This window comes from Microcoleus sp. POL10_C6, from assembly GCF_036701585.1.
GTDB lineage: Bacteria > Cyanobacteriota > Cyanobacteriia > Cyanobacteriales > Microcoleaceae > Microcoleus.
Genome location: NZ_JAUBRB010000020.1, coordinates 1 through 54,506, shown reverse-complemented (window position 1 = coordinate 54,506; position 54,506 = coordinate 1). Strand labels below are relative to the sequence as shown.

Sequence of the window (54,506 nt, the reverse complement as noted above, 5' to 3'; positions counted from 1 at the left end):
ATCTTCTAAAAGAAGAAAATAACGAAGAAATCTCTAATGCTAAAGTAACGGCTCAAATTCAGCTACCTGATGGTAGTCAAAAGACACTTCCCATGACCTATGGAGGTCAAGAAAAAAGCTACACGGCTTTGCTTCCTGGAAAGGCAGCGGGTCAGTATCAGGTGAAAATTACGTCGGATATTGGCGGGAAAAAAGTAGACGGTCGCTTTAGTTTTAAGCAGTAAATTTTCCCTGTTGGGTAGGGCAAGAGAAACAAGCTTCAAGGGTAGCGATCGTGTCTCACAATCACAGTCACGTTTGACACGGATACGACCACGGTGGTAATTACAACCGTGCCTTTGCCATCAGCATCGCACTCAACACGCGGTTTGTCATCATTGAGCCAGTTTATGGAATTCTTGCCAATTCCCTTGCCCTACTTGCCGATGCAGGTCACAATTTGAGTGATGTTTTAGGTCTGCTACTGGCTGGGGAACAACCATCCTGACCCGTCGGCGACCGACAGCCCGCCACACCTATGGGCTGCGTCGTTCTTCCATTTTGGCGGCTCTGTTGAACGCTATTCTTCTGCTGGTAGCTTCAGGGGCGATCGCTCCTGAAGCTATTCAACGTTTTTCAGAACCCAGCTCAGTATCAGGCGGTAGAATTATTGGCATTGCAGCCGTAGGTATCGCTATTACTACGGGAAGTGCCTTAATGTTTATGGCCGATCGTCATAATGACTTGAACATCAGAGGCGCGTTCCTCCACCTGATTGCTGATGCAGCAGTATCTTTGGGTATTGAACACACTACGTTCCAAGTAGAAACTGGCGATCGGAGTTCTCCGTGCCCTCTTGGTCAAGAAAATCTTGTGTTGTGAGTATAAAAAATATCTTGATACCCACTATTCTCGATACTATCCCATCGCACCCTCGGCAGTAGCAACTTACCACAACAGGAATGAATAGTTTCTTTTAAAAATCTGATTTCTGGATAAATGGGCTTGAAAGGTCAAAAATTTCATCCTGATTTCATCTCAATATGTCAATTTAGATAATAACAGAGTCGTTTACTAAGGATTCTGAGGCTTGATTAACGAGATCGGTTGTCATACAGGGGTAAAATAATGAAAAGGCTAATCTGTTCGGCTGTAGCTTTAGCTCTCACAGTTCCGATTGCTGCTGACTATGCGGATGCCCGCATAGGATCTACTCCTCATATCGATGGAGCTGTACAATTTCCTCAAACTCGGGCAAAGATTGTTCGGCATACGATTAGGTTGCACATTCCTCAAGGCCGTAGCCCTCTTTCTCATCTGATTATTGATGTTCCACAGGGGTTAATAGTCAGCAACAATATCACTTTAACAGACGATGTGAAGGGAAAAATTAATGCTGAGTTTTCTATGGGAGACAACCAAATTATAGTAAAAATCTCTCAACCACTTGCGTCAGAATCAAAGCTTAAACTTGTTTTGAACGATGTAACAATAAAAGGTGTTTCTAACGCTTGGCTATACCGAATTTCTGCTAAATCTGTTGGGGTTAATGGAGAGATACCAATGGGTTTTGCTCAAATTCATGTCTATTGATAGGAAGATTTTTGTTGCAGACACACTATCATACTGTCATTGATTATGAAAGTTCTGCTAGTTGAAAATGAGCTAGTTTTAGGTGGGTCATTAAGCGAACATTGAACCAGGAAAATATACTGTTGATTGGGTTTTAGATGGCACCCAGGTTTGGAATTATCTAGAGAACAACAAAAAAACATATACACGGGCAATCTTCGACTGGTTACTGCCTGGAATATCGGGTTTAGAACTGCTGCGTAAATTGCGGACTTGCAATAGTAATTTGCCTGTGTTGATGCTAACGGCAAAAGACCTCCGGGAAAACAAAGTAGCTGGACTGGATGCGGGAGCCGATAATTACTTAGTGAAGCCGTTCGGAATGGCAGAACTGTTAGCAAAATTTGGGGATTTGCAAAGGCGATCGCCCCAAATTCAACTGCAACAGCTACAGGTAGAAAATCTGGTTGTGAGCTGCGGAAGTCGAACTGGCTGCCATTTCGCTATAAGTAACAAAAGCCAGATAATTGCTCTAATAAAAAAAGAGCTTCAACACCAAATTGTCAACACTGATTAAATTTGGAATCAGCTATGGGAGGTTAGTGTAGATACTTTTAGCAATGTCGTAGCAGCTCAAGTGCACTTGCTGACGCGCAAACTTAAGTCCGTTGGCGGCGCGAATTTAATTGAAACTGTACAGGGTGTAGGATACCGGATGAGAAATTAAAGTAGGCTGGGTATTTTTCAGAGCTCCGGTTATTTACCAATAGTCCTAGAGGGAGCTATTGTGTCTGTCATGAGTCAAAGGCAACGCAGGGTAGTGAAGAATTTGTGAGATTCTTCGCTACACTTCAAATGACACAATTACGTTGAAAAATCTAAGGTCTGACCAACCTCTTATTAAGTTATGAAAAATGAATCAAAATAAACTATTTAACCGGACTCGCTGGAAATTAGCCCTTTCCTATGCAGCAGTAATGGGTTTGATTTTAAGCGTGTTGGGATTTGGCGTATATAGGGTGATCGCCCACGCTCACTGGGTAGCACTAGACCGCGAATTAGAATCCGTAGCGGGAACGCTACACGACAGCCTAGACCTCGAATTGCAAGAGCCCGGACGCTTGGAGCCAATAGTAAACGAACTTTTACCCAACCTCCGCCTAATTGGAGTTAACAGCATTAAAAAACAGTTGCCGCACCACCATATTTTTAGCAGTATCAACCCAAGCTATTATTATATCCGTTTATTTGACTATTCCGGGAAATTGATTGCTATAGCAGGTGCTTATCCAGCAGACTTACCCCAAGTGTTTAACTCCACACCCTGTCAAACAATAACTGATACTAAAGGCAACGTTTATCACCAAATTTCTGTAGAACTGCACACTAAAAACCAGCAAGATTGGGGATATTTTCAAGTAGGGCGGAGTCTACAAGACTTTAATGATTATCTCAGTACAGTGAAATGGGTTTTGAAACTAGGATTGCCTACAGCATTGATTTTAGTTGGCTTTTCTAGTTGGTTATTGGCAGGATTGGCAATGAAACCGATTTATGCTTCCTACCAACGAATTCAACAGTTTACAGCGGATGCTGCTCACGAATTACGAACGCCTTTAGCTGCTTCGCAGGCGACAGTAGAATCAGCGCTGTTGACGCCTCAACTGGATGAAAAAGATGCGCGGGAAACTTTGCGGACGATCGATCGCCAAAATCGACGGCTGACTCAGTTAGTTGCTGATTTGCTGTTGCTGGCTCGCATAGATAATCAACCAATAGCCTATCACCCTCAATTCTGTTGTTTGAATGACCTGGTTAGCGATTTACTCGAAGAATTGGCAGCAATGGCGATCGCAAAAGAGGTAGCGCTAACATCGGAGTTGCGGGTGCATCAGCCACTGAGTGTTATTGGTGATTCTAACCAGCTTTATCGCTTAGTTTCTAATTTAATTGTCAATGCGATTCAATACACTTCACCTGGTGGCAAAGTAAATGTTATTTTAGAGAAAAGTGACCATTTAGTTCTGATTCATGTTCAAGATACAGGGTGTGGGATTGCAGCAGAAGATCAAAGGCAAATTTTTGACCGTTTCTATCGAGTTAACAGTTCACGCGATCGCGTTACTGGCGGCTCGGGATTGGGATTGGCGATAGCGCAAGCTATAGCCTTAGCACATGGCGGTAGCCTGACTGTGCAAAGTAAATTGGGTACGGGTAGCATTTTCACACTGCGATTTCGAGAAAGAAATGTGCCGTTGGTGAATGATGCCATAAAAATTTGCTAACGGCAGCTTCCCCTTATAATAATCGCTTCCAGGTCAAGGAGAGCTTTCACTCTCCTTCAACTTCCATCTCTAACTGATACACCCGCAAACTCGGATGTTCGCCAATCAGTCGCCAACAATATCCCTCAACCGTTGGTGAAGCTCGCCCTCCTTGGCGGTACAGAAAGATTGGTTCGTTTCTCATTAATGCGGTAAAAATCTCCCGCTCTCTATCCTGGCCGTCATCCCAAATCAGGTGAGCTTTACCGAAGTACCCCGCACCCATCAAACTGGCGAACAGCCATTCCATGAGAGCTTGCTGCTGTTCCTGGGTTAGCGGGGATTCCCCGTAGCTATCGATTATGGGAAGCTCGGATTTGGGTTTGAGCGAGGCGAGGAGGGCGGTGACGAGGTTGAGGTACTTTTTCATCCGTAGTAGAGAGGCGTAGACCAAATATTATGCACTGGCGCAACAAATTGGAAAAAGTCTCGCACCAACTCAATACCTAGTCACAATTATATCAAAAGGATAACAGTGGTTGTTGGTAAGCGTTCAGGGGGTGCAAATAAGACGAAACACGCCCCCCAAAATAAAGTAATAAAATTAAGCAGCCTTCAACAACTCAGAATCATCAGAACAAGTAGTAACTTCTGGAAGCAAAGAAGGCGCGGTTGTACCACCACGAGCAGCAATAACAGCCTGAGTCATAAATTCCAAAACATTACGCTTTTGGGACTTGAGGGTTGTAACCACAGTTAGCATTCGAGCCACAAAATGACTACCAGCTTCAGTTTGAGAACCAAAGCTAGTACGTCGCCATATTACGGCAGGACGAATAGCCCTTTCTGCCGCATTGTTGGTCGGTTCAACACTCTCACTGGTCACGAACAACCACATCGCCGACTCCACTTTGAGCAATTGACGACAGGTACGAACCGTTTTTGCCAGAGGTGTTTTTTCCCTTGTACCGATGGCATAGTGATCTGCTTCAAGTAAAGTTGCTTTCATGGATGAGCGAATCTCTGGAACCAACTCACCAAAATCATCACGAGATAAAGTGCCATCTCTGACTCGATGCCAAAGTTCAAACAACTTCTCCTGTTGTTTTACCAGTGCAGTTCCCAATTGTGCCGAGATTCCAGGACGTTCCGAAATTTTGATAAATTCCCGTCGTAGATGCGCCCAACATAATTGCCGACGTTCTAAGTCTACCCAGTTGTACGCACCATGACGGTCAGAGTTTAAAATCCCGTCAAAGTTTTCACCCAATAAATTCCTCGCGGCTTCTGTACAACGAGTTAGGGCAATTTCAAAAAATGTTACTAGGGGTGTAACTGCAACCCAGAGCCAAGCTTTTCTCTGTAGAGGATTACCACCGTCAATATTTCCTTGATTAAAGCTGGTTTCATCTGCTCCCACTCGGGGTGAGCGTTGGATATAAAGTTTTGCTTCATCCACACAGCCGGAAACTGCATCGCTCGCTTCGAGCCGAAGTCTGTTGATAGTTCCCAATGATATTGAAATCCCAAATATTTCTTGCATGGCACTTTGTACCATTCTGTGACTATTGCGGTACACTCCACTCAGCAATGCCACTAGCGCCACTACTCTGACCCCGTAACCACTTGGGTTCACCTCGTCTGGTAATGTTGCACGAGTCGTGGCACCGCATCCTGTGCAAGTTAATTGATGTAATCGATGCTCGATGACGATGGGGCTCATTGGTGGAATTTCTACTATCTGATGGCGATAGGGGTTTGTATCTGACCCACTCAGGGGCTCTCTACAACTAGCGCATTCTTCTGGATGATGGTCTATAACTTCGCTACATTCTTCTATTGGGTATAAATCCCGGCTATGTCCTTTATGACCTGGTTGACCCCCTCGTTTTTTACTGCTTTTTGTCTTTGGTGGCTTTTTTTCGCCTCCTGGTGGGTCACTCGACGGTGGTGATGACGAGTTTTTTGATGTCCGATTGATTTTTTTGGTGGAGCTGTTGAGTCACTGTCAGGACTTCTGCTAGTTTCTTTTCCTGTTGTTCTATTTGCTGCGCCATCTCTTCCACCAGTTTCTTGACACTGGTGGGAGTTTTTCCCCAATCTTCAGGGGGTATCTGCTCTAAATGATTGACGCGCTTCTGTTCCATGTCATTTAATTTACCAAATTTTGAACCCCATTTTTTGCGTTCACTCTCCTACCCCCCCTGAACGGTTACGGTTGTTGAGAAATTCAGGTAATCTTGGAATTAGATGAGCAAAATCTGGAAATTGTTCGCCACAGATTTTCTTAGTAATTCGATGCTGATGAGGGTTGATTTCGCTAAATTTCGGAAAACCTCGGATTCACCTTGCCCATCTATTCGATCGATTCTTAGCTATTCACATTACATATCGAGCCGTATCCTCACGAAATCACGGCAGTTTATCAAGAAATGCTACCACGTCAATTTTTGCGCTTCTTACGGACAGGCAATCCAGGGACAAGGAAAATCATGATGACCAGATTGTCAATTTGTAGCTTTGTCTAATTGTTCTTAGTGGTCGCTTAGGAATCACTGGCAATGACAGTTTTATTGAATATAAAATGCTTTTCGTTGGTTGTAAGTATGAAATACAATTAATTGACTAAAAGCTACTTAAATACTATTAACGTAGTCCTTCGCTTTTGGACGATGATGTTTTTTCTCCATAACTATGACTATCTCTCATCAATCACATCTAAATCTAATGAGCAAAATGAGCAAAATAGTCAAAATAACTAAAAATCACATCGAATGGTTTAAGGAACCGAAGGACTGCTTTTTCTACTACGGCAGAAACTGGTGTCCGGGTTGGGCGATGGCGCTACGCGCCCTGCAAGCTACGGTAAAATTGAACTTCCGTTGGCGCAGCCCTCGCAGAGGATCGTTCCTCAATGTATCTGGTAAGAAATGCTTCCGGTGACTGTCATTGGCTTCCTGCTAACAAAGCTTCTTGTCGTGGGGAAGGTCAAAGTCATCTGTTTGACAGAGTTATATAGTCAATTCCTTTGATTGGCTTAAAATCAAGAAATTCAAGCCTATATCCTGAAATTTTATGCACTTTCTCGCCACTAATAGCGTTGAACCAGTTCGCTACTGGTTTTTCTTATCCTCAAGTTTGTTGTGTGTTTAGCTTACCCCATCTGTTGACCCGCTACAGAAAATGGTCAAATTGTTTTCTTAGGTGACAAAGAAAGTGATGAATGGGTAAGCAATTTTGAAAAAGCTTAGTTTTTTGATACTCAAAAGAGTGCAAATACTAAAGCAACAGTTTTAAATAGTAATTCTGTAGCTTGCGGGTTTTTCGCTAATTATCTTTCTGTTATTGCCGTTTCCTGGTCAAAGCCCCCTTAGTCAAATTTAATTTTTGTTTCTATCTTGTTTGTAAACAAAAGTCAACTTTTTGCTGTCAAAAAGAGAAATAAAATTAAGATGATATACTAAAAAAATAATTTATCACTCGATACCAAGCTCGATTACCACCATGACAATAACAGCAGGATTCGCAACAAAAATGCTGCGAGCAACACTCGCTGACTACAACTTCTGGCCCCAATCTGAAAGCGATTCACCGCTTTCGATTAAAAGAGCTAAACTGCCATTGGATGAAGCAGCAATTCTTAGCAGAGATGCTTCAATGCGGAGAGCTGCAATTAAGGCGATGAATCCCCTCGCTCCTAGTTACAAAGCTCCGGCGACACGACGCATTGAATACAAAACTTTAGATGAGCTGTTTCAACCTTTGATCAGAAACTCTTTGACAGAGTTAGTAGGGATGGCAACCCAAAGTTTGGCGATGGAAGAGCCTGTTTTACCAGAGACAGTATTTAGCATTTTGATGCCGATCGAACAGGTTGAATATCTAACTGAGCTTTACCAAACATTCAGTCAGTTGCAAAATACTAAAGTCATCATGGTTCACGACGATGACGGTGACAACACAAGCCCTGACGCTTACACCACTCTGATGATTGCTGGAGAATCAGTGGAATCAGAAGTTATCCTGGCTCAGGCTCTGCTGATTCAAACCTGATAAGCGCCAAAGTTCTTTCTCTCTCTTGTTTTTAATCTCTTCTCTGGTATTGACTACAGAGAAGAGATTAAATCTCGTGTATTCACAAATTAAATAAATAATCATGGCTATTAGAATCACCGCCCCAAGTCAGCCAAGTATTCAAGTAAACTCTTTGCCTTATTCTCTAGCAGTAACAGCGATCGCAGAAAGTAACACAAACACTGACGTTCGATTTAAACTCAACGGCACAGTGGTTGGGACAGATACATCCGCAACTAATGTCGGCACGACGGCAGCACCTCAATATCAATTTGGGCTAGTTATTCCTATTAATAGTGCTGGCGTTCACCTCATTGAAGTCGAAGATATCACCGGCACAACGCCTCCGGTAGTTCGATCGACAGCTCAAGTCACTTTTGAAGTCAAGGTCAACTCACCAACAATTGCGCTACGAAATCCTATTCTTTATTCAGGGCAAACTGTAGTAGTTGCTGATGTAGAATATCCGCCAACCAACTCTTTTGTCCGCTTCACTCTCAACGGCTCAATTATTAAAGAAAGTCCGTGGATTCCTTATGAAACAGCCATCACCCAAAATGGAACTCTACGCGCTGATTTGATGGTTGGCACGAGTGTTGTTGCTACCGCTTCTCGGGATGTTACTCTTATTCCTCCAGAGCCGGCAATCGTTGGGCCACAAGGTCCAGTCGGGCCAGCAGGGCCTCAAGGTCCGCTCGGGCCTCAAGGCATTCCCGGTGAAAAAGGCGATCGCGGTGATGTTGGTCAGCCTGGAACGCCCGGAGCAACTGGTGCAACAGGCGCAACAGGTGCAACTGGTAATCCTGGCGCTCAAGGGATTCAGGGAATTCAGGGAAATCCCGGCGCGACTGGTGCGGATGGTATGCCCGGTGCAGCAGGTACACCCGGTGCTACCGGCCCGCAGGGTATTAAAGGTGATCCAGGAAATCCCGGCACTCCCGGTGAACCCGGTACAGCAGGTGCGATCGGGCCTGCTGGTGAAACAGGAGCACCAGGTCCCAAAGGCGATCAAGGAATTGCCGGCACTGCTGGCGCGACTGGTGCGATCGGTCCGATCGGCCCGAAAGGTGATCAAGGAAATCCCGGTGTTGATGGCTCCGCAGGTTCTCCCGGTGTAGCCGGTGAAAAAGGCGAACCAGGCAGTCAAGGAATTCAAGGCATTCAAGGTTTGACGGGCCCGGCTGGCAATCCTGGCCCTCAAGGAAATCAAGGCATTCAAGGTGAACCGGGCGAACGTGGTTTACCAGGAACTCCAGGTGCAACTGGTGCTGAAGGTTTACAGGGTCAGCCTGGAATTGCCGGCCCGCAAGGTGAAAAAGGCGAGATTGGTAATCCAGGGATGCAAGGCCCGATCGGTGAAAAAGGCGATCGAGGCGATCAAGGTCTAGTTGGCGCTACTGGCTCTCAAGGAAATCCAGGCTTAACCGGCCCACAAGGCAGTCCCGGAATAAAAGGCGATCGTGGCGACCAAGGCATTCCAGGCGAAATTGGCGCAACGGGCCCGGCAGGCTTAACCGGCCCGCAAGGCGCTCCCGGCATAAAAGGTGATCGTGGTGATCAAGGCATTCCCGGCACGGTCGGCGCGACTGGTGATCAAGGTTTAACCGGCCCGCAGGGTTCCAAAGGCGATCGAGGTGATCAAGGAATTCCCGGCGATATCGGCCCTGTTGGTCCGATCGGTTTAACCGGCCCACAGGGTTCTAAAGGTGATCGCGGTGATCAAGGCATTCCCGGTGACATCGGTGCAACTGGTTCGATCGGTTTAACCGGCCCGCAAGGTTCTAAAGGCGATCGTGGCGATCAAGGAATTCCCGGCGACATGGGCGCGACGGGTCCGATCGGTTTGACCGGCCCGCAAGGTCAAAAAGGCGATCGAGGTGATCAAGGAATTGCTGGCGATATGGGCGCTACTGGCGCTACAGGTTCGATCGGCTTAACCGGCCCCGCAGGTCAAAAAGGCGATCGCGGTGATCAAGGAATTCCAGGCGAAATGGGTTCGCAAGGTTTGCAAGGTAATCCCGGCACTCCCGGCGAACGTGGAGAGCAAGGAATTCAAGGTACACCGGGTGATATCGGCCCGACTGGTCAAATGGGGCCGGCTGGTGCAACTGGGCCACAAGGTGGAACAGGGCCACAAGGTCCTCAAGGGCGACCCGGCTTGATTTGGCGCGGAAACTGGAGCCCAACATTCCAATACGCCATGTTTGATGCTGTTGCTCATAACGGAAGCAGTTACATTGCCACCGGGCCGAGCATCAATAATCCACCGCCGTCGATCGCCTGGACTTTGGGAGCTAAACAAGGCGACCAAGGTTTGCAAGGACTTCCGGGAGCTAAAGGTGACACAGGAGCGATCGGTTCAACTGGTTCAACTGGCGCTGCCGGAATTCAAGGTGCAACTGGTCCCGCTGGAGCACAAGGGCCGACTGGACTCAAAGGTGATACTGGTTCAGCAGGTGCAACCGGAGCCACTGGCGCGACTGGTGCGACTGGTGCAACTGGAGCGCAAGGAAATCCAGGTGTCGCTGGTGCAACTGGTGCGATCGGTCCTAAAGGTGATATTGGCGCAACTGGTGCGACTGGTGCTCAGGGAATCAAAGGTGATACTGGCGCTCAAGGAATTCCCGGCGCTGCGGGTGCAACTGGCGCTAAAGGTGAGGCCGGAGCTACTGGTGCAACTGGCGCTGCGGGAGCCACTGGTGCTCAGGGTGTTGCGGGATCGAAAGGTGATACTGGTGCAGCGGGCGCTCAAGGAATTCAAGGTGTTGCCGGCGCTGTTGGTGCAACTGGTGCAACTGGCGCGATCGGACCGAAAGGAGATACTGGTGCTATTGGTCCAGCCGGGCCAGCCGGAATTGTTTGGTCAGCGCCAATTTCGTTGCCTTTATCGTGGAACGTTTCAGGTAGCGTAACTTATCAAACCTGTGGCAAATTGGTTCGACTTAACGTAGATGTGCTTATCCAATACGCCAACATTTCCGGCATGATTATCTGTGGAAATATGCCAGCTACTGTCTTTAACACCTGGTTCCATTCCACAGCACTGATTTTCAAGCCTGACTTAACAATTGCTGCTACTGGTCAATGGGGATTGATGAGATTCCAACCAAATAACCGAGAGATTGCTCTTATGTTTGACAAAATCGTGAACGAACAAATCCGATGCGTCAGCAATTTCATCATGGCGGTTAACTAATTTCTGAGTTCTGTAGTTTCATAGCTCTGTTTTCTGATAAAGCAGGGCTGTGAAGCTAAGACTATTCAATTCCCACAATAATTAAAATGCTTCCACAATTACCAAATACTTACAGTCCAGCAAAGGAATATCCTACAGGTTTCTGGTTTAGCAGTCCTAAGCTCAACGGAATTAGGTGTGTTTATCACAGATTTGGTGCAATAAAGGGATTAAGAAGCCAGACTTTGACTACGCGATTCGTTGGTATCGATCGGCTTGAGTTAGCTTGTCAAGGTATCTGTGATGCTAACAATCTCTCCTTTATGGATGGTGAGTTATTTATTCCCGGCAAAACACTGGATGAACTTACGGTATTGGTACGCGATCGAACCAACTATGACCTTGCTGATAAGTTTGGTATCGAGTTTAGAGTTTCTGCTGTTGTTGAAACAACAAATCCTAATCTGACAGGGCATCAAATGATTACTTTGATGCGACAAAACATCCCATCAATGGGAAGGGTGAGTTTTATACCTCAAGAATTGATTCGCAGTACACCGCTCGGCGTTCTTGACGAATATACGAAGATAGTGAATTCTGGTGTTTCTGATGAAATATTTCTCAGAAATCCTGATTCAGTTTATTCAGAAGTGCGATCGGACAACTATTTGAAAGTGAAGGCTATAACAAGCGGAATCTTTACTGTTGTTGGATTTACTCAAAATCCTGTAGTAAATTTCGTAAGTTATATGTCAGTTGAAGGCATGGTGAATGGAGTTAATAAAATTACTCGTGTTTACGGCTTAAACGATGAAGAGGAACAGGATCTCTGGATGAATAGAGATTCCTATATGGGTAAACAAGTCCAAATCGTTTATATGGGGCTAAGTGCTACAGGGAATTTACGAACCCCTGCTTTGGGTCGATTCGTTTAAGGAGAAAGTTTGAATGATGTTGCCACAATTAGCCAATACTTACAGCCCAACAAAAAACTATGGCGTAACAGAATGGTTTAGCAGCCCTAAACTCGATGGAGTCCGCTGCTTATATGAAAATATGACCAGTGGATTGAGAAGCCGCTCGGGATTGACTCGATATTCAGGACTGACTGAGATTGAGGAAATGTGTGAGAGTATCCGATCGACTAATAATCTGTCTTTTATAGAGGGTGAGTTATATATCCCTGAAACTCCTTTTGATGTTATCTCAGGAATTGTCCGCAGCAGAAAAACTGTAGAAGCTGTAGTAGCAAATAAACAGAGAGTTCAGTTTCGGATATTTGCGATCGGGTTCAATCAATTCCCAACGATGCAGACAGTTCATGAAGTAGATCAACTCAAGCAAATCTTCCCGGCAATGGGAAAAATTAGCTACGTCCCTCAAAAACTGATTCAAAATAATGCTTTGGTAATCCAAGCTGAAGCTGAGTTGATAAAAAGCTCTGGACTCTCAGACGAAGGGATAATGCTGCGGAATCCGAACTCTGTCTACGCCGGGGTTCGATCGAACAATCTCCTAAAAGTCAAAAACTTTGTAAAGAACAATTTTACGGTGATTGGCTTTACCAAAGGTAGTGGCAAATATCTAAAGTCTCTGGGTAACGTACTGATTCGGGGAATGATTGACGGTCGAACCATCAATAGTAAAGTGGGAACAGGATTTACTGACTTGGAGCGATCGACAATCTGGGCTAACCAAGCTGATTATTTAGGCAGAACAGTTGAAGTCGTTTATCTCGGCGTTACTGCTACAGGTTCTTTACGGCATCCAATATTTTCGGCATTTGTCTGAGCCAAAATAGAGCCACAAAAAAGCTTGAGTAGTGTACATCTACTCAAGCTTTTTTGTGTCTGACTCAAAACTATTTGACGACTCCAACCAGCTCTGGAGCTTTCCCCGCTAATATCCAGCCAGTAGTTGGCGAGTAAACCGGGGTGTTAGCGGTAACTCCCCAGCCTAGTAACTCATTTGTTGGTACTTCAACGAACGAGCCATCAGGGGCTTTGATTTGCCAGATTTGCTGAGAAAAACTTTGGGTCTTTTGCTCTAGCAGTTCGGCAGGAATAGGAGGAGGTTGAATTGTTCCAGCTTGAGCAACAGGAGCAACAGCAGCGACAGATTGAGCAGTAGATTCAGCAGCAGCGGAGGGCTGTGGTTGGCTTGGATCTGGCTGAACTAAAGTCAAAAAGGATTTGCTGAAAGTGAGCTTAGGTCTGCGAGAAGCCTTAAAAGTAGTAGGTTCTCCAGTTCGTGGGTTGCGCCCTTCACGTGCAGCTCGATCGGTAGCTTTTAAAATCCCTAAGCCCTCCAATGGTACTTTTTCTCCATTGCGGAGATTGAGCGACATGAAGGCGACTGCGGATTCCCATACTGCACTAACGGTGCTTTCAGCAAATCCAGTTGAAGTTTTTACGTGGTCGATTAAAGCAGACATGACTAATGCTAACTAATGAATATTTTAATTATGCACTATCAAATGATTAATTTGGTGGTAGACCAAAATCTTCAGGGGTATAAAGTCCTGCTGGGAACTTGCCTTCTAAGTAATCGATCTGTTCTTGACTCAGCGTTCGATTATAGAGCCGAACTGTTTTCGTGATTATCTGTCCACTTTCCTCCATATATTTGCCGTTGGTGTAACAGCGCATCTCGCGAGTTTCGCCGATCGCAACTTTACTTTGGTACTCTTTCGGTATCCATCCAAGCGGAAAGTACCCGACATTTCTGGTACTTTCAGGGAAGCTCATATCAACGCCAAGTTCCATCCGTGCTGCCACTTCTCCCGCAGCAGGCTTCATTCGCTGAACAATCCGAATCAGAACATTTTGCCCTTTCCATTCACCTTTACTCCACACATTGGGTTCTTGCTTGTGAACGTTGTAGGCATTGAAATAAGGTAAGGTGTCGGGATTATCTTGCAAATCTGTCACGATTTCGTCCCTGAATAAGTTGAAGACTAATGACCCGGTACTTAAATCAGTAGCATGGGTATGAACTGCTCTCCAGTAAGCAGCAGCCCAAGTTTTTGCGCTGAAAGCCTCGCCGTTGGGATCGGCTAATTGTTCAAGAGCAGAGTTTTTGAGAGCTTGATATTTTGCCGATACCTCACGGATTTTGGTAGTGTCACCATCGTTTTGCTTTTTCCATTCGATCGCAACCTTCATCTCGTCCGCGTATCCTTTGCGTTGCTCAAAAGCAAAATCTAACTGCTTTTGATCGACTACAACACCCACAAAGAGTGCATTTTCAAAGGAGTTGATGTTGATGTTGGTTTCCAGTTGAGCTGGTCGCCAGTAGCTGTTAACGACTCTGACCAGGCGGGAGATGGTATCGATCGCACCATCAGCAACAGAACAGTCTCGGGTTAGATAAACCGCATCATCTTTGAAATCTTTGAGCCAAGGGATTTTAGCCGTGTCTCCGAGAGTATTGAGATAATCGGTAACAGCCTGCAAACCCTTATCATTATTGGGATATGCAGATTTTAATGAGTCAACCGCGATTTGCAATTCCTGGCTGAGGAAGTCGATAATTGTCATTTCTTTGGGAGCGGTCTGCATCCCACCGGGAGGAATCATCAGCACTATTCCTTCTGCTCCCGCACCTCTGGCGCGACCGAGAAGTGAAGCCACAATCCCGGTGCTGTCATTCATCGAATTAACCGCAACTTCTTGGAGAGTTCCGGTCAGCGCCATTTTAGGAAGCTTGTCAACGGATGGAGGTGTGTCAAAGTTGGCGATCGCATCTCTCAGAGCTGGATACTCGGTAGATAAGATGAGTTGAACAAAGTCGCCGTCAAAGTCTCTGCCCAGAGCCAACATTAGTTTTGTCGAGGCTGCCATCAATCCATGTCCTTTGGCATAAGTGCCTTCATGACGGTTGATCCAAAGCTGGCAGTCTCCCCAATGTCTCATCGGGTTACAGAAAACGATATATTCACCGATCGGCATCCCCGGTGCACAGAAAACTTTTTCGCTAAAAGTGGTTACGTTGTTCTCGTCCGTAGTTTCGTACTTTTTGAAATACTCATCTGGTTGGGACATGAGTGACCAGAAACGAACTCCGGCTGCTTTGGCTAAGTTGAGCCAAACTGCGCGAAGTCTTTCTGCTACCTTGCCTGTGATGTAGGGATGCAGTAACAGTCTGCCTTTTATGTCATATTTGATAATCTCCATTGCGGTGTTGACATATTCAGCTTCTGACTGGATACTATCGCCTTGTTCTTGCTCTAGCTCTGCTTCATATTGATGGATTCTCAACTGTGTCGCCAAAGCTTGAATCGAGTTCGTAGCACCTGCCAACTTTTCACATTTTTCTCGAAGTCGGGTAATAATCCTATCTTCTTCTAGGGTTTCAAATTTAAACCATTGAAATAGCATCCAGCCAGCTTTTGCTGTACGTTGTTCTGCTTCAAATACCAACCCGCAGAGCAATTTACCGCTGTAATTTCCTAGTGCTGGTTTTTTCCCTTTCAGCGAACTCCAGGGAATCACCAAATCATAGCCTGAATTATCTAACAGAGGATTATAGGCGATCGTCCCTTTTGCTACCCATTGTTTAAATGAGGCTATGCGAAATTGAATAGGAATATCAGCATCAATTTCATTAGGGTCAAACTCTACTGTTCCTGCACCAAGAATCTCCATAAATTCTCTGGAAGCTTTGGCGTGACTGTCTCCACTGTTCCAGTGCCTACCATTTGTTGGATCATCTTGGGGATTGCCGTTATCATCTTTTGCTGTATCGTCAACAATCACATAATTGAAGTCGCGTCCAATTAAGTGTTTGCATCCGGTGTGAAGAATACTGCCATAAATAATTCGTTTCCATTGTTCCGTTGTTGCATCTCCATAGTAATCTTTGCCGATCGGAGCCAGATTGAATGTAAACCTACCATGATTCCGAGAGTTGCTTGCTAAATCTAGTTGATATCGATCGGTTTTATCAACTACAAATGGATTCAGCAATGCAGCATTTTTTGTATTCTCTGGGATTTCACCAATACAAAATCTGTCTTTCCCAACATCTTTGTGTAACCCTGAAAGCAGGGTATTTCGCAAAGTAACTTTGGGAGCATTTGACCAGTTTTTCGCTACGCAATCCCACACTGACCAAACAGCAGTTGTTGCTACTTTAGCCAGTGTTTCATCTGCGCCGTACCAGTCATAAGTCAATTCATAGATGGTTGCCATTTGATTAAATGAAGTCCATAAAGTTGAGTCTACCTGTTGCTATTCTAGCAACTTTATCAGATCCTAATAATGCCAGGATTGCTTCTTGTCCAGTAACTTGAATGGGATTATCAGGATTGGTTAGATTATAACAAATAGCAAATTCGTTTTTTGGATCTACCCCGAGTCCTATAATTTGGCTCATAGCAAGTTTGGCATTGTTTCGCATATCTCTAGCTGAGGCTTTGAATTGTTCCAATATCTCGATCGCATTAGTATCGTACATGGAAGCAACTCTGAGATTAAATCGGTTGGGATTATCGACTAAATCTCCAAAAACGTAGAGAGTTTTCGCTAAGGCAGTCTTGTTTCGCATGGCTAAAATGATGATGATTGAGACAATTAAAATCGGGCCCGCCATCGCCAGCAAAAACATCCAGGCAGTAACATTCATATTCGTTGTACCAAAAACCGTCATCAACAAAGCTTCGTTAGCTTTCAAGGCAGAAGCAGCAAAGAATCTTAGTGCTTGAGCTCCAGCGCTGCCCGAAACTTTGAGTACGATCGAAGTTACGCAATGAGTAAGCGCTGAAATTAAACTGGCTGGCATTCCAATCAGATTCATACAATTGGTCAAAAACCAGCTTGCTATGCTGGAAATTATGCCTGCGGTAATCCCTACAGTCGCCAAAGCACCGCTAACAGCAACGATCGGCGCTACGACCGGGACAATAATCAAAGCGCTGGCATTTACTTTGATACTTCGGATTGATAAGATTCGATTGTTATAAATTGAGTTGATCTCATAATTGCTATGAGCTGTTACTGTTCCACCTCCAGTTCCTGTATCTGTGATTGTTCCTGTGGTAGGAACTCTTACAATTCTAGGAGAAGGAATAGGTGCGTCACCCATAGCAACCAAACTTCTAGCCACATTGTTGTATTTAGCTCTGGTTCTTCTTCTTTCATCCAGTTTTAAACGCTCATCTTGCAATTCCCGGAAATATTGATCTCTTAATTTTCTGGCTTCTTCCTGCATTTGAAGCTTTTTAGTATTGATTGATGTCCAAGCTTCACCCATCGCGTAATCAATTTTTATCCCGGTCTTTGCCAATTCTGGGATATTTAAGCTGCTGTTGAAAGCATTTATGACATCGCCATAGATACCTTTCTCTGTACTGGTAGAAGTTATTGAAGCTAAAGCTCTTTCACCAGCGCCTGCCAGATTGTCATAAAGTTTGCTGTTGTAAGCTCTGTTGATGCCGTGGGATGTTTCCAAGAATGCGGTTCCGCATTGACCTATCAACATAGGAAATGCCAAGACATTTTGTGACGACTGAAGCCAACTCAGAATAGCTTTCCCTACTGGATGAGCTAATAATCCTTGAGTTAGTGGTTGTTGCAGTACCCATTCCTGGGGAGCATCCATTATCTTTTTGACTTCACTTACGCCTGTTAACGATTGAAAATTTGCCCAGACATCGGTTATTGCATCAGTAGTAGGCATAATCAGAATTGTGATTTGAACGATAACCAATATTGTAGTTCAAATCATACTATTACTGCCTACTACTGCCCTTATATCTGCTTAGGATTACTTGGTACTTTCCTGTTTCGATATTCGATCGCACTCAGCCAATTCAGGAGTAGAGTTTCGAGCTAGCCAGATCCATGTTACTTCATGAACTTTTGCTAACTTATCAAGTTCTTCCCACAAATCTTGATTGGCGTTGCGCTTCCACTTTTTGGTCATAGTATAGATGACGTAAGTGGAATCCGAGAACAGGGTTACTTTGCAGGGCTTTTTGAGCGCTTTCAATCCTTCGATCGCTGCTGTCAGCTCCATGCGATTGTTAGTAGTGGTTGTCTCAGCTTTACCACTAATCATTCTCTCTTTCTTTGTACCTGGAATCGTGAGTAATGCAGCCCAACCACCCGGTCCCGGATTTCCTGAACAAGCACCATCACAATGAATATTCACTACAGGTTTTGTTTCTGTTTCTGTTACTATCATTAACTTAAAAAAAAGAACATCAAAACCTAAAAGCGAAGCTACCTGAAACCTTAATTTTTGCTATAATATAACAAATAATTGAGAGTTTTTATGTCAGATAACAGTGATTTATCCAAGGAAAATGAGCGTTTGTTGGCAGAGAATACGGAATTGTTGATCGAGAATACGGAATTAACAAAGTACAACACGGATCTGATAATAGAAACGTTGAGAATCCAAGCAGAAAATCTGAGACTAAATAACCGCTTGGTGGAGATGAACGAGTTAGGAAAATCAATGTATAGGGAGTTTAAGCTCGATCGACCGAATGGAAGTTTGACTGAGAATAATAGAGAATTCATAGAGCTGAAAAGTGGCGGAATCCTCTATTTTGTTCAGTATGTGGATGAAAATGAGAAATCGTACATATCAACAGAAGGTTTAACAGCAGAGGGTGATATAGCTCCTAAGCTTTATTATTTCGGCTACGCTGTGTTTTTCATGGTAGAAGAACTGGTAGGGCAAGGGTTTCGTAGTATGCCTGAGAGATTTTCCAAGTTGTTCGATCGAAACCCAAAGTTTATGAACTATGTCGTCAAAGAGTTTGAGCGAGTAATGGCAATGGATTATTTATAAGCCCATTTAAGAAGTTCAGCAGGGGTGAAAGAACAAACAATGTGATGTTTGGTTGAAGAAAAAGCTCTCTGGGCTTCACGGATTAAGCGATTGATATCCGCCATAAGTAGAGAATCAAGATGGTGCTGGTTCATAAAATCAGCAATATAAGCACACATCATGTAGGTATTAGACAAGATTAACTTTTTGGGTTGATCTTCCAGCATTAGAATTTCGGTTGGTGATGTGCCGATGACAAAAACTCCCTTCGGAAAGTGAGGATGTTTGGATTTAGTGCTGAAAATCTTCCACTTTCTCGGACTGTCAATCTCAATTTCTTCAGGATCTTGTACAGGATATGAAGAAGAATCAGCAAGCAGCGCAGTAAGGAAAGTCTTAAGAATAAGTTCGTTGCTGTGCTGGTAGCTGTAACTGCTGCTTTCTAAGATTCTTCTAGCTCCTACGACGACACTCCAAGCTTTTATTGCTGTAGAATGAATAGAAATTACTGTTAGTTCCACTTCTCCCATTCGTTCGATCGCTAAATACACAGCATGACCCTCAACACCTTCAAACTGGGCAATAAAACACTTTACCCTTACTTTTTCTTCCTTGTTCATATCTAGAAACAATCTTCGTGTGTTTCTGTTTCTGTTTCCGTTTCTCGTTTTGATTCTTGTTTTCATGGATTTCTGACGTTGAATTGTTGAAGTGTAGGATGAATTATGGACAATTACGCTCGTATCAAAAAACAGTTTGAAAAGCACATTATCAGCAAAGAGGATTGCTGGATAACAGATTTGTACCGTAATCATCAAGGTTATGGTCAATTCAATATAAAAGTTAAACTACAGAGAAGTAGGATGAATGCTTCTCGTGTAAGTTTTATGATATACAAGGGCGAAATACCTGAAGGTATGTTTGTTTGTCATAAATGTGATAATCCGCCTTGTGTAAATCCTGAGCACTTATTCCTTGGCACTCATCAAGAAAATATGAGAGACATGGTGGCAAAAGGACGCTCGAATAAAGGCTCTAAAAACCCTCAGTCTAAGCTAACCGAAAAAGAAGTCTTTCAAATCAAAGTTTTGCTACTTGAGACGAATTTAACGACTGAAAGACTCAGTATATTGTTTGATGTGTCTCCACGGACGATCGCATACATCAAAAAGAATCATATGTGGAAACACGTTAGTTCTGTTGTTAATCCTAAAACAGTTGACAGAAATATCGATCGAAAGAAGAACGATGAGGAATGGCAACAATTAAATTTGTTGGACTTATTAGCTAACTAATTGGTTAACTAATTGATTAAAGCAATCCGAGAATTTGAAGATGTCGATAAACGAGAATTTCTTCAATGCCGACTTGCCGACCGATCGCCTTCATTGATAGACCCTCGGCTCTGAGCGATCGAATACGTTCTCTCAGAGCTTGAATTTCTTCAACGGATTGAGTAACTGGTTCTACTTGCTTAGGATGTAAATTCCAGGCTCTGATGCTGCGCTGTACCTTTGCTGCTGTCGTGTTAGTATGTTTGGCTATCTGGGAATAAGACAGCCCTTGACGGTACAAACGGATTTGTTCTTCTACATTGCTCATCTCTTTGCAACAATTACTAATGTTGAGGAAGTAAAGAAGCTAGAAACTGGAGACGCATTAAGGGAACAGTGGCTTGGGGAACGCAGATCGACAGACCTGCTAAGTTGATTGCTTCTGCCCTGCCGGGAGTTCTGCGTTCTACTCCGGGGTTAGCTGGCGGGGGATTGAATCGCCACCAGTGGTCATAATGCAATCCAGCCAGGTAGTTGGGATTGCCATCATCCAAAGACACAGCTCTGGGTTTAGTTTCTGGGTAGCGGGTAAACGATTTTGCAATTTCAATTTGAGTTCCAATGTGTTTTGACCAGCCCTCCCACCCTTGCCGTTGCTCAATGCCAAGGTTGTTGGTGTGGGCAATGACAAACACCCTTTGTCTCTCGTGTGGCGCACCGCACTCCGACGCGCTGATAACTTCAACTTCTGTTTGATAATGAGCCATTCTGAATCCGGCAAGGATTGTTCGTAGCCCTCGATCGATGAGTCCTGCTGGATTTTCCACCAGTACAAAACTTGGTCTACCGAGTATGATGCAGCGGAGTGCTTGGAACCATAAACTTGATTCAACATGAACGAGTCCGGTTTTGGTTCCGGCTCTTGATGTGCCTCGGCAAGGGAAACTACAGAAGAAGACATCGGCTTTATTTTTGGTTGGTAGGTAGTCACAGATATCGGAATGAATTGGAATTCCTGGGAAGTGCGTTCTTAGAACTTGTTGGGAGTAAGGATTGTTTTCTACGAATTCGATCGTCTCTAATCTAATCTGAGAGTTCTTGTTAACTAAACTACTTGCTAGTTCCCAAGCTCCTATTCCCGCAAATAAATCAAGGCATTTTAGTTTCATGTTAGTGACTTTATTTTAATTCTATCACTTGCACTTCGTGTTTGGGAAGCAGTTATTAACCAACAACTATGACTAATCAGACTAAAATTGTAATGATTTCTGGCAGTCGTTCTATCAAAGATATCAGTGCTGGATTACCATCAATCGATCGAATAATGCAGCTAAACTTTTCGATAATTGTTGGTGATGCGGGAGGCGTAGACAAGCTAGTCCAAGAATATCTACGTCGATCGAATTACCTCAATGTTAAAGTTTACTTTGCTTTGTGGGACGGTAACGCAAAACCGAGAAACACGACAGGATATGAAACGGTGGGAGTTGCAGGAAGCTATGTCAATCGAGATATAGCAATGTGCTCAATTTGCGATTACGGTTTGGCTCTCTGGGATGGCAATAGTCGGGGAACTAAAGAGAATATCGATCGAACTGGAAAGAAAACTAAAATAATCAGGATTGAAGGTAGTTGAAGTCTGTGGGTAAGGTCGCTTTGCGATAAGAAAGTGACCTAAAGTGACCTATACGCAGTTTATTAAGCAGAATTATGTCAGAAATTCATATCAATCCCATCAGCCTTTTTCCCTACGATGTCAACAGACGCGAGAAAACCTATTTCGATCGCAACGGCAAACCTGTTGACAAAGACCTTCTCAAAGGTCATTACTGTGTTGGTTATGAAGGCAAAAACGTTGCATTATTCACTTGGTCAAGAAAACAGAGCAAAGAATTAACTAACTTAGCAAGATTCTTTGAAGGTACAACAGCCGAAGAAAAACGCCAGATTCTGTGGAATAAGATTGAAACCCGGTCAGTTAATCGACACATTATCCGCTTCTGTGAAAACACTAGAGATGAACCTCTATTTCTTTGGTATATCAGCCATTACGACTTGCCTAATGCTCAGTTCATTAAGCGTTTTCTGGAGTGGTATTGGTCAGCTTATCCAGTCATATAAGAGTGATAGAAGAGTGATAGAAATGAGTGTTATACTCTAGCTATTTAGTTAGAGTATAACGCTAATGTTAGACACAGAATCTCCCGATAAATCAGCAATCCAACTAACAGACATAGCACCGAAGTATGGAGAGAACTATAAAACTGGGTACATAGGATTTCTCAACAAAGGAGCGGACGTAACATCGATCGGCATCGCTTATTTTACGGGCTGGGATATGATAAGCGATATCCATGTAACTCATACCTTGATTGTCGCTGGCGAAGATCAATGTATCGAAGCAGATATGGCAAATAACACAGTCAAAGTTTGCACATTAAGCAAATACTTCAATGACCCTAACTGTCAAATCTTCTTCCGCAAACCCATATTTTTCAATGATGCGGTAGGTTATGCGATCGCACATAAAGCCAGTCTCGAAATCGGGAAAGAATACGATTTCGGCGCAATCTTGACCCAAGGACTCTCAGGAACTTTCCCTGGACGGATGCTCGATCGACTGCTGACCGGGAAGTTGGAGGAACTGTTAGGCAATCTGCTTAATCATCCTGAGAAATGGATTTGCAGCGAACTTGTTGCCTACGCCTTGGATGAGCAGTTATTCTACCGAGATAAAGGCATCCTGAAGCGTCCTAACTCTACCATCAGTCCTCAAGAGCTTTTTGAGGATACTGAAATCTTTACTCCCTGGAAACCTTCTCCACCTTCTACAACAGTTACAGAAACAGTTATAGAAACTGTTACCGTAACAAAAACAGAAACAGAAACAGATTCAGGAACAGACTTAATCTGTAAGTAAAAATAGCTGAGGCTGAGATTAACAGTTAAAACGCTTTGCGGTAAGGACGTGAGTTTTGCCCACGTTTTACCCGTGAAGGAGTTTTGACATGAGTTTAGTTACAGTTACAGCAACAGGAAAGAAGGTAGTTGCACCGATTACCACCCCAGATCAGTTTGATTTGCCAGCTACGCAGAATTTGGTTTGGCGAGGCGGTGTCTATGTTTGCGTAGATGGTAGGAAGGAATATTCTTTCTCGTGCCAGCTCCCGTTATGTCAGAACGGCGATCGCATCCAGGTAGGTAGCGTTTATTGGACCGTCTGCGGGATAGTTACAGTTAAGTCGATCGTCCCTTCAGTTACCGTTGCTCAATATTTTGATTATCTTGTTGAAACTGAACAGGCAACTGACGAAAAACTTTTATCCTGGGAATTCGATCGGGCAGTCTAACTTTTGACTCATTCTCATGTGACGGTCATGCTCATGTGACCGTCATGTCCGCTACAGGTACAGGTGAGAAGTGAAGTGAAGAAAGAGAAAGAGAAATAAAAATACTTCGTTTTGGGGAGATGATGTTACTCCCAAAGCGAAGTATGGAAAACCCATCATTATTCACCTGGATTGTAAAAACTAACTTTGCCGATGCCGATTTCTGGCTGATAAATAAAGGTAGCAAAGAGAAGTTAGGTTTACCAGTCAAAGAATTTCAACCCTACCTCACAGGCATCAAATGTCCCGCCTTAATTCTTCCAGCTTACGGTTTCTATATGTGTATGTATCTGCATCAGAAAGGAACCTGGGCAGCGCATTCGCAAGGTGCAATCAATCTTCAACATCTACGCATCAAGTATATCAAACAGGTTTTCCAAGGAATTGCTAGCGACCACAGACTGCAACATGAAGCCCGTTATAAATCCTTTGTTCCATATCCCATTAGAACAGAAATAGACACAGACACAGAAACCGAACTAGAAGAACTAGAGCTAGAAGAACTAGAGCTAGAAGAATTAGAACTAGAAAGGGAAGAGTTGTATGCTGTGATGTAAAAGTCTACATTCAAGATAAGTAGGAATTATTTATCTTGAATGTAGTGATGATTTGCCTTTAAACACTCAGAAGCTTTTTGGAGTTCGATCGACAGATAGGCAATATGTAACGGCAGTATAGCCGGAGAAGCATTACAAATCTGGGTAGCTAACTGAAGCGGATTTGAGCCAGAGTATCTGAAAACTGTTTCACCGATCGGACTCTGTTGCAGAACTTCTATTTGACCATTGACAAGTTCAATCAAGAAAGTCCCGGCTGGGTCAGAATAATCCTTGTTACGGCAAATCTGAGGGTATTGTTCAGCAATCAGTTGATCGACCGTTTCCCAAGTATTATCGTACAAATGGGCTGATTGACTAATTGTGGTTAACGCGCCCATTTTCAAATCATACTTCGATCGTCGAGCTAATTGATCCCGAATATGTTGCTGTAGCACGCGCAATCCCATCGCATTTGCCGGCCATGCACCAAATATATCGTTACTGCGGAATGTACCAGTCAGCAATATTTCTTCATCCACCACGCGAACCCAGATATGATTCAAGCAGGGACTGCCCTCATGCTCATGGTCAGAAGATCCATCGGGTCGAGAGAATAAATTGCCACAGCCAGAATCCCAAAGGTTCATGACGGCGCTGGCAGCGTCGATTTCTTTGATTAGTTTTTCGATGACTTGTTCGATTTGGTCACGTCCGAACCACGATCGCAGTCTTTGCCCGTAGGTGTACTTGATGCCTTCGCGGTAGTAGGGTACATCGTCCAGTATGTAAGGTTTGTATTGTTCCAGATATTGTCTATCCATCGGCAGATAGTTAGGCTGTGGAAAGTAGAAATCAGCAGGTTCATTGGTGACTACTGCCATGACATTTATCAATTCTTGCCATTGACCGTCATAACCTGTTGGTCGCAACACACCTGTGGTTTTGATACGGTGAACTATTTTTACCCAGGTTTCTGCAATCGTCTTTCCTTCTATGCGGTGTCCGTACCGCTGCCCAGGGAAAATCGTTGGGACGGTTTCTATCAAGGGGAATGTTATCGGCGTTGCCCATTCCGGCTCGGGTGTTTTCTCTACCTTTTTAGCTAACTGTTTTATTAGGATTACAGCTTCTGTGATGCTTATTTTTTCATGGCATTCGATCGATTCTCGCAGCCGTTGCAGATTCTCAAATGGTATTTCTTTGTCTATGTATCCCACTGTTTTTGAAATGATTTTCCAACAGTCTGAATCGGGATCATTATTCCTTTTATGCGGTTCAAACCCGTGTCGGAAGAAATGCAACAGACATTTTGCTGCACCAGACTTATTATCTTCCTCTGTCGCATTTACAATCACCAGATACCTAACGTGAGGGTTGTACAGTAGATTTCTGATTATGTAATTGATTCCACTAATTGCTGAGTACAGTTGCCCTATCACTGCAAATTCTTCTGGTTCCAGCTTCTTTGCGATCGCACCTTTGTCTATCCATCCGCTGACTACTGCGATTTGTCCAGTTCCTAAGATTAGTTGATTTGGTTTGTACAGCGGTACATATTTTTTCTGCATTGATTTCCCCCCGGCTGCATTGATATTGTTGATTATAGAATAACGTAATTTGGTAACTTTTGCAAATACAAAAAGTTCAGCAATTACGTTTTGCTTCGCTGTAAAGTATTGATTATCTGTAATCATTACTGAAATGCAAAAACTAAACTTTGGTGGGATTCAAGGCACAGTCTTAGCGTTATCTCCACATAATAGCTACTTCCTTGTCAAACTTTCAGAACGTGCTGTTATCCGAGGCATTTATACTAAAGATTTTGTTTGGGATGAAACTACTGATAATGTTAAAGGCTTTCACCCCAATCTGTTTACTCTGTACCTCGGAGTTCGATCGACTATTGAGGCAAAATTTCTCAAAAATACTATCATCCTTGCTGGCGGGAAACCTGATGAAGATCTTCGTCAACCCAGATACCTGAAGGATTCACCGTATGAAATGCGGATAATCGGACTTTCTGCTGAATCGATCGTACAAATTGTTTCTGATAAATTTACTCCACAACAACAACAGCAACAGCAACAGGATTAGTTACAGAAACAATCTCAGAAACAAGCCTTAGAAACAAATCAAGAAATAGTTTCTAAGGTTTGTTAGTGTTTTGCTTCGCTATGAAGTGTTGAGTTAGTTAGTAAGGAATCTTAGTCATGAAAAAAGTGAATTTTGCAGGTGTTGAAGGTGAAGTTATCGAAACATCACCGCACGGTAGTTACGTCGTAGTGAAACTCAGCGATCGAATCACGATTGTCGGCACAACCAATAATCAATTCAATTGGGAAGAAATGCCGGATGCTGCTTCAGGATTTGAATCTTTCATAACTTACATAGGTGTAAAATCGACAACTGAGGCTACTAAATATCTAGCTGTTGTAGCTAAAGTTGGCGGTTACACAATCAAGAAAGAAGGAGAAGCCAGAAAATCCAAGCGCGTTAAAGATTTCGCGTTTGAAATTAAAGTACGTGGCTTAACTCCTGAGTTTGTTGCTGAAGTAATTCGTTGTAAGCAAAAGTAGCCAACTGTTTAGTTTCTCCTCACTGAATTACTGAGGAGAAACTAACATAAACCTAATCCAATTCATGAGCAAATCAAATGACTGACACAACTGACAAAATAGTTTACGACTTGATTCAAAGATTTGAAGTTGTTGACGGTGTACCTAAATTGATATCTACCCAAATCCACAGGATCGAAGGCGGAACAAATTTGTTTTCGATCGCAGAGTCTTGGATGGCGAAGCATACCAAATTAGAGCGATTCAACAAACAGCAATACGTTGCTTACAAAAAGAAAGGCGAGAAAAGATATCAACTGGTGCTAGCTCCTAGAACGAGTTTTCTTCAGGTATCGTTTGCACCTTCTAGTCTTAGTGGCAAAATTCAGTTTCAAACTGAAGCTGATTTGCTCTTTCCTTACGCACTCAGGGTAGCGATCGATAACAAAGATACTCTCATCCAGCTTCTCAATGACCTTTTCTATACCAGTAACAAGAGGACAGAAACATGATGCAAATAGATACACAAACTGAAACTGATCAGGAAACTCTACGCCTGCGTGATGCGTTCCGGGTGCTCGCATGGGAGGTTTTTGAAACAAATCCTCGGTTTCGTGAAGATTTAAACCAGCGTTACACCAGATTCTACAGTCGCTGGAGACAGAGCAAGATTCGATCGATGGATTTGACTCAACTCACAGAGCTAGCAGCAGAAAGAGATTTCTCGATCGAACAACTGTTAACTATCAGAGAATGCTACTACTCCATTGCACAACCTTATCCTGATACTTTTGCTGATGATTAACCGTTAACCGTTGATTTAAAGAGTGATTGATGATGGTTAGTTTATCTTTCCATCATCGTAGGCGTAAGCCGGGGCGTAGCCATCGAAAGAAAGAAGAAAGAACCCCAGTAGTTTTTCTGTTAGGGTCGCTTCGCGATGGGGAGATGAGAGAGGTTTTCTGCCTGTTTCTAGATTTACTGTAGTTTACACCAAAGGATTCCATCATGGCTATTGTTTTCATGTCCAAGACTGCCAAAAAGCGTAGTTTGTTACTTGATGCACTTCGCATTCTTGCTTGGGAAGAGTACAAATCCACCAACAAAGAAGCACTCAAGAATCTGGAATATGGCGGTTATTCTGTGTTTGAGGCAGAGTGGAAAGAAGAAAAACTTCATAACAATACTTATGAAGAACTTCTCGCTTTCGCCAAAAGTTTAGAGTTTACCGAGGTAGAATTGTTGAGCATTCGATCGACCTATTATTCCAAGAAATCGGGGTCGGCTGCTACTTATAGTCCTAGTTCTACTTCTACGGCTACAGCTACGGCTAGTCCTAGTCCTACTCGGAAAGTCAACGATTCATCTGTTCCGGTTTCTGCTCCTGTTCCTGAAGAAGAATTTGATATTGGTGATTTGTTTTAGCGTGAGTTAATTCATCAGCCAATGGTAAGATTAAGTTAAATATTTTGGGTTCGTTTCGATCGAAAGTATTTAACTTAATCAATCGGTCAATGAAGAAACAATGGTAAGGTTAAGCGTTTTGTAGGGCTTCGCCTTGAGGGATTGAGTTAGATTTTCTGTACTTTACTTAGAGGTTTATCATGGCTATCAATATCTTGACCAAATCAGAAAAAGAAGCATCCAATTTGAGAGATGCAATTCGTATCCTGGCTTGGTCACAGTTCAAAACTGAAAATGATACCGATCTCAAAGGCTTAGATTTGTATGAAATTTTCAAAAAGGATTGGGAAAGCTACAAAATCCATTCAATGGCTCTGCCCGAAATCCATAAGTTCGTTAGTGACCTTGGATATACGACAGAAGAATTAATGCAGATTCGTAGTGAATATTATGCCAACAAGAAAGAGTACAACAACAGCAATAGAACTGATGAGTTCTAATCCAGTAAGTTAGTACCGATCGATACCAAAGAAAAGCCTCAATATCCGTCATGGATGTTGGGGCTTTCAAATTAAGAGAAAGAGAAAGAGAAAGAGCGAGGTGAATTTTTTTAGTGAGGGCGCTTCGCGATGAGGGAGTGAGCTGTAGTTATTGCAGCTCACTGTCGTTATTTAGGTATTTCTCATGGCAACTTTAACTGAAACTTTGGTATCTATCGCTATTGCTGGTGAATTGGCAGTTCTCGGCTTGTTAGGCGGTACTGGTTTGATTGGTTATGCAAAAGTTACAGCAGCTCATGTCCAGTTAATTCAGACAGCGAAGCAAAGCAGATATGACGCAATTATCAATTATGGTCAAGTAAGAAGCGTTGCAGTTTTCACAGGCGAGAAAGCAGAAATTTCAGAGTGTTTGGGTGGAGTTTGTGGAGCTAAAATCCCCTTGCCCAGCGGAGTCAACATCAAGTCAACTTTTAGAGGCATTGATGCGAAAGTTGCAGGCAAAGCAGGCAGCAATGTAGCAACCTTGATTAGTTGGAGTAGCGAAACCAACAGCGGAATTGGTGGCAGTTTTGGTCAGCATGGAACAATCACATTCAGCCATCCCTGGACGAAAAAGCGGTTTTGTTTGGTTAGAGGCGGAGCTTTGGGCAATCAAGGCGAAGTCGTCATCAAGCAGGATAAAGAATGCAAATTGTAGTTGAAAATCTCTAGCACAAGCTAGAGATTTTTTTTTAGACCAACGTAAATATTACTCATCAACCCAAAATCATGAACAAGAAAATCGTCGCTTTAGCAGTTTTAATTGTCGCTGGTTTCGTTTCCTGTAATCAATTCATGAAACCAAAACCCACAGAAGAAATTCCAGCAGCTCCAGTAGTCACAGCATTGCCTCAAGATCCATCACTTCAGGTTTATTTCAATCAATCTCAGACTTCTAGCTACACAGAGCCATATCGTCAGGTTACTCGTCCAGGTCATGATTTGGAACAGCTCATGGTCTATTCCATCAACAGTGCTCGCGAGAGTGTCGATGTCGCAGTTCAGGAACTTCGCTTGCCTCGGATAGCGCAAGCTCTAGCGCATCGCCATCGCTCAGGTATCAAAGTTCGGTTGATTATCGAAAATCTCTACAATCGTCCCGTCGCTCTTTCTCCCTCACAGGTGAAAGCGTTACCCAAGCGAGAGCGCGATCGCTATGCAGAACTCGTTCACCTGGCAGATACCGATAAAGACGGTTCACTCTCCGATGCCGAAATCTCCAGCGGTGATGCTCTGGCGATCGTTCGTGAAGCAGGAATCCCGATGATTGACGATACGGCTGACGGCAGCAAAGGCAGCGGATTGATGCACCACAAGTTCATTGTCATTGATGGCAAAACTCTCATCGTCACTTCAGCGAATTTCACGACCAGCGATATTCACGGCGATTTCAAGAGTGCCGAAAGTCGGGGCAATCCCAACAATCTGCTGAAAATGCAAAGCCCGGAGCTGGCAAAAGTTTTCAGTGAAGAGTTCAGTCAGATGTGGGGAGACGGCCCTGGCGGAAAGCCAGACAGTAAGTTTGGTGTCAAGAAGCCAAGCCGTGCGATCGCCAGAGTTTCTGTTGGCGGTGCAACAGTCTCCGTTCAGTTCTCGCCGGCGACAAGCAAAACTCCCTGGCAGCAGACACCGAACGGATTAATCGATCGGACTTTAGCCAGTTCATCCAAATCTGTCAATCTGGCGCTGTTCGTCTTTTCTGCCCAGCAGTTGGCAGACACACTGGGTAGAAAATCCCAGACTGGAGTTAGTATCAGAGCTTTGGTTGATTCGAGTTTCGTTTATCGTCCCTACAGCGAAGCGATGGACATGATGGGCGCTAGCCTACTCGAAGGTTGCAAATTGGAAGTCGAAAACCGTCCCTGGAGTCAGCCACTGGCGACAGTTGGGATGCCGAAACTTCCTCTAGGCGATCGACTGCACCACAAGTTCGGTGTTGTTGATGGAACCAAAGTCATCACCGGTTCTCACAACTGGAGTGAAGCCGCCAACCGAGCGAATGATGAAACTTTGTTGGTGATTGAAAGTGCCACGGTCGGCGCTCACTTCGAGCAAGAGTTCGTAGCTTGCGGGGCGCGTAGCGCCATCGAGTCTATCAAGGCGCAATTCTGGGTCTGCCCCAGCGCATCAAGCAGAAAATGGATTCGCGCAAATCTGAATGCAAATAGAAGAGTCTCCAGCCCTCGCTGGAGATTTTTTTTAAAGCGATCGAAGATAACCAACAGCGCTTCGCGTTAAGGATTTGATTTGTCCTATCTGGAATCAACCATGCTGCACCTCAAAAAGTATTTCTCTGTTCAGGAACAACACAATCTCGTTGACATGACCCGAAATATAGCCAAAGTTAATGGCGGGATGACAATTCCCGTGATGCCTACGGGTCAAAAGTTTAACTGTAGCCAAACCAGTTGCGGGAAAGTTGGCTGGCTATCCGATCGCAAAGGTTATCGTTATTCACCCATCAATCCAGTAACTAACCAGCCCTTCGCAGCAATGCCGACAGAGTTGATTGAGATTGCTCAAAGTTTAGCCAAATTAGTTGGTGAGTTTCATTATGAGCCCGAAACTTGTCTAATTAACTTTTATCCAGCTAATGGCAAAAGTAAGTTAGGTTTGCATCAAGATAATACTGAGCAGAATCTCAAACCCTGCATCATTTCAATATCTCTCGGTGACGATTGCAGTTTTGTTGTCGGCAGCAACCGCAGTCGGAAAGATCCACTCGACGGCATTCTATTACGATCGGGCGATGTCCTTATCCTCCACGGTGACAGCCGTTTAGCCTATCACGGAGTCCAAAGAATTCTCCCCAAAACTTCCAAGTTACTGAAGAATAACGGCAGATTAAACTTGACAATTCGACAAGTTTATTAGCCAATAGCCAAAGTCAAGAAAATTAGTAATGCTTCGCCATGAGTTGTTGATTCTTTTTCAGGTCAACAACTCATGCCAGCAAGCAATATTCCAGCGTTACTTCAGCGTGTCGATCGAAAACTTACTCGCGATACTGAGTATGATTTTTCGCAATCTTTTGAGCCACAACAATACAACACAGCGATGATTACCGGGCATCGCTACATCACAGACAGTTACAGGGTCGAAGTTGACAAACTGATCATGATGGCAGTTGAGCAAGGTGTCAAAAAGTTTTTTACGGGCATGGCACTTGGCGCGGATCAAGTAGCTGCTGAAATCTTCATTTACCATAAGCTGAAATGGACAGCCGTAATTCCTTGCGCTGACCAACATCTTCTGTGGAAACCTCGTCAGCAAAGTCATTACAAGAAGTTGCTGGCACAAGCAACAGAGCAAGTTTGCCTTTATCAGAATTACAGTCCCGGTGTCATGCAGGCTCGGAATGCTTGGATGGTCAAGCGATCGGATCTCTGTTTAGCTGTTTTCAGTGGCGATCCTCATAATCGGGGCGGAGGAACTGCTACTACTTTCAAGATGGCTAGAGATAAGAATTTGCTCATTTATCAGTACGTTCCCGCCGAACGTAAGTATCTCATCATTCAACCTACTCATCAACAGTTAATGCTGTTCTAGCTGTCTTTCATCCCGTCTCCCCCTTCTCAAGGGGGACATCTTACCAACATCTAACCATAAACTTTACCGGAAACTGAACATGACCAAGAAAGCAACGAATAAAGTAAAAGTAGTAATGGCTCATCTCCACTCTCGGATCGCCAGACTTGCCAAGGGTGCGATCGAACGTGGAGACATTACCAGTTGCGATCGCATCTCCGACAGCTCCTATTTGATTAAGCGCATTGACAAAACCGAGCGACCACAGACTACTAAATACACTACTGTCGCTGCTGCTAGTCTCCTTCATCTCCTCAATTCCTACGCTAAAGCCAATCCACCTTCAGAAACAATAGCAGAAACAGAAACAGTTTAGAAACACTTGAGAAACAGAAACAGAAACAAATATTGCTTCGCTGTAAGGGAGTGATATTCCGTTTCTGTTCCTCAATGCAACAACAAACTTGGTCAGAAGAAGATTTCGATTATCTTTCAAAAGTGGAAAAGATATTCGATGTTGATGCGATCGTACAAACGCTTAAATATCGCTGCATCTGTGACTGTCAGATGTACGACGATTCGGATGTCAAATTAGCCTTTGTACGTTGGTTTCAAGCCAAAATCGAACACATGAGCAACGATATTTACAATGTCGTTGAAGCTGATGATAAGGTTTTTCAGCTTAATTTGACTTCACAACCTTGAAAGATAAAGCCACAAAAAAGTACCTCATGTATGGCTTCGCCTAGAGGTACTGATTCCTATTTACTCTGTCGCGAATACTAGCAATGAAAGGTAACAACAATATGTCCATCACATCTCCGACTACTCTAACACAAATTGTCTCAGAAATTCAATCAAAACAACCTGACAAATCCAATCTGTTTGGCAAAGCATCAGATCAGATTCTTCTAGAAGCGATCGGCAAACTTATCAATCTGGATGAAATTGTTGAACGGCTTCAGGCAATAAATCATCAGCAGTCCAGTTTGTTCACGGCTGACCAAGTTAAGTTTGCTTTCCTCAAATGGATTGAGAATCATCTTGAGTCGATCGAACTCCAACCTGAATGGTATCTGAGCAAAGATTTCAAGCATTTCGATCGACATCTACCATTTGATGAGTTACAAGATGCCGTCGAACGAGAGTTTGATGTTGAAGCTGTTTATGAAGAAATCGGCGCTGCTCATGAAGCTGGATTATTCGATAACTCTAGTCTTGAAGATGAGTTTACTGGTACTGCACAACAAGCAGCAGCAGATGCTTTAACTTGGTAGCCAAAGTATAGTCACAGAAAAAGCGGTTAGCGTAGGACTAGCCGCTTTTGATTCAGTTTCAGGTATTTCGACACAACAATTGTATCATGGAACATCTCAAAAGACTTGCCGAAATTCGCAATCAAATTGAAAGATTAAAAGTTGAAGCTGAAGCGATCGAACCTGATGCTATTCTTGAAGCTTTCGAGATTATTGAGTCTAAGAAAGCTCGCAAAAACGTAGTCTTTAACGATGATAATGCCAAAATCGTTATTCAACTTCGCACTCGCTACGATAACGAGAATCTTAGTGTCGTTCGGATTGATGAGGATATCAGCCGTGAATACGATAACTTATGTCGATCGAATGCAATCTCTATCGAAAACAGTCAAGCTTACATTAATGATTTGAAAGAAATGCTTGCTGAAGCAGAAACAAAACATGAAGCGCTTCTCAGTTCTCCGTACTTAGAAATGTTAGAGAAACAGCGGGCGATCGCACTCAATAAAACTGAACATAAAGTCCCAGGATTAGCCGTTTATGTTCATTGCCTAAAGAGTTAAAATAAACCTAAAACCAAGGTAGTGCTTCGCTTTGAGATATTGAGTTTCTTTTGCTTTTTAGTGAAAGAAACTCAACAGAAACAGAAACAGAAACAGAACAGAAACAAACTACAAACTTAACCAGAAACAAAATCATGCAAAACCCAATTGTGATCGACGGATTCGCTTTTCGTATTCCCACAATCCCCAGCCGTTACAGAGCGAACTGCTCCAAGGAATTCGGGATGTTTGTTACTGGCGAAACTAAAGGAATGAACAGCAGTAAAGCTGAAAAAGCTGGCTTGACCCGTGGTGAATTTGTTGAGATGGCAATTTGCGCGATCGCACAGAAAACGCTAAGTTTCAAACCTCACTATGAAAATGAACAGTTTACCGAAGTTTGGGGAATCCCAGTCGCCGGAGGAATGAAGACTCATTTTCATGAAAAATGCTCTGAGTTAAGCACCTTTCTCATCCATCGTCAATCTCAGGACAAGATGAAAGGCTTAGTCGAAACTTTTGGACGTGAAGCATTCAATTCTTGGGTTCAAGAAGGTATGGAAGGCGATCCCAACGAATATGCACTCCGAAAAGCATCAGAAGCTTATTTCTCGAACATTTTCCGTTTCGAGATGGTGCAAAGTGAAGGCAATTATGGCCCTTACTTCTACTTAGCCGTCACGACTCGTCCGATCTCAAATCCATTTGAAGAAGCTGCCGTAAAAGCTGCTCGAATGATTTTTGATGATGAAAAGAACGGTATCCTTCATTGTGCCGATCCTCGACTCATTGAGAATCAGGCAATGTGCTTAGGTTCTGCTGCTCCTTCTCATTTAGCCATTGCACCGGGTAATGCCACTGCTGAAGTCATTGAAGCTCAACAGCCTGTCAAGCAACAGCAACTTAAAGGTAAATAATCTGTGTTGAGCTGGGAGTAATCCTGGCTCAATCAGCTTCTTGGTTCACTTTAGTTCACCTTAGTTCACCTTAGTTCAGTTCGATCGTCATCAATCCGGCGATGCGCTTCGCGCCCGCAAGCTACGAACTGAAACTACTCAATCTTCTGTGAAAACTTCGATGCGCTTCACACCCGCCAGCTACGAACAGAGATGGAGCCGATCGACATTCCCCCTATCTCAAATCCAATCAGCCAATCCGAAGCTTCTCCTATATACACATACGCGCATTAATTAACGCAAGCGATAACCCTCAACAACCTGAAAAACATGAGCAATATTCAATGGACGGGCATCACGGCTAATCCAATCCACTTAGTCAAAGCCGATGGCAAACACGGTGGACACTGGTGCGAGAAAATAAGCCCAGGCTGTGCGAACTGTTACGCCGAGGCAATGAACCTCAGCAACTATTTCATCTTTGCCAGTGGGTTGCCGTACACCGGGACAGTCCCAGTCAACATGATTTTCTCCTCGATCGTCATGGAAAAGTTGGTGAAAATGAAAAAAGGCGAAAAAGTTTTCATGTTTTCCATGACTGACTGTTTCGGGCATTGGGTCAAAAATGAATGGCTCGATTTAGCTTTTGCTTATATGGTGGTAGCTCCTCAGCATACCTTCCAGGTGCTCACAAAACGCCCAGAGCGGATGCCAGAATATTTCCGATCGGCTAAAGAACGAATCAGAAAAATTGTTGAAGAATTGAGACGGAAGCTGAAGTTACCCCAGGCAGAATTTGTCTGGCCGATTCCGAATCTCTGGCTCGGCACTACGATCGAAAATCAGAAAACTGCTAATGAGCGAATCCCTTATCTGCTACAAACCCCAGCAGTAGTTTGGTTTTTGAGTGCTGAGCCATTACTGGAATTCGTGAAACTTAAGAAGGAATGGCTAGATTTGATCCACCAGGTAATTATCGGCGGTGAATCTGGACATGATGTACGTGCTTGTCAACTCGAATGGATTCGATTCATGGTTAAGCAATGTCAAAACGCTGAAGACGTGGCGATATTTGTCAAACAACTTGGCTCAAATCCTGTTCTCGGTTCTACCTATATCGAAGGAGTAGCGACTACTTACGAAGAACTGAAGCTCAAAGATAAAAAAGGCGGGAATATCGAAGAATTTCCCGAAGATGTCAGATTTCGTCAGTTTCCTGTCCCGCAACTCAAAATGTTGCCGTCTTTTCTCTCTGTCTAATCCTGCCTGAGAAAAACCTCTGACCTGCGCCGATCGTTTGTCAGAGGTTTTTCTTTTCTACTGCCTAGAATCTTTCAATAAATATGGCACTCAATAAAGTCGGCGGACAAAAAATCGCTGCTGCCAAGATTGGAATTTCTGTTGAAGAATATCAGCAAAATCTTAAGTCTGGTCTGAAATGGTGTTTCTCTTGCAAATCCTGGCTAAAGCTGAACTTGTTTAATGAAAGCAAAAATGCGCGGGACGGCAAAGACAACCGTTGCAGAAGCTGTCGCAGAGCCTTCGATGCGCTACGCGCCCGCAAGCTACGAAAAAGGTATCAGCCTATTCCGATCGAGATACGCAAATCCCGAGGCTTTTCCCAGGTTCCGGGTAGAGATGGCGACAAAACCCAAGCCCGTAACCGGGTAAATTACGCAGTCAGATGCGACAGATTGCCCCATGCCCGTAATATCCCGTGCGTGGATTGTGGTCATTTAGGGCCCGATGGCGTACCGCCCCGCAAGCTACGACTCCATGAATATGACCACTATAAGGGCTACGATGCCGTCAACCATTTAGAAGTTGAATGCGTTTGCGTTCCTTGCCATGTCGATCGGGAACGCCAACGGAAACAGGAACGGCAATATCATAATCACCCCCGCCGTTCTAATAGCTTTTAACACTTACCACTCTGTCTCTGTCCTCTTATAGGGCAGAGAGACAGAGTTGTGCTTCGCTGTAAAGCTGTAAAGTTGTAAGTTTTGGAGAGTTAATATGCCAATTCACATTCCTAAGAAAAAGCAATTCCCTGACCCTGAGCCTGAGCCTAATACATCAGAATCCAAACCAAAGGAGTCAATGTTCGCGAAATATACAGCAAAACTAGCCTGGGAAATAGAAAATATTGAGCCAGAGTTAGAGGAACTTTATCCCTATTACAAAGATTACTGCTATATCTTTCTCACTCCTCACTGTGACGAAAAATATGTGGGGCCCGGTTATGGCAATTATCGGGATTGCTTAGAAAAATATGATGAAATTGGTCGGCGGTTGGCACAAATGTGGCCGATCGACCAAGTAACCGAAACAAGGAAAATCAATCACTACAGTCGTGGTAAATAGTGCTTTGCTGTAAAGCTGTAAGTTATGGAGACTTAAAATGGCGATTCATATTCCCAAGAAAAATCAAAACTTTCCTGAGCCTGAGCCTGAATCTACTCCTAGATTTGATGCAGACTTAGTATTTCAGGAATTAACAGCTAAACTTCGCTGGGAAAAGGAACATATTAAACCCGTATTGGGTGAACTGTTCCCTTCCTATGACGATCGATGTTTTATCTTTCTAACATTTGGATGTGATGAAGGATATGTAGGACAAGGTTATGGTTTTTACCACTCTCGCATAGAAGAATATGATGAGATTGGTCGGCGTTTGGCTAAGCTGTGGTCGATCGAACAAGAAACAGAAGAAAGGAAAGTAAATCACTACAGTCGTGGTGCCAGGTAGCGTCAATAGTGCTTCGCTGTAGGGTAGTGAACGTTTGGAACAATAATATGTCACTGCCCTATCTCACCAAAATTGACAATTCCGACTTAGAAGCTGCCTTTTATGGGTTAATCCATCCTTTAGATATTCCAGACGATCGACCAGCTCTGAGATTAGCTAACCGACTACGCTGGGACAGACTCACTATCGAACCAGAGTTACAAGCATTATTTCGCTATTACCGCAATACTTGTTCGATCGTCAATAAAACTCAGGGCTTTGATGCTGCTAAATCTCACGAAACTTACGATGAAATCGGTCAATTGTTAGCCAATATGTGGTCGATCGAGCAACTTACAGCACTCCAAAAACTTAATTATTATCGTCGTGGAGCTTCGCTGTAGAGTAGCAGTCTTTTAGTTAACCCTTGCTCAATGAACACTCAAACCTTAGAACTTTTAGGGCAAAACACCCAACAACAGTATGAAAAACTAACCGCCAGAGCTTTGTATGAAATGGAATATATGGAGCCATATTTAGGTTCAATATTATTCCCTTATTACAGTCACTACTGCATTATCTCGGTACTCGGTATCAACTATTCTCAAAAGAACTTTGGCATTTTTGATAACGGTTGCCATGCTGATCGGTACGATCGAATTGCCATGCTTCTCAAAAGAATTTAGCAAAGTTGTCAGAAAAAGTGACTGTTACATCGCGCTTGTAACAGTCAATTAGATCAGTAAAAACCAAATCAATTATACCCTAAGTCAATGCAAGTATTTCTCACGGGAACCGAAAGACTTGAGAAAATGAACGCGGAAATGTGGACGCGAATTCATAATATCACAAAGCTAAAGGCTACCATCTTAATCGGGAACTATCGGGGTTTCGATCAACTAGCTTTAGCATTCCTAAATGTTCTGGAATATCGCAACGTTAAAGTTTATGAAACAGGAAGCGGTCTAAGTTTCGGTCATCAAATCATTGATGTAGGTCGATATCCACGTCAAGATATTGAAATGAGTCGATCGGCAGATTATATGTTGGCAGTTTATGACGGTCTAAGTTATGGAGTTAAAGCCAACTTGAGACGGATGCCAGCGGAGAGAACTCGAATCATTTACGTTAACATTTGAAGCCAAATCATGAAAGTAAAATCAATCATCTTTGACGAAAACAATCCTAATCGCGATCGCAGCCTGAAAATGTTTGAGAATATCTACAAAGGTTTACTCAAAGAAATTAGGGGCGATCGGGCTTACAAAATGCCTCCGAAGTACATCAATTGGCAGACTTTAAGCGGAATTATTTCAGTAGCTTTGTCAAGTTGCACAGTTGAATATCTCAGAGTTGATTTATCTGCATTCATCCATAGCTACCGAACAGCTCTCTGGTTTATCAAAGATGCTCCTATTTATTGCTTGACCCAGCAGCTAATTACAGCATTCGATCAGACAAATGCACTTGCTAAACCTGGTATCCTGAGAGGTTGGCAACCATCCTTACCTAGTTTCCTGCTAGCCATACCCAAAGGCTTAATTCACACGCCTGATGGTACTGAAGTGGATTATCTGACGGTTTCGTGTAGTGATTGTGATTATCCAAGCTGGAATTATGGCAAGTGGAGTAACATCGAAATTAAACAATTTGCCTTGAAACACGGTCGATATTTTCAGATTTGCACAGTTGATTCTTATGAAACTGTGTGGCCTTCAGGAACTGGTGTTAAAAGTGATGGTACTTTGATTTAGGATGAAAACGCAAACTTCGGTAAACCTACTCTTTCGATCGATGATAAAGTTTTTCTTCAACCCATTCGCAATTTGGTAATTAATATACTCTTGATTTGGGGATTGACACCAGCGTTATTAATGCCTGTAACTGACTCCACAATCAAAATTAAAAGTAAGAAATTATGCCGAGGGATCGGAGTTTTTTTAATGTCATATATCCCCGATGGCTGGGTAAAAACTATCAAAATTTCTCGGTATTATCCGCAGAAAAAGGAACTCATTTCTCTCCGTGTAGCCACTGGAGACAAGGGCATTAGAGGGTGTTAGAATCAGGTCATGGTAAGCGCTGGAGAGATAGTAAACGGCTTTGGATTCAACCTATTTGGGTTCAATTCTAATACCAGTTCCTCAGCCTAAAAAGTAAATTACAATAAATAAAATACTTCTGAGGCTGAGCCCATGATTACTCCAGGAACTGCATATAACTGTTTTTCAAAATTTATATTTGATGGTGATACTTTAACCCTAGACTTTCGAGGTGCTGATTTACGAGTAAGACTACGATGGATAGATACTCCTGAAGCTCAAAGGTCAGGAATAAATAGCACAGACCCCAGAATACTTAAACACTGGGAATGGGCGCAAAAAGCAAAAACTGCCTTGATGGAGTTGGTCGCAGGCAAACCAATAATTTCAATTCCGATCGAAAAAGACCAATACGATCGCTGGGTATGTGATTGTTACCTTGAGAAAATTTCGGTGGCAACCAACATTCAAATCCTGCAATGCAAAAGTGGAATGGGAGTAAGTTTTGTCCCATTTAATCGTTTCGCCTACAACATTCGAGAGTTGGCTGTACTCAAAGGGATTATCACCGAAACTGCTAGCGCTAATCGTAAGAAATTAGGTCTTTGGTCAGACCCTGACCTAATTCTTCCTAACGAGTTCAAAAAAATAAGCTTATCTTGAAAAACAATGAAATTAGCTGAAAGAATTGTCAGATATATGGAAGCCAAGAATTATAGCTTGGCTCGGAAAGTGGCAGAAAAAAACATAATTTATGTGGAAGGGATGGACCCGGACGGAACTCTTAACGCTGATACTCCCAACCATTTCAACGATGCGCGACTGCTTTTAGTCTTTCGTGATGGACTGCCGACGATCGAAGCTGCTTGGGAAGCGACAACCGAACCAGGCTACTACTACACTGACAACCCCATGAACCCTAATGGAGCCGCCAGAATTGCCTTTGGGCAGTATTGGGCATGGCAAGTCGGAATTCATGGCTACTCTAACCCCCACGAAGCTCTTATCCAGGTCGGACTTGTCAAAGTGCACCGGGATTGGAATCGAGACATGATGAGAACCGGTGATGCGATCCATGAGGGTTACTTCGGCATCAATCAACATCATGGTTGGGATCATCCAGTCGATGATATTCATACTGCCGGGGCTGGGTGTTTCGTCGGTCGCGATTCTACTGAACACTTTGACTTCATGGATCGGGTCAAGTCTGACCCAAGATACAGACATGACCCCGAGTTTATCTATCCGACAACTATTATTCCGGGTGATAAATTGTTTGCTCCTCGCTAACAGTAATTTATGCACAAATGAAACAAGAAACTCTTGACTATATTGCTGCTTCGATCGGTGTTATCACGATTGCTTCAACCTATATTTTCTGGTTAGCTTCTAGACAAATTAAGGATAGTTTAACTCATAAAATTGAAAGATTTGCTTATGATTTAATGAAGAAACAAGAAACCGATACTCTTAATGTCGGGTACAAAATGCGACGATGGCAAGATGTAAATAAACTTCGAGCGATTACGGTAGATTGTAGACTTGAAGCTATTGAAAGACAGTTACAGATGCCTACTTGCAATGTTATTCAGACGATCGAACAACAATTTGAAGATACAGACTCAACTATCTAACTCAATCAATTACTAATTATGAAATTAAGATATAGAAAACTAACTGTTGAGCAGTTAGATCTTATCTCCAGTCTTTTAGGAGCTGTTGCAGGCATTGCCGAATTACTTGTAGCTTGTAAATACCTTGATAACGAAAAAGGTCAGCTTATCGCTGGAATAGCGTTAATTGTTTGGGGCTTCTTTAGTAATAAACAGCCTCGCGTTGAGAAACCTAGAAAGTATCAACCACATCCTGAATATCTACTCAATGAACTGACAGAGTAAGAATATCAGTAAAACTCCCACTAAAATACCTAACAGGAAAACTGTTAACTGATTCATAAGTTTCATCCGTAAAATTCATCCATAAATCTCATAGTACAATCATTTTAAGTTGTGATTTTACTAGGAGATTTATTTGTGGTTATAAATTAGGGATTATTCAGTTTATCCGATATAACCTTTGTTGCTCCGATCGCTCCAGCAACCAAACCTGTAATTAATCCAGCAGTGAAAACATCGGCTGGATGTGGTAAGTTTCGGCGCTTCAATTCTTCACTTGTTTGCTTCGCGTCTTCTTGTAATTCTTGGATTACGTCGGGGACAACTGCACCAGTTGCTAATAAAGCTGTTGTCAATGTTCCCGCCAAAAATACTGATTCGCTTGCTGTTGGTTTACGCATTTTGTCTCCTAGTTTTTGTGTGATTGATTGATTGACTGACATTTGATATCGATCGAAATGAACCTACCTCTTTTCCAAGTAATCCTTGTATTTAGCAATCAGAGAAGGTGAGCCGTGTTTCATTACCAGGTATTGAAAACACCTTTTACCTACATCTGAATAACTTCGAGGCTTTCTTCTCCCCTGGGTGAAACCCAAACCGATTTGTATGAGTTTGCTGGGACTTGTATATTTATCTGATAATTTCAAAATGCGGTCAAAAAGTGCTATTTCTGACTCATTTGGCAGTAATCTTGAGAAATCTTCCGCATCCCAGATAACCGGATAATTCTCTCTGGGTAAGGGTTTCGGACTTATCTCGGCTTTGATAAGGTTATCCGAAGGTGATAATTCTTCACCTGAGTTATCTGCCGAATTATCTGGTAAATTATCTGAGTTTTGACCAGCCTGCGATCGATGTAACTCTATTTGTCGATCGAGTTCTTCAGTTGTTGATTCCGCTAACCAATAATCCCACGACACAGCCTGATTTAATGCCCGATTTAGTCTTTCTATATCTGATTGTATTTCCGGTTGTGGTTGAGATTCTGTCTGAGTTTCTGTGTGAGATTGTGATTGAGATTGTAGTTGAGATTCTGTATGGTCAACGGCTGAAGTAATAACTTGATTGTCAGAGTCTGAAGTAAAGCCATTAAATAACTCATAGACCCATTCAGGACGTATCCATTCCGGCAAAATAGAAATAGGCAAATCTTTGATGCACTCTCCCTCTTCATCTTTGATACCCGAAATAGTTCCTTTAAAAAGTGGCTGATATTTGCTGTTCGATCGTAATTGAAGTTTGATAACTCCTGAGTTGACAGATTTACTGAAACCGTCACCACCGCCGAAAGCAGCGTTAGTATCATTGTGAGCAATGAAGATGGGCGCTTCTTTGCCTTTGCGAGGGTCGCCAACAACTTTTCTGGTTAGTTTGCTGGCAGGTTCCGCCGTACCTTCTTCAAAGCCATATTGTGTCATTTCATCAAAGATAGAGGTCAGCCAATCATCTTTTAGAGTTCTGACTTTGAATCGATCGTACATGGCGTTAAGTTGTGCGCCAACTTCCTCAAAGTTTTGATTTGCGCCGTAGCCGGGAACGCCTAGCTTAACCAGAGTTTTCCAGCACTCATCATAATTTTGGTGGAAGTGAGGGTCAGCGATCGAGATGATTTTGTGACCATACAAATAATGCCGGCACAGTGCTAAAAAAGCTGCGAAGTAACTTTTAAAGCTACCCATATCCCCATAAATTAGGATGGGTTTGTGCATCAGTTGTGCAATCCATCCTCCCTCATGCTCTTCAATCAATTGCAACAGCTTCGATCGGGCAGCAGCTATATACTCCGCTCTCTTCTCTTCTACTGTTTTCTCTCTTGCTGCACCATCCATCCCACCCGGAACACTATCAACAACAGAATCAGAAATAGAATCTGTTTCTGTTTCTGACTGAGAATCAAAATCTGTTTTTGTTTCTGGTATTGAGGGTTGTGAAGATTTAAGAAGATGCTCAAGAATAGCGGGGTGATCGTGAGCCATGACCCGGACATAATTCTGCTGAGTCTCGGCTTTGTAGACCTCAACAGAGGCATTAGCCCGAAGCTTCTCTTTGACCACTACCTCCTCAACCAGGACATCGGTGAGTGCGGAGTTAACAGCAGCATCAAGCGCTAGCTGTTTCAGTCGCTGCTCAAATTGCCAGAGTTCTTCTTGTTCGAGCTGTTCCTTTTTTTTCTGGCTGTCGTGCCAGCCAAAATATCCGCAGCCGATCGCAGCGAGAGAGCTGGCTTGGCGAACTCCCACCCAGCGATCGAACGGAAGCGGCATCAATGCCAGCGCCAAAGAGCAAAATGCTCCAAAAAATGATCCGATCGTGACCCTGTTACCCATGACTGATGACTCCTATCCTTTACCCAATCCCCAATACCCAAAATCCAATACCCAAAATCCAATACCTGATGCCCATGCCCGATGCGCGAGATGCGCGCGATTTCCGATCCGATGCGCGAGATACGCGCGCGATTTCCGATCCGATGCCCGATGACTGATGACCGATGACTAATGACTGATGAGTGATGACTGATGAGTGAGGAGTGATGCCAAGACTTAAAATCTCCCTGCTGCTTACTCAAACCAGTACAGCCGTAGCAACAGGGAGGCAAGTGTTATTTACTACCAGCACCAATGATCCACATGGCGACGATGATAAAGATTGCGATCGTCAAACCATGCTGCCAGGTCAGGAGATAATACAAATCCCAGAAGCAGAGAATGCCTCCGATCGCCAGTGCTGCACCGCCAGTCCGCCACAGTCCGACATAAGTGCGATCGGCTGGCGACATGAAAAACAGACTGAGAGAGCCGATGACGATCGCCACGATTCCTAAGAAAATATGTGACGGAAAGAACCGAAACACATTTGCTATGCCAATGCCGATCGCAAAATTCACTACCAAAAATAGCCAGTTGTTGACATTTTTGAGGTGTTTCAGTTGCGCTGACGGCTTAAAAACGAGTGCTTCTTTCGGTGGCTGTGGTTGTTGTACAGCAGGCTTCGGGTTTTGTGGTAATTGTGGAGTTTGTAAAAACATGGTTGGTGCATTTATTGAAGGTTTTGCCGTAGAGGAGACAACAATTGGGGCAAATCTCGATATTCTGTATTGCGGAAGCTTCAGCAACTACTAAATATCCGTAGCGGTTGGGTACTTTTATTCCCGGTTGATGGTCATCTGTCGTTACCCAGCCTGTGTTTGTCGTAGCAGCAGCGCCGTTCTTGTAATCGATCGAGCTGACGACTTTGAAAACGTGACCTTTAGAAATAATCAACTTTCACCTCTGAAAAATTTAGTAAATTTTGAGAAACCACGATTTATCTGCGAAGCAACACCATTAACTTTGCCTGCCATGTCGCCTGACCAGTTAACCGCTACGTTGATGGAATCCTTCGCTTTGGTTTTTGCTGAGCGTTGTACTGCCGATCGTTGTGTAGCTGCACTTGAAGCTGAAACAAATTGAGGTTGAGCGTAATTTGACTGACTAATTTGGAGCGGAGCGGAAGTCGAACCGCCGAGAGATGGATGGCTCAAGCCATGAGTGCCGTGTTTCAGACCGTATGAAGCTTGCTTATAGATATTGGTTTCATCTTCTTTCCATTTTGCTAATTCAGCAGCAAATTCTGGATTTCCTTGCATCTTTAGAGTGGCTGCGTCAACTTCGGCAACTTTCTTGGCAAGGGCAGCAATTACTGTGTTGTCCCAGAAAATTTTATCTTGTTCAACTTCCCCTGTGAATTGTTCTTGGCTTTTCGTAAGTCGATAATCTTGGACTTCAACTGTTGCGCCATACTTGGCACGAGCAACGGCAACATCTATCTGAGCTTTCTTAATTTTCTCAGCGCCTTTATAGCCAGCTTCCATCAGCCAGCCTTGAAACTCACGGAAACAGATTTGTGCGTCAATGAGTAGCTTGAATTTCTCTTTGATTTCGGTGATGTGGTCAAGAAACCATTTTGCTTGGATTGCCCGATCGCCGATCGCAGCCCAGCCCTGGGGAGTGAGTTGGTTCAAGTCAGCAGTTGTGAGATTGAAAACATCAGCTAACATTTGCTCACCTTCAGCATCAAGAGCGCCACCGACTAAGGTTGAGAGAAGGTAAGTCAATACATCTTGTTCTTGGTCGAGTTGTTGTTGCATTATCTTTCCTGTTAGTTAAATTGTGTTGGCTCAGAAGGCTGTTTCAGTCGATCGCAAATACACCAATTCATTTGCTTTGTTGATTCACTCCATTTCAGTTTGATTACCCAGCCTAAATATTCATACTCCTCATCAGAATTAGAGTTGGATTCTACAACACCTCTAGCTTGGAGATTAAGCAAGAGTTTGATAGCTAGTTGGCTAATGATGCGATCGGGCAATAAATTCAAGAATTTATCTAACATTATTGCTTACCTAATCCAATTCTTCATCGTCATACTCCATAAAATCGTTAATCCACCTTTTGGCTGCTAGGAGGGAGTCAGCGGAGTTATAGGTCATCCCTTGATCAAGAAACCGATACATACCGTCGTAGACAAACCAGTTCCACTGTTCGCTCCAGGGTTCCTCTCCGTCAATGTGGAAGCATCGCAAACGGATAATCAATCCACAATGGTCATATTCGTCAGAGATTGGTGGATCTATCACCCATTCGGTAATTGCACCTTTCAGCTTTAGGTAAATCAACAACTGTTTGGTGACTGACAGGACGATCGAATCGGGCAACAGACTCAGTATTGGTTTGAGATTTTTACGCATTATTCGGGTTTTCCATTCGGTGTTAAGTAAGCTGTAATTTTGACCATTTCTCCCGGTTCGGGTTTGGGGAGTTGGCGCTCAACTTGTTTCATTGCATGAATCACGCAAATTTCCGTGTCAGCATAAAGTGTAAAGATTTGGGTTGGGCGACGGCTGCTGAAAACGTAAATGTTTCGAGAATATTGATTGATTGGTTGAGGTGTGCCGAATAGCCAATTAAACATCTATTTCTTCCTCAGCTAAAGTATCAGAATCATCAGCTAGAAACGCATTTGCCCATTTCAGAGCTAGGGCGATGCGCTACGCGCCCGCAAGCTACGCGTCATTTTCAGTAGTAGCTGTTCCATTTCTGAGGATGTCAGCGCTTCTACCATCACAAACGAACCAATACCAGTACCAGTAATTCAATTTTGCACAGGCAACGATTTTGATTTCTAAACCGAGATAAAAGAAAGTTTCGGCTACATCGGATTGATCCGGCTGCCAATTCCGTAGCTCATCTTTTTCGTGTAAGATTTCTACGATCGAGCTACCAATCCTTTCAAGAATCTTGACTGGCACCAAATTCAAAACTTGCTTAAGCATTTTGATTACCTTTGCTAATTTGGGATGGTATATTGCCCTCAAGAAATTGGACTGTCCAAGTTTGAGCTAAAGCTATAGCATCATCTTTCGTCTCTCCGATCCCACTCTTTAGAACTACTTGTCCAAAACCGTCATAGACTAACCAATCCCAACATTCGATCTCTTCTTTCAGGAATTCTGAATATGCAGAAAAAAACTTGATTTTAATTTGCAACCCTGCATAGAAATAGCAACCTGGCAGTAGATGTTGAGCATTATGTTCACAATTTTGATAGATTTTATTACTCAGTTTTCGGGAAACTTGAGCAACTTTTTCTTGAGAAGCCAACAGATTTGGGAATAATTTCAAGATATGTTCGATCATTATCTAAAAACCAGAGAGAAAAAGAGCATCAAAATTAAAATAGTCAGAGCGAAGTAAGCGAAGTTGACCACCCAACAGATAACAAATAGCGTGATTTGCATCAGTAAAATTCTGTAAGGAGGGGCTTCAAACCATTCTGTCCTACCATCTAATCCCGGAGCGCGGTGAACATTCCAACGCTTAAAAATATTGTGTGTCGTCTTTTCTGTCAGTCTCATATTCATTGTGAATACGATCGCCCTAATTTTTAACGGAGCTTGGTACTCTCGTGATAGGAAATAGTGACGGGATTCGGGTGTCTCACTCAAACCTACTTTGGATAGATAACCGTCTTGAAAAATGTAATTAAACCCTGGGACATAATCACTCTTTCTCTTAGGTTTTCGCTGCTTAGGTTGCCGTTGGTGTTTCAGGATTAGAGTAGCTTTAGGGTTTTTATTTCGCATTTAACTCTTGTCTCAGAAGTGCGATCGAATGATTCAAAAGAGCGATTCGTTGTTTGTTTAATCCTCTGTTACGTGTATAAATATTCCGTAGTTCTTGATTAGCATTAAACCGTGTCTCAAAATCAGTGGAGGTCAACTCTTGTTCATATTGGGCGATCGTAACTTTATTTTTTGCTTGTTCAGCTTCAATTTCCTCAAGGGACATATCGATCGGTTTTTTGAGTTTTCCGCCTCTCATCAAAAGAACTTGTTGTGCTGCTAATTTTTCATTGCGTTTGGAAAGTTGCAAAAGTTCTTGATGCAATTGCAGAGAAATTGTTGAATCAGTCACAACTGCTATTTGATCTTTCAGCTTATTTTTGAGCAATTCGTTCGCGTCGCGTTCGGCTTGAAGTTGGTCATTGCTCATAGTGCTGATTCTTTTAGGCATGATAATTAGCTCCTAGTTAATCGACTCGACTGTTTGACGGTTATTGTGGCTGCCAATACCGACTGACGGGGAAATTTGATAAACCTTGGTGTTAGTAACTGTTTGATTGCCGTGTACGATCGTCGGAGGTGTTTGTTTGAGAGCATCTTGATATCCCGTTTGATAGCAGAATGCACCGAAACCAACTACCAATGCTGGGATAGCTCTACTCATCCAGGGAGTGCCGGATTCCGTCTTAGTTGTGGTTGTTGAATCTGTCGAAAATAGGTCATTCATGGTCATGGTCAATAATCCTTGCTGTGGTTAACAATCGTTACGACTGTGTTATTTTCGCTATCAGTTGAAAGTCTTACCCAACCTTCATCAGACATATCTTGAACATCAATTTCTACTCGCCATTCTGCGATTACAGTACAGAAAGAAATTTCGGCTGTACTGCCTTTCCCAAACTCCTTCAAAAAATTCAGAATGGCTTGTATTTCAGGTGTTATTTCCATCGTCATGCTTGGGATGATTCCCAACAATCACCCAGTATCAAAATGTCGGCTTCAGAGGGGAATGTACATTCATAATCTTGCTGTTCTGTCTCGAAACGGTAACAGGTTTCTGGATAGGGACAATGCCTACCTCCGACGCAATTAGGAGGTAGTTCTCGTTGTTTTGGTGTACAGAGTTGCAAGTTATCGTCTACTGGTTCCAGAAATCGAGTCCGATCGCCTAATGGAGACAAATCGAGGTCAATTACTCGGCACAGTTCCAAACATTTATAATCAGCCGTGTAAACGTAAACTTTCTGGTTTGGGTCCCAATCATAAACCTTATCAGAGGTTATAGGAATCATTATCATGGTGTTTTCCTTTGAATGTTTGTCAGAGCAATTACACTTTGATGAATCTGAGGAGAGCAAACTCGCGTAAATAACCAAAGCCATAAGTAACTTTTCTCGGTTAGCTGAACGAGCTTGCTCCTCTAGAATTAGCCGATTGCTAAAAGCGGTAGCTAATTCTATGCAGGATTCAATTAACCCCAAGCACCAGTGATCTGTTTCGGTGCTGTTTTTTTTCCTGGCAAGCTACCGTTGCGGAGATCGAGCGGAGCATTTTGGACAGAGCTAACAATTTCTCGGAAGTTAGCGCGAGTATTGGTCGATCGAGACTTAAGCTGATCGATTACGTTGTCTCCCAGGGAGATGTAGAAGGCATCAACGACGGAAGCAGCAGCAGCAGCACCCACATCAGTCATCGCCAAAGCTGCTTCAGATGTTGCGTCTCGGACTGCAACGACTAGCTGACTGGTTTCTTCCTGTCCGTCGCGGTTTTGAGAATGGTCAATTTCACCATCGTTGATATCATCACAGTGCTCAGCGTATCCGGTGCGCTTGGAAGCGATTTCGATCAATGCGTCAGTCGGGGTCTTAAGTTCTTCACGAATCAGACGGTAATATTCCCGTACTTCGTCGATATCGACTCCTTCGACCTGAGCATTTTGCCATTTGCGATGACCGAGCGCTTTGCGGACGGTGGTAATGTCGGACACTTTGCCTAGTCCGAGTTCAAACTTCAGCTCAACTCTAGATAGTGTAGTCATTGATGTTAAGTCCTACGTTTTGCAAGTATTTACGTGTTTTGTCGATATCTCGATCGCAGGCAACGAAAATTTCTTCGACCTGAACCAGACACCGTTTCTGAAAATCTGAAAATTTACGGGAATGAAGCACTCGATCGCATTCTGGGCATTCTTCTTCTAGCAGTGTCAGTCGGCGTTTAAATGTCGCTTCCGACATTGGTACTGGTTTGCGTCTACTTTTACGGCCGATGCTTCCCAGAATTTGCTTTATTTGCGATCGAGTCCAGTAATTTGCTTTTCCTGCTTCGTCTTGATACTGGACTGTGAACGGCTTTCGACACTTTTTCTCGTATCTCATGAGCTACTTTTAGTACCCTTTCTTTGAGCCCTTCAAGTAGCTCACGATAGAGTAAAAAAAATGAATCTATTGCCTGCCAGCACCACGTTTCGGCGGTTGTTCAGGCTTAGCAGACTGAGTTTGTGGCACTGAGTGGTTTTCTTGTCCCTGCGGGTAAGCTTTTGTTGCGTCCCAGTATCCCAAAGCTCGTCTTTCGTCCCAAATTTTCTGGGTTGCTTCTACCGCTGTTCCCCCGAACCCTCTTACCTGGGAATTTGGATTGAATTGGCGCTCTACTACGATCGGATATTCATTCCGATACGCCAATTGCGTCATCTGTAGTAACATAATTCTGTCTCCTGGTGTCGTGTACCGACATTGGTTGAAAGTCCAGAAAAGTGGTATCAACACTTTTCTGGGCGTTTCAACAAATTGTAACATCCAATGGATGTTGCGTCAAGAAAAAACTTGAATATTTAGCTAAGATTTGTTTCGCTCATCGAATATGCTAGATTCATGAGCGAGGAAAACAGTAAAAAAGGAAAAAGTAGGGATACTCGCGATCGGCTCACATTTGATGTGGGTGGGTTACGCGAGCGACTTAGAGCTCAGGCGATCGAACCGGGTCAATCGCTGGCTTCGATCGTTCGCATGGGACTGCTGGAATGGTTAAGGATTCGCGAAGAAAATCAACAAAATCAAGAATCTAAATCTAAAAAAAGCGATTAAATTGATATATCAGTTATTTAAAATGCTTAAATCCTATATCCCGTATATGTTTGAGCGATGCCAATTAAACCTTGACATCGTAGGGGTCACTGGTTCGAGTCCAGTTGTGTCCATGAATTTCAATCATTTATAAATCCAGGGTTTTAGGTTTGCCCTCCTACCGAGAGTTTTGTCTTTCGCTCGACAATTAACCTATTAGTTAGATCATGAATTTAAAAATCTGACGCACCCTACTGCATCAAAATCAAATGATATTAGAGCAGGGGAGACTTTACCATGACTCAAGCGATATCGAAGTTCAGGAGTTTTGATGAATTTCTGGAAGGAAAACCAGAAAACGGACGTTATGAATTACATAACGGATTTATGGTTTAAATGCCAAATCCCACTGGTAAGCATTCATCCAGCGCGGGTTTTCAAGCGATAGAATTGGGTTTAGAAATCCGGCGATTACAACTTCCTTCGTTTATTCCCAAGGAATCTAAAATTAAATTTAGCGATCACTCTGGCTACGATCCCGATGTGATTGTATTAGATAAACAAGCCGTTGAAGCCAATGAGTCTTGATGGGAAAGAGAATCAGTTATTACTCAGGAAAATTCGGTCAAATTAGTTATTGCAGTAGTCAGCACAAATTGGCGCGATGATTATGCACATAAAATGATTGATTATGAAGCATTAAGCATTCCTGAATATGGGATTGTAGATTATTTGGGCTTAGGGGGTAGCCGTTATATTGGTTATCCCAAACAGCCTACTTTATCGGTTTATCAGTTAGTAGATGGTGAGTATCAAATTAAGCTGTTTCGGGGAGATGAAAGAATTGAATCAGCGGTGTTTCCAGAGTTAAAATTGACCGCTAAGCAAATTTTTAACGGTGGATAAGTGCTGATACCAATTCACTATGAAGATACACTAAATGAGGCTGATGTCTTTTTGGTTGGAACTATATCCTTAGCGTTATATTAAATGCAGCTTCATAGTAAATTGGTATGAGGCGATCGCATAGCTCAGTTGGTTAGAGCACTACAATGCCATTGTAGGGGTCAGCGGTTCGAGTCCATTTCTGTCCATACCTAAAACCCGCCCACAAAGCGGGTTTTGTTGTTTCTACAACCAAACTGGTAGATTTGGCATTCTCAATTAGGAATGACAGAATATGTCTAGGCCAGAGATTTAGTATAGTTGCCACGTTTTGTCGAGGCTGTTGCTGAGTAGTTGCGTAGTTTGCAGGAGTTAGGTGTTAAAGAAACGCTAGCCCGATTCTCGTCGGCACCATCCCCATTCGTGAACAAAGCGCAAGCAAGCAGAACAAGAAAGTGAACCACTGTGAGAACGCGATCGCCTTGCACGCTAACAAGCAGAAGCCGCTAACCGGATTCAAGACGAATTTTTAGCAGTGCTGTCCTATGAGTGGCGATCGCCCCTGTGCTTAAATACTGAATGACTTAGGTTTTGGGCATATTATATCTTGATTCCCTAACAATAGCTGGCATAATAGGTAAATAGGCAGGACTAACCGCAATGAATGTAGAACGTACACACTCCTTGAACGATCGAGAAGAGCTTACTGTAAATTTTCCTCAAGAGCTATGTACGGACTGCCAAGCACTCGAAGCGCGACGATTTGCGGTGATAGTCGATCACATGGCTGAGGCCTTTATTTCTATTAATTCAGATTGGCACTGCACCTATGTCAACCATAAAGCAGAGGAGCTTTTAAACAGTAAGCAGCAACACCTAATCGGCAAAAATATATGGACTATATTTTCGGTCGATCTTACCTCTGAGCTATATAAGTATTGTCATCGAGCGATCGTAACGCCAACGGCGATCGAGTTTGAAGAACATTACCCCTCAGTCAACAAGTGGTTGAGAATTCGCCTCATCAAGAGTGAAGATGGCTTACTTATTTACTTCCAAGACACAACTCAAACATCTCAACTAGATCGACAATTGAAAGCCGAAATCGCCAAGTGCCAGCAGGTAGAAGCCACTCTTCAGAAAGAACAGGACTTTTTGAAGGCAATTCTACACAACGTTCAAGCTGGCATTGTCGCTTGCGATGCCGATGGCATATTGACGGTATTTAACCAAGCAGCTAAAGATTTTCATGGATTACCTCAGCAGCCGGTTCCACCGCCTCAATGGGCCCAGTATTATAACTTGTATTTGCCCGATGGCAAAACACCCATGAATACAGAGGATATTCCCCTGTTCCAGGCATTGCAAGGACACAACGTTCGTGATGTGGAAATGATGATTGTTCCGCAGCAGGGAACTGCACGAATGCTGTTAGCAACTGGACAGGCAATTATTGCTGCCAACGGCGAAAAACAGGGTGCAGTTGTTGTGATGCACGACATTACACAACGCAAGCAGGCAGAAAATGCTCTGCGTGAGGGTGAAGCGCAATTATCCAGCATCTTCCAAACTATTCCTGATGGCATCACTATTCTAGATTCTACGGGAGAGATTATAGCCGCAAATAGGGCAGCAGAGAGGATTTTAAGATTAACTCGCAGCGACCTTGTGGATCGAGGCTATAACGATCCATCCTGGATCATTACAACCGTGGAGGGTCATCCTTTCCCAGAAGATGAACTGCCGTTTGCACGGGTGATGCAAACAGGTGAGCCTGTTTATGGTATTGAACAGGCCATTAGCCATGCCGATGGAACTCGCACGATTCTCTCGATCAATGCTTCCCCTTTGTTTGACGCAGAGGGACAACTTATCAATATTATTGCTGCTTTCAGCGACATTACGGAACGCAAGCAAACCGAAGACGAACGAGTACAGCTTGTTCAAGAACAGGCAGCCCGTGCTTTAGCAGAGAATTCTCAACAACAATCAGCATTTTTAGCCCAAGTGAGTGCTGTCCTTTCCTCTTCGCTAGAGTATGAACAAACTCTCCAAAGCGTTGCAAAGCTGGCAGTTCCTTATTTTGCAGATTGGTGTAGTGTCGATCTGCTGAATGACGATCGCACAATTGGTCGGGTTGCAGTTGCTCATTCAGATCCCGAAAAAGTGAAATTTGGCTGGGAGTTGGCTCAACGCTTTCCCAGACATCTCGATGATGCGTATGGCATTGCTAAAGTCATGCAAACAGGACAGATTGAAATTGGGATTGAGATTACAGATGAACAGTTAGTTGCCACAGTGCCGAATGCTGAATACCTGGAAATCTTACGTGGAGTTGGGTTAAAGTCCTGCATCATTGCACCGCTACAGGCACGCGGGCGGGTGTTGGGTAGCATTACCTTTGTGTTTACTGAATCCGATCGCCGCTATCGCCTGGAAGACATTCCTTTGGCTGAAGATTTGGCTCAGCGAGCAGCAATCGCCATTGATAATGCTCGTCTCTATAATGAAACACAACAAGCGAAATTAGCCGCCGACCTCGCTGCTAACCGGACGGCTCGACTGCTGGCGGTGATGACAGCTTTGTCTGAATCGCTAACCTCGGCTCAAGTGGCTCAGGTGATTATTGAACAGGGAATGTCCGCACTCGGAGCAAGTTCTGGTTTGGTTGCCGTATTAAACCAGGATGCGAGCGAACTGGAGATTATTCAAGCGATCGGGTATGAGCATATAGGAGAATTTCAGCGCAGTTTTTCAATTCATGCACCCTATCCTCTGGCAGAAGCTGTGCGAAGTGGGCAACCTGTTTGGGTAGAAACTATTGAAAACCGAATTGCCCGTTATCCTCATTTAGCTGAAGCTTATGCCAAGGCTGGTTCAGAAGCCTGGATTTCCGTGCCATTGTTGATTGAAGGACAAGCCGCTGGTGGGCTCTCGCTCGGTTTTTGGTTGAGTCGATGCGGGGTATTATCCCCGGCACCTCTCAGTTAGATCTGGGCGTGCGACTTTCACCGCACCCAGCT

At 43.4% G+C, this 54,506-nt stretch carries 71 protein-coding genes, 1 tRNA gene and 3 pseudogenes (1 of these 75 running past the window's edge); 48 read left to right on the top strand and 27 right to left on the bottom strand.

Translation table 11 applies throughout. From position 1 onward, the window contains the following. The 6 genes and pseudogenes from QUA34_RS13570 to rppB form a co-directional block, all read left to right on the top strand. Window positions 1-224, top strand: partial view of a hypothetical protein gene (locus QUA34_RS13570; RefSeq protein WP_333387266.1) — the final stretch only. It extends 271 nt beyond the left edge of the window; only the last 224 of its 495 coding nucleotides appear in the window; its start codon lies beyond the left edge, outside the window; its stop codon occupies window positions 222-224. 119 nt (window positions 225-343) lie between these two features. Beyond that, window positions 344-861, top strand: a pseudogene (locus QUA34_RS13560) (cation diffusion facilitator family transporter). A 246-nt stretch (window positions 862-1,107) separates the two neighbouring features. Next, the gene (locus QUA34_RS13555) at window positions 1,108-1,572 is read left to right on the top strand and encodes a hypothetical protein (protein ID WP_333387263.1); all 465 of its coding nucleotides are present in this window, start codon (window positions 1,108-1,110) and stop codon (window positions 1,570-1,572) included. A gap of 100 nt (window positions 1,573-1,672) precedes the next feature. After that, window positions 1,673-2,128: a response regulator gene (locus QUA34_RS13550; protein ID WP_333387397.1), complete on the top strand. Its 456-nt coding sequence runs from the start codon at window positions 1,673-1,675 to the stop codon at window positions 2,126-2,128. A gap of 60 nt (window positions 2,129-2,188) precedes the next feature. Beyond that, a complete protein-coding gene (locus QUA34_RS13545) occupies window positions 2,189-2,278 on the top strand; it encodes a hypothetical protein (protein ID WP_333387260.1) in 90 nt (29 codons plus the stop codon). Between the two features lie 187 nt (window positions 2,279-2,465). Further along, window positions 2,466-3,836, top strand: a complete 1,371-nt coding sequence (gene rppB, locus QUA34_RS13540) for a two-component system sensor histidine kinase RppB (RefSeq protein ID WP_333387258.1) — start codon at window positions 2,466-2,468, stop codon at window positions 3,834-3,836. A 46-nt stretch (window positions 3,837-3,882) separates the two neighbouring features. Here rppB and QUA34_RS13535 read toward each other — a convergent pair whose 3' ends face one another. Further along, entirely contained in the window at window positions 3,883-4,245 is a 363-nt protein-coding gene (locus tag QUA34_RS13535) for a hypothetical protein (RefSeq protein WP_333387255.1), read from the bottom strand. Between the two features lie 174 nt (window positions 4,246-4,419). Continuing rightward, window positions 4,420-5,962 (bottom strand): annotated as a pseudogene (gene tnpC, locus QUA34_RS13530) (IS66 family transposase). A gap of 1,387 nt (window positions 5,963-7,349) precedes the next feature. Between tnpC and QUA34_RS13525 the strand changes: the two are divergent. The 4 genes from QUA34_RS13525 (at window position 7,350) to QUA34_RS13510 (ending at window position 12,855) form a co-directional block, all read left to right on the top strand. Continuing rightward, the gene (locus QUA34_RS13525) at window positions 7,350-7,868 is read left to right on the top strand and encodes a hypothetical protein (protein WP_333387251.1); all 519 of its coding nucleotides are present in this window, start codon (window positions 7,350-7,352) and stop codon (window positions 7,866-7,868) included. Between the two features lie 103 nt (window positions 7,869-7,971). Beyond that, complete coding sequence (locus QUA34_RS13520) at window positions 7,972-11,085, top strand: hypothetical protein (RefSeq protein WP_333387249.1); 3,114 nt, start codon at window positions 7,972-7,974, stop codon at window positions 11,083-11,085. An 86-nt stretch (window positions 11,086-11,171) separates the two neighbouring features. After that, on the top strand, window positions 11,172-11,999 hold the full coding sequence (locus QUA34_RS13515) for a hypothetical protein (protein ID WP_333387247.1): 828 nt from the start codon (window positions 11,172-11,174) through the stop codon (window positions 11,997-11,999). A 13-nt stretch (window positions 12,000-12,012) separates the two neighbouring features. Next, the gene (locus QUA34_RS13510) at window positions 12,013-12,855 is read left to right on the top strand and encodes an ATP-dependent DNA ligase (RefSeq protein ID WP_333387244.1); all 843 of its coding nucleotides are present in this window, start codon (window positions 12,013-12,015) and stop codon (window positions 12,853-12,855) included. A 70-nt stretch (window positions 12,856-12,925) separates the two neighbouring features. Here QUA34_RS13510 and QUA34_RS13505 read toward each other — a convergent pair whose 3' ends face one another. The 4 genes from QUA34_RS13505 to QUA34_RS13490 form a co-directional block, all read right to left on the bottom strand. Further along, a complete protein-coding gene (locus QUA34_RS13505; RefSeq protein ID WP_333387242.1) occupies window positions 12,926-13,498 on the bottom strand; it encodes an HU family DNA-binding protein in 573 nt (190 codons plus the stop codon). Between the two features lie 46 nt (window positions 13,499-13,544). Then, the gene (locus tag QUA34_RS13500; protein WP_333387239.1) at window positions 13,545-16,256 is read right to left on the bottom strand and encodes a hypothetical protein; all 2,712 of its coding nucleotides are present in this window, start codon (window positions 16,254-16,256) and stop codon (window positions 13,545-13,547) included. A 4-nt stretch (window positions 16,257-16,260) separates the two neighbouring features. Continuing rightward, complete coding sequence (locus QUA34_RS13495) at window positions 16,261-17,742, bottom strand: hypothetical protein (protein ID WP_333387236.1); 1,482 nt, start codon at window positions 17,740-17,742, stop codon at window positions 16,261-16,263. Window positions 17,743-17,829: 87 nt separating this feature from the next. Beyond that, on the bottom strand, window positions 17,830-18,249 hold the full coding sequence (locus QUA34_RS13490) for an RNase H family protein (protein ID WP_333387232.1): 420 nt from the start codon (window positions 18,247-18,249) through the stop codon (window positions 17,830-17,832). A 90-nt stretch (window positions 18,250-18,339) separates the two neighbouring features. On the opposite strand from QUA34_RS13490, the gene QUA34_RS13485 reads away from it, so the two are divergent. Then, window positions 18,340-18,864: a hypothetical protein gene (locus QUA34_RS13485; RefSeq protein WP_333340699.1), complete on the top strand. Its 525-nt coding sequence runs from the start codon at window positions 18,340-18,342 to the stop codon at window positions 18,862-18,864. Here the strand turns inward: QUA34_RS13485 and QUA34_RS13480 are convergent. Continuing rightward, window positions 18,855-19,463: a hypothetical protein gene (locus tag QUA34_RS13480; protein ID WP_333387230.1), complete on the bottom strand. Its 609-nt coding sequence runs from the start codon at window positions 19,461-19,463 to the stop codon at window positions 18,855-18,857. The genes QUA34_RS13485 and QUA34_RS13480 overlap by 10 nt on opposite strands. Before the next feature lie 105 nt (window positions 19,464-19,568). On the opposite strand from QUA34_RS13480, the gene QUA34_RS13475 reads away from it, so the two are divergent. Beyond that, window positions 19,569-20,138: an HNH endonuclease signature motif containing protein gene (locus QUA34_RS13475; protein ID WP_333387228.1), complete on the top strand. Its 570-nt coding sequence runs from the start codon at window positions 19,569-19,571 to the stop codon at window positions 20,136-20,138. A gap of 16 nt (window positions 20,139-20,154) precedes the next feature. Here the strand turns inward: QUA34_RS13475 and QUA34_RS13470 are convergent, their stop codons facing one another. Together QUA34_RS13470 and QUA34_RS13465 are read right to left on the bottom strand one after the other, a co-directional pair. Beyond that, window positions 20,155-20,445, bottom strand: coding sequence for a hypothetical protein (locus tag QUA34_RS13470; protein ID WP_333387226.1), 291 nt, complete (start codon window positions 20,443-20,445; stop codon window positions 20,155-20,157). A gap of 16 nt (window positions 20,446-20,461) precedes the next feature. After that, a complete protein-coding gene (locus tag QUA34_RS13465) occupies window positions 20,462-21,286 on the bottom strand; it encodes a DNA cytosine methyltransferase (RefSeq protein ID WP_333387223.1) in 825 nt (274 codons plus the stop codon). Window positions 21,287-21,354: 68 nt separating this feature from the next. Between QUA34_RS13465 and QUA34_RS13460 the strand changes: the two genes are divergently transcribed. The 5 genes from QUA34_RS13460 (at window position 21,355) to QUA34_RS13440 (ending at window position 24,063) form a co-directional block, all read left to right on the top strand. After that, window positions 21,355-21,753 carry a hypothetical protein gene (locus QUA34_RS13460; protein WP_333387220.1) on the top strand — a complete coding sequence of 133 codons (399 nt, stop codon included), beginning with the start codon at window positions 21,355-21,357 and terminating at the stop codon, window positions 21,751-21,753. Window positions 21,754-21,827: 74 nt separating this feature from the next. Beyond that, window positions 21,828-22,238 (top strand): hypothetical protein, encoded by a 411-nt coding sequence (locus tag QUA34_RS13455; protein ID WP_333387217.1) that lies wholly within the window; start codon window positions 21,828-21,830, stop codon window positions 22,236-22,238. A gap of 64 nt (window positions 22,239-22,302) precedes the next feature. Further along, window positions 22,303-23,037 (top strand): hypothetical protein, encoded by a 735-nt coding sequence (locus QUA34_RS13450; protein ID WP_333387214.1) that lies wholly within the window; start codon window positions 22,303-22,305, stop codon window positions 23,035-23,037. An 88-nt stretch (window positions 23,038-23,125) separates the two neighbouring features. Beyond that, window positions 23,126-23,467, top strand: coding sequence for a hypothetical protein (locus QUA34_RS13445; RefSeq protein ID WP_333387211.1), 342 nt, complete (start codon window positions 23,126-23,128; stop codon window positions 23,465-23,467). 143 nt (window positions 23,468-23,610) lie between these two features. After that, the gene (locus tag QUA34_RS13440) at window positions 23,611-24,063 is read left to right on the top strand and encodes a hypothetical protein (protein ID WP_333387208.1); all 453 of its coding nucleotides are present in this window, start codon (window positions 23,611-23,613) and stop codon (window positions 24,061-24,063) included. Between the two features lie 26 nt (window positions 24,064-24,089). On the opposite strand, the gene QUA34_RS13435 is transcribed toward QUA34_RS13440, so the two are convergent. Then, window positions 24,090-25,613: a thymidylate synthase gene (locus QUA34_RS13435; RefSeq protein WP_333387206.1), complete on the bottom strand. Its 1,524-nt coding sequence runs from the start codon at window positions 25,611-25,613 to the stop codon at window positions 24,090-24,092. A gap of 133 nt (window positions 25,614-25,746) precedes the next feature. Between QUA34_RS13435 and QUA34_RS13430 the strand changes: the two genes are divergently transcribed. From QUA34_RS13430 to QUA34_RS13300, 27 genes are all read left to right on the top strand, one after another. After that, window positions 25,747-26,139, top strand: a complete 393-nt coding sequence (locus QUA34_RS13430) for a hypothetical protein (protein ID WP_333387203.1) — start codon at window positions 25,747-25,749, stop codon at window positions 26,137-26,139. A 116-nt stretch (window positions 26,140-26,255) separates the two neighbouring features. Further along, window positions 26,256-26,621 (top strand): hypothetical protein, encoded by a 366-nt coding sequence (locus tag QUA34_RS13425; protein WP_333387200.1) that lies wholly within the window; start codon window positions 26,256-26,258, stop codon window positions 26,619-26,621. Between the two features lie 77 nt (window positions 26,622-26,698). Further along, window positions 26,699-27,112 (top strand): hypothetical protein, encoded by a 414-nt coding sequence (locus QUA34_RS13420; RefSeq protein WP_333387197.1) that lies wholly within the window; start codon window positions 26,699-26,701, stop codon window positions 27,110-27,112. Further along, window positions 27,109-27,405 carry a hypothetical protein gene (locus QUA34_RS13415; RefSeq protein WP_333387194.1) on the top strand — a complete coding sequence of 99 codons (297 nt, stop codon included), beginning with the start codon at window positions 27,109-27,111 and terminating at the stop codon, window positions 27,403-27,405. The genes QUA34_RS13420 and QUA34_RS13415 overlap by 4 nt, the downstream gene beginning before the upstream one ends. Before the next feature lie 203 nt (window positions 27,406-27,608). Beyond that, a complete protein-coding gene (locus QUA34_RS13410) occupies window positions 27,609-28,025 on the top strand; it encodes a hypothetical protein (protein WP_333387190.1) in 417 nt (138 codons plus the stop codon). 179 nt (window positions 28,026-28,204) lie between these two features. Continuing rightward, window positions 28,205-28,504: a hypothetical protein gene (locus tag QUA34_RS13405; RefSeq protein WP_333387188.1), complete on the top strand. Its 300-nt coding sequence runs from the start codon at window positions 28,205-28,207 to the stop codon at window positions 28,502-28,504. A 184-nt stretch (window positions 28,505-28,688) separates the two neighbouring features. Next, window positions 28,689-29,201 carry a hypothetical protein gene (locus QUA34_RS13400; protein WP_333387185.1) on the top strand — a complete coding sequence of 171 codons (513 nt, stop codon included), beginning with the start codon at window positions 28,689-28,691 and terminating at the stop codon, window positions 29,199-29,201. Between the two features lie 71 nt (window positions 29,202-29,272). Continuing rightward, the gene (locus QUA34_RS13395) at window positions 29,273-30,781 is read left to right on the top strand and encodes a phospholipase D-like domain-containing protein (protein ID WP_333387182.1); all 1,509 of its coding nucleotides are present in this window, start codon (window positions 29,273-29,275) and stop codon (window positions 30,779-30,781) included. 30 nt (window positions 30,782-30,811) lie between these two features. Further along, complete coding sequence (locus QUA34_RS13390; RefSeq protein ID WP_333340749.1) at window positions 30,812-31,417, top strand: alpha-ketoglutarate-dependent dioxygenase AlkB; 606 nt, start codon at window positions 30,812-30,814, stop codon at window positions 31,415-31,417. 72 nt (window positions 31,418-31,489) lie between these two features. Beyond that, window positions 31,490-32,092 carry an SLOG family protein gene (locus QUA34_RS13385; RefSeq protein ID WP_333340752.1) on the top strand — a complete coding sequence of 201 codons (603 nt, stop codon included), beginning with the start codon at window positions 31,490-31,492 and terminating at the stop codon, window positions 32,090-32,092. Between the two features lie 79 nt (window positions 32,093-32,171). Beyond that, a complete protein-coding gene (locus QUA34_RS13380; RefSeq protein ID WP_333387178.1) occupies window positions 32,172-32,447 on the top strand; it encodes a hypothetical protein in 276 nt (91 codons plus the stop codon). Window positions 32,448-32,521: 74 nt separating this feature from the next. Next, entirely contained in the window at window positions 32,522-32,776 is a 255-nt protein-coding gene (locus QUA34_RS13375) for a hypothetical protein (RefSeq protein WP_333387176.1), read from the top strand. An 83-nt stretch (window positions 32,777-32,859) separates the two neighbouring features. Then, a complete protein-coding gene (locus QUA34_RS13370; protein ID WP_333387173.1) occupies window positions 32,860-33,348 on the top strand; it encodes a hypothetical protein in 489 nt (162 codons plus the stop codon). Window positions 33,349-33,434: 86 nt separating this feature from the next. Beyond that, complete coding sequence (locus QUA34_RS13365; protein ID WP_333387170.1) at window positions 33,435-33,890, top strand: hypothetical protein; 456 nt, start codon at window positions 33,435-33,437, stop codon at window positions 33,888-33,890. 50 nt (window positions 33,891-33,940) lie between these two features. Next, a complete protein-coding gene (locus tag QUA34_RS13360) occupies window positions 33,941-34,786 on the top strand; it encodes a hypothetical protein (protein WP_333387167.1) in 846 nt (281 codons plus the stop codon). Window positions 34,787-35,095: 309 nt separating this feature from the next. Continuing rightward, a complete protein-coding gene (locus tag QUA34_RS13355) occupies window positions 35,096-36,025 on the top strand; it encodes a DUF5131 family protein (RefSeq protein WP_333387164.1) in 930 nt (309 codons plus the stop codon). An 83-nt stretch (window positions 36,026-36,108) separates the two neighbouring features. Next, complete coding sequence (locus QUA34_RS13350; protein ID WP_333387161.1) at window positions 36,109-36,687, top strand: hypothetical protein; 579 nt, start codon at window positions 36,109-36,111, stop codon at window positions 36,685-36,687. Between the two features lie 178 nt (window positions 36,688-36,865). Next, the gene (locus QUA34_RS13345) at window positions 36,866-37,129 is read left to right on the top strand and encodes a hypothetical protein (protein WP_333387158.1); all 264 of its coding nucleotides are present in this window, start codon (window positions 36,866-36,868) and stop codon (window positions 37,127-37,129) included. 37 nt (window positions 37,130-37,166) lie between these two features. Next, on the top strand, window positions 37,167-37,514 hold the full coding sequence (locus QUA34_RS13340; protein ID WP_333340783.1) for a hypothetical protein: 348 nt from the start codon (window positions 37,167-37,169) through the stop codon (window positions 37,512-37,514). A gap of 47 nt (window positions 37,515-37,561) precedes the next feature. Beyond that, window positions 37,562-37,897: a hypothetical protein gene (locus QUA34_RS13335; protein WP_333387154.1), complete on the top strand. Its 336-nt coding sequence runs from the start codon at window positions 37,562-37,564 to the stop codon at window positions 37,895-37,897. A 30-nt stretch (window positions 37,898-37,927) separates the two neighbouring features. Further along, complete coding sequence (locus tag QUA34_RS13330; protein WP_333340788.1) at window positions 37,928-38,179, top strand: hypothetical protein; 252 nt, start codon at window positions 37,928-37,930, stop codon at window positions 38,177-38,179. Window positions 38,180-38,266: 87 nt separating this feature from the next. Then, a complete protein-coding gene (locus QUA34_RS13325; RefSeq protein WP_333387152.1) occupies window positions 38,267-38,632 on the top strand; it encodes a hypothetical protein in 366 nt (121 codons plus the stop codon). Window positions 38,633-38,641: 9 nt separating this feature from the next. After that, window positions 38,642-39,247, top strand: coding sequence for a hypothetical protein (locus tag QUA34_RS13320; protein WP_333387149.1), 606 nt, complete (start codon window positions 38,642-38,644; stop codon window positions 39,245-39,247). Between the two features lie 441 nt (window positions 39,248-39,688). Continuing rightward, window positions 39,689-40,198 (top strand): thermonuclease family protein, encoded by a 510-nt coding sequence (locus tag QUA34_RS13315; RefSeq protein WP_333387147.1) that lies wholly within the window; start codon window positions 39,689-39,691, stop codon window positions 40,196-40,198. Window positions 40,199-40,204: 6 nt separating this feature from the next. Further along, complete coding sequence (locus QUA34_RS13310) at window positions 40,205-40,825, top strand: hypothetical protein (RefSeq protein ID WP_333387144.1); 621 nt, start codon at window positions 40,205-40,207, stop codon at window positions 40,823-40,825. A gap of 17 nt (window positions 40,826-40,842) precedes the next feature. After that, entirely contained in the window at window positions 40,843-41,169 is a 327-nt protein-coding gene (locus tag QUA34_RS13305) for a hypothetical protein (protein WP_333387141.1), read from the top strand. 18 nt (window positions 41,170-41,187) lie between these two features. Continuing rightward, a complete protein-coding gene (locus QUA34_RS13300; protein WP_333387138.1) occupies window positions 41,188-41,433 on the top strand; it encodes a hypothetical protein in 246 nt (81 codons plus the stop codon). 146 nt (window positions 41,434-41,579) lie between these two features. Here QUA34_RS13300 and QUA34_RS13295 read toward each other — a convergent pair whose 3' ends face one another. The 17 genes from QUA34_RS13295 to QUA34_RS13220 all read right to left on the bottom strand — a co-directional run bounded on the left by QUA34_RS13295 (window position 41,580) and on the right by QUA34_RS13220 (window position 50,331). Beyond that, window positions 41,580-41,831, bottom strand: a complete 252-nt coding sequence (locus QUA34_RS13295; RefSeq protein ID WP_333387135.1) for a hypothetical protein — start codon at window positions 41,829-41,831, stop codon at window positions 41,580-41,582. A gap of 63 nt (window positions 41,832-41,894) precedes the next feature. Further along, window positions 41,895-43,760: a hypothetical protein gene (locus QUA34_RS13290; protein WP_333387132.1), complete on the bottom strand. Its 1,866-nt coding sequence runs from the start codon at window positions 43,758-43,760 to the stop codon at window positions 41,895-41,897. Window positions 43,761-44,035: 275 nt separating this feature from the next. Beyond that, the gene (locus tag QUA34_RS13285) at window positions 44,036-44,461 is read right to left on the bottom strand and encodes a hypothetical protein (protein ID WP_333387129.1); all 426 of its coding nucleotides are present in this window, start codon (window positions 44,459-44,461) and stop codon (window positions 44,036-44,038) included. Between the two features lie 231 nt (window positions 44,462-44,692). After that, complete coding sequence (locus QUA34_RS13280) at window positions 44,693-45,562, bottom strand: hypothetical protein (RefSeq protein ID WP_333387126.1); 870 nt, start codon at window positions 45,560-45,562, stop codon at window positions 44,693-44,695. An 11-nt stretch (window positions 45,563-45,573) separates the two neighbouring features. After that, window positions 45,574-45,807 carry a hypothetical protein gene (locus tag QUA34_RS13275; protein ID WP_333387124.1) on the bottom strand — a complete coding sequence of 78 codons (234 nt, stop codon included), beginning with the start codon at window positions 45,805-45,807 and terminating at the stop codon, window positions 45,574-45,576. 10 nt (window positions 45,808-45,817) lie between these two features. Continuing rightward, entirely contained in the window at window positions 45,818-46,162 is a 345-nt protein-coding gene (locus QUA34_RS13270; RefSeq protein WP_333387121.1) for a hypothetical protein, read from the bottom strand. Continuing rightward, a complete protein-coding gene (locus QUA34_RS13265) occupies window positions 46,162-46,386 on the bottom strand; it encodes a hypothetical protein (protein WP_333387118.1) in 225 nt (74 codons plus the stop codon). Before QUA34_RS13265 ends, QUA34_RS13270 begins: the two co-directional genes overlap by 1 nt. Before the next feature lie 91 nt (window positions 46,387-46,477). Then, on the bottom strand, window positions 46,478-46,747 hold the full coding sequence (locus QUA34_RS13260; RefSeq protein WP_333387115.1) for a hypothetical protein: 270 nt from the start codon (window positions 46,745-46,747) through the stop codon (window positions 46,478-46,480). Continuing rightward, window positions 46,740-47,111 carry a hypothetical protein gene (locus QUA34_RS13255; RefSeq protein WP_333387112.1) on the bottom strand — a complete coding sequence of 124 codons (372 nt, stop codon included), beginning with the start codon at window positions 47,109-47,111 and terminating at the stop codon, window positions 46,740-46,742. Before QUA34_RS13255 ends, QUA34_RS13260 begins: the two co-directional genes overlap by 8 nt. After that, the gene (locus QUA34_RS30185; RefSeq protein ID WP_445242818.1) at window positions 47,111-47,557 is read right to left on the bottom strand and encodes a GIY-YIG nuclease family protein; all 447 of its coding nucleotides are present in this window, start codon (window positions 47,555-47,557) and stop codon (window positions 47,111-47,113) included. Before QUA34_RS30185 ends, QUA34_RS13255 begins: the two co-directional genes overlap by 1 nt. Further along, window positions 47,547-47,966: a hypothetical protein gene (locus QUA34_RS13250; protein WP_333387110.1), complete on the bottom strand. Its 420-nt coding sequence runs from the start codon at window positions 47,964-47,966 to the stop codon at window positions 47,547-47,549. The genes QUA34_RS30185 and QUA34_RS13250 overlap by 11 nt, the downstream gene beginning before the upstream one ends. Before the next feature lie 33 nt (window positions 47,967-47,999). Beyond that, complete coding sequence (locus QUA34_RS13245) at window positions 48,000-48,263, bottom strand: hypothetical protein (protein ID WP_333387107.1); 264 nt, start codon at window positions 48,261-48,263, stop codon at window positions 48,000-48,002. An 8-nt stretch (window positions 48,264-48,271) separates the two neighbouring features. After that, the gene (locus QUA34_RS13240; protein WP_333387105.1) at window positions 48,272-48,490 is read right to left on the bottom strand and encodes a hypothetical protein; all 219 of its coding nucleotides are present in this window, start codon (window positions 48,488-48,490) and stop codon (window positions 48,272-48,274) included. Further along, entirely contained in the window at window positions 48,487-48,828 is a 342-nt protein-coding gene (locus tag QUA34_RS13235) for a hypothetical protein (RefSeq protein WP_333387101.1), read from the bottom strand. Before QUA34_RS13235 ends, QUA34_RS13240 begins: the two co-directional genes overlap by 4 nt. A gap of 179 nt (window positions 48,829-49,007) precedes the next feature. Then, on the bottom strand, window positions 49,008-49,574 hold the full coding sequence (locus QUA34_RS13230; protein WP_333387099.1) for a hypothetical protein: 567 nt from the start codon (window positions 49,572-49,574) through the stop codon (window positions 49,008-49,010). Beyond that, window positions 49,558-49,911, bottom strand: a complete 354-nt coding sequence (locus QUA34_RS13225; RefSeq protein ID WP_333387096.1) for a hypothetical protein — start codon at window positions 49,909-49,911, stop codon at window positions 49,558-49,560. Before QUA34_RS13225 ends, QUA34_RS13230 begins: the two co-directional genes overlap by 17 nt. Before the next feature lie 66 nt (window positions 49,912-49,977). Then, a complete protein-coding gene (locus QUA34_RS13220) occupies window positions 49,978-50,331 on the bottom strand; it encodes a hypothetical protein (protein ID WP_333387093.1) in 354 nt (117 codons plus the stop codon). A gap of 75 nt (window positions 50,332-50,406) precedes the next feature. Between QUA34_RS13220 and QUA34_RS13215 the strand changes: the two genes are divergently transcribed. The 4 genes and pseudogenes from QUA34_RS13215 (at window position 50,407) to QUA34_RS13200 (ending at window position 54,474) form a co-directional block, all read left to right on the top strand. Further along, the gene (locus QUA34_RS13215) at window positions 50,407-50,619 is read left to right on the top strand and encodes a hypothetical protein (protein WP_333038842.1); all 213 of its coding nucleotides are present in this window, start codon (window positions 50,407-50,409) and stop codon (window positions 50,617-50,619) included. A gap of 276 nt (window positions 50,620-50,895) precedes the next feature. Further along, window positions 50,896-51,504, top strand: a pseudogene (locus QUA34_RS13210) (Uma2 family endonuclease). Between the two features lie 120 nt (window positions 51,505-51,624). Further along, window positions 51,625-51,692: transfer RNA gene (locus QUA34_RS13205), tRNA-Gly, on the top strand. A 451-nt stretch (window positions 51,693-52,143) separates the two neighbouring features. After that, on the top strand, window positions 52,144-54,474 hold the full coding sequence (locus QUA34_RS13200; protein WP_333387090.1) for a PAS domain S-box protein: 2,331 nt from the start codon (window positions 52,144-52,146) through the stop codon (window positions 54,472-54,474). Window positions 54,475-54,506 lie beyond the last annotated feature (32 nt).

Coding starts and splice junctions, on each gene's coding strand:
- QUA34_RS13555 (WP_333387263.1), top strand. CDS start 1,108: ATGAAAAGGCTAATCTGTTCGGCTGTAGCTTTAGCTCTCACAGTTCCG.
- rppB (WP_333387258.1), top strand. CDS start 2,466: ATGAATCAAAATAAACTATTTAACCGGACTCGCTGGAAATTAGCCCTT.
- QUA34_RS13535 (WP_333387255.1), bottom strand. CDS start 4,245: ATGAAAAAGTACCTCAACCTCGTCACCGCCCTCCTCGCCTCGCTCAAA.
- QUA34_RS13525 (WP_333387251.1), top strand. CDS start 7,350: ATGCTGCGAGCAACACTCGCTGACTACAACTTCTGGCCCCAATCTGAA.
- QUA34_RS13520 (WP_333387249.1), top strand. CDS start 7,972: ATGGCTATTAGAATCACCGCCCCAAGTCAGCCAAGTATTCAAGTAAAC.
- QUA34_RS13515 (WP_333387247.1), top strand. CDS start 11,172: ATGCTTCCACAATTACCAAATACTTACAGTCCAGCAAAGGAATATCCT.
- QUA34_RS13510 (WP_333387244.1), top strand. CDS start 12,013: ATGATGTTGCCACAATTAGCCAATACTTACAGCCCAACAAAAAACTAT.
- QUA34_RS13505 (WP_333387242.1), bottom strand. CDS start 13,498: ATGTCTGCTTTAATCGACCACGTAAAAACTTCAACTGGATTTGCTGAA.
- QUA34_RS13500 (WP_333387239.1), bottom strand. CDS start 16,256: ATGGCAACCATCTATGAATTGACTTATGACTGGTACGGCGCAGATGAA.
- QUA34_RS13495 (WP_333387236.1), bottom strand. CDS start 17,742: ATGCCTACTACTGATGCAATAACCGATGTCTGGGCAAATTTTCAATCG.
- QUA34_RS13490 (WP_333387232.1), bottom strand. CDS start 18,249: ATGATAGTAACAGAAACAGAAACAAAACCTGTAGTGAATATTCATTGT.
- QUA34_RS13485 (WP_333340699.1), top strand. CDS start 18,340: ATGTCAGATAACAGTGATTTATCCAAGGAAAATGAGCGTTTGTTGGCA.
- QUA34_RS13480 (WP_333387230.1), bottom strand. CDS start 19,463: ATGAACAAGGAAGAAAAAGTAAGGGTAAAGTGTTTTATTGCCCAGTTT.
- QUA34_RS13475 (WP_333387228.1), top strand. CDS start 19,569: ATGGACAATTACGCTCGTATCAAAAAACAGTTTGAAAAGCACATTATC.
- QUA34_RS13470 (WP_333387226.1), bottom strand. CDS start 20,445: ATGAGCAATGTAGAAGAACAAATCCGTTTGTACCGTCAAGGGCTGTCT.
- QUA34_RS13465 (WP_333387223.1), bottom strand. CDS start 21,286: ATGAAACTAAAATGCCTTGATTTATTTGCGGGAATAGGAGCTTGGGAA.
- QUA34_RS13460 (WP_333387220.1), top strand. CDS start 21,355: ATGACTAATCAGACTAAAATTGTAATGATTTCTGGCAGTCGTTCTATC.
- QUA34_RS13455 (WP_333387217.1), top strand. CDS start 21,828: ATGTCAGAAATTCATATCAATCCCATCAGCCTTTTTCCCTACGATGTC.
- QUA34_RS13450 (WP_333387214.1), top strand. CDS start 22,303: ATGTTAGACACAGAATCTCCCGATAAATCAGCAATCCAACTAACAGAC.
- QUA34_RS13445 (WP_333387211.1), top strand. CDS start 23,126: ATGAGTTTAGTTACAGTTACAGCAACAGGAAAGAAGGTAGTTGCACCG.
- QUA34_RS13440 (WP_333387208.1), top strand. CDS start 23,611: ATGGAAAACCCATCATTATTCACCTGGATTGTAAAAACTAACTTTGCC.
- QUA34_RS13435 (WP_333387206.1), bottom strand. CDS start 25,613: ATGCAGAAAAAATATGTACCGCTGTACAAACCAAATCAACTAATCTTA.
- QUA34_RS13430 (WP_333387203.1), top strand. CDS start 25,747: ATGCAAAAACTAAACTTTGGTGGGATTCAAGGCACAGTCTTAGCGTTA.
- QUA34_RS13425 (WP_333387200.1), top strand. CDS start 26,256: ATGAAAAAAGTGAATTTTGCAGGTGTTGAAGGTGAAGTTATCGAAACA.
- QUA34_RS13420 (WP_333387197.1), top strand. CDS start 26,699: ATGACTGACACAACTGACAAAATAGTTTACGACTTGATTCAAAGATTT.
- QUA34_RS13415 (WP_333387194.1), top strand. CDS start 27,109: ATGATGCAAATAGATACACAAACTGAAACTGATCAGGAAACTCTACGC.
- QUA34_RS13410 (WP_333387190.1), top strand. CDS start 27,609: ATGGCTATTGTTTTCATGTCCAAGACTGCCAAAAAGCGTAGTTTGTTA.
- QUA34_RS13405 (WP_333387188.1), top strand. CDS start 28,205: ATGGCTATCAATATCTTGACCAAATCAGAAAAAGAAGCATCCAATTTG.
- QUA34_RS13400 (WP_333387185.1), top strand. CDS start 28,689: ATGGCAACTTTAACTGAAACTTTGGTATCTATCGCTATTGCTGGTGAA.
- QUA34_RS13395 (WP_333387182.1), top strand. CDS start 29,273: ATGAACAAGAAAATCGTCGCTTTAGCAGTTTTAATTGTCGCTGGTTTC.
- QUA34_RS13390 (WP_333340749.1), top strand. CDS start 30,812: ATGCTGCACCTCAAAAAGTATTTCTCTGTTCAGGAACAACACAATCTC.
- QUA34_RS13385 (WP_333340752.1), top strand. CDS start 31,490: ATGCCAGCAAGCAATATTCCAGCGTTACTTCAGCGTGTCGATCGAAAA.
- QUA34_RS13380 (WP_333387178.1), top strand. CDS start 32,172: ATGACCAAGAAAGCAACGAATAAAGTAAAAGTAGTAATGGCTCATCTC.
- QUA34_RS13375 (WP_333387176.1), top strand. CDS start 32,522: ATGCAACAACAAACTTGGTCAGAAGAAGATTTCGATTATCTTTCAAAA.
- QUA34_RS13370 (WP_333387173.1), top strand. CDS start 32,860: ATGAAAGGTAACAACAATATGTCCATCACATCTCCGACTACTCTAACA.
- QUA34_RS13365 (WP_333387170.1), top strand. CDS start 33,435: ATGGAACATCTCAAAAGACTTGCCGAAATTCGCAATCAAATTGAAAGA.
- QUA34_RS13355 (WP_333387164.1), top strand. CDS start 35,096: ATGAGCAATATTCAATGGACGGGCATCACGGCTAATCCAATCCACTTA.
- QUA34_RS13350 (WP_333387161.1), top strand. CDS start 36,109: ATGGCACTCAATAAAGTCGGCGGACAAAAAATCGCTGCTGCCAAGATT.
- QUA34_RS13345 (WP_333387158.1), top strand. CDS start 36,866: ATGTTCGCGAAATATACAGCAAAACTAGCCTGGGAAATAGAAAATATT.
- QUA34_RS13340 (WP_333340783.1), top strand. CDS start 37,167: ATGGCGATTCATATTCCCAAGAAAAATCAAAACTTTCCTGAGCCTGAG.
- QUA34_RS13335 (WP_333387154.1), top strand. CDS start 37,562: ATGTCACTGCCCTATCTCACCAAAATTGACAATTCCGACTTAGAAGCT.
- QUA34_RS13330 (WP_333340788.1), top strand. CDS start 37,928: ATGAACACTCAAACCTTAGAACTTTTAGGGCAAAACACCCAACAACAG.
- QUA34_RS13325 (WP_333387152.1), top strand. CDS start 38,267: ATGCAAGTATTTCTCACGGGAACCGAAAGACTTGAGAAAATGAACGCG.
- QUA34_RS13320 (WP_333387149.1), top strand. CDS start 38,642: ATGAAAGTAAAATCAATCATCTTTGACGAAAACAATCCTAATCGCGAT.
- QUA34_RS13315 (WP_333387147.1), top strand. CDS start 39,689: ATGATTACTCCAGGAACTGCATATAACTGTTTTTCAAAATTTATATTT.
- QUA34_RS13310 (WP_333387144.1), top strand. CDS start 40,205: ATGAAATTAGCTGAAAGAATTGTCAGATATATGGAAGCCAAGAATTAT.
- QUA34_RS13305 (WP_333387141.1), top strand. CDS start 40,843: ATGAAACAAGAAACTCTTGACTATATTGCTGCTTCGATCGGTGTTATC.
- QUA34_RS13300 (WP_333387138.1), top strand. CDS start 41,188: ATGAAATTAAGATATAGAAAACTAACTGTTGAGCAGTTAGATCTTATC.
- QUA34_RS13295 (WP_333387135.1), bottom strand. CDS start 41,831: ATGCGTAAACCAACAGCAAGCGAATCAGTATTTTTGGCGGGAACATTG.
- QUA34_RS13290 (WP_333387132.1), bottom strand. CDS start 43,760: ATGGGTAACAGGGTCACGATCGGATCATTTTTTGGAGCATTTTGCTCT.
- QUA34_RS13285 (WP_333387129.1), bottom strand. CDS start 44,461: ATGTTTTTACAAACTCCACAATTACCACAAAACCCGAAGCCTGCTGTA.
- QUA34_RS13280 (WP_333387126.1), bottom strand. CDS start 45,562: ATGCAACAACAACTCGACCAAGAACAAGATGTATTGACTTACCTTCTC.
- QUA34_RS13275 (WP_333387124.1), bottom strand. CDS start 45,807: ATGTTAGATAAATTCTTGAATTTATTGCCCGATCGCATCATTAGCCAA.
- QUA34_RS13270 (WP_333387121.1), bottom strand. CDS start 46,162: ATGCGTAAAAATCTCAAACCAATACTGAGTCTGTTGCCCGATTCGATC.
- QUA34_RS13265 (WP_333387118.1), bottom strand. CDS start 46,386: ATGTTTAATTGGCTATTCGGCACACCTCAACCAATCAATCAATATTCT.
- QUA34_RS13260 (WP_333387115.1), bottom strand. CDS start 46,747: ATGCTTAAGCAAGTTTTGAATTTGGTGCCAGTCAAGATTCTTGAAAGG.
- QUA34_RS13255 (WP_333387112.1), bottom strand. CDS start 47,111: ATGATCGAACATATCTTGAAATTATTCCCAAATCTGTTGGCTTCTCAA.
- QUA34_RS30185 (WP_445242818.1), bottom strand. CDS start 47,557: ATGCGAAATAAAAACCCTAAAGCTACTCTAATCCTGAAACACCAACGG.
- QUA34_RS13250 (WP_333387110.1), bottom strand. CDS start 47,966: ATGAGCAATGACCAACTTCAAGCCGAACGCGACGCGAACGAATTGCTC.
- QUA34_RS13245 (WP_333387107.1), bottom strand. CDS start 48,263: ATGAATGACCTATTTTCGACAGATTCAACAACCACAACTAAGACGGAA.
- QUA34_RS13240 (WP_333387105.1), bottom strand. CDS start 48,490: ATGACGATGGAAATAACACCTGAAATACAAGCCATTCTGAATTTTTTG.
- QUA34_RS13235 (WP_333387101.1), bottom strand. CDS start 48,828: ATGATTCCTATAACCTCTGATAAGGTTTATGATTGGGACCCAAACCAG.
- QUA34_RS13230 (WP_333387099.1), bottom strand. CDS start 49,574: ATGACTACACTATCTAGAGTTGAGCTGAAGTTTGAACTCGGACTAGGC.
- QUA34_RS13225 (WP_333387096.1), bottom strand. CDS start 49,911: ATGAGATACGAGAAAAAGTGTCGAAAGCCGTTCACAGTCCAGTATCAA.
- QUA34_RS13220 (WP_333387093.1), bottom strand. CDS start 50,331: ATGTTACAATTTGTTGAAACGCCCAGAAAAGTGTTGATACCACTTTTC.
- QUA34_RS13215 (WP_333038842.1), top strand. CDS start 50,407: ATGAGCGAGGAAAACAGTAAAAAAGGAAAAAGTAGGGATACTCGCGAT.
- QUA34_RS13200 (WP_333387090.1), top strand. CDS start 52,144: ATGAATGTAGAACGTACACACTCCTTGAACGATCGAGAAGAGCTTACT.